The 57671-nt window shown below is 47.7% G+C and carries 59 protein-coding genes and 2 pseudogenes (1 of these 61 running past the window's edge); 2 read left to right on the forward strand and 59 right to left on the reverse strand.

Annotated elements, in window-relative coordinates; genetic code table 11:
- Nucleotides 1-438: 438 nt before the first annotated feature.
- The 32 genes from DXA13_RS22785 to DXA13_RS04750 all read right to left on the reverse strand — a co-directional run bounded on the left by DXA13_RS22785 (nt 439) and on the right by DXA13_RS04750 (nt 29192).
- A complete protein-coding gene (locus DXA13_RS22785; protein WP_347559698.1) occupies nt 439-1026 on the reverse strand; it encodes a HAMP domain-containing sensor histidine kinase in 588 nt (195 codons plus the stop codon).
- Between the two features lie 32 nt (nt 1027-1058).
- On the reverse strand, nt 1059-1949 hold the full coding sequence (locus DXA13_RS22790; protein ID WP_347559699.1) for a HAMP domain-containing protein: 891 nt from the start codon (nt 1947-1949) through the stop codon (nt 1059-1061).
- Nucleotides 1946-2623, reverse strand: coding sequence for a response regulator transcription factor (locus tag DXA13_RS04620; protein ID WP_118242143.1), 678 nt, complete (start codon nt 2621-2623; stop codon nt 1946-1948). Before DXA13_RS04620 ends, DXA13_RS22790 begins: the two co-directional genes overlap by 4 nt.
- Nucleotides 2624-2867: 244 nt before the next feature.
- Nucleotides 2868-3728: an undecaprenyl-diphosphate phosphatase gene (locus tag DXA13_RS04625; RefSeq protein WP_118242144.1), complete on the reverse strand. Its 861-nt coding sequence runs from the start codon at nt 3726-3728 to the stop codon at nt 2868-2870.
- 16 nt (nt 3729-3744) lie between these two features.
- Complete coding sequence (locus tag DXA13_RS04630) at nt 3745-4419, reverse strand: uracil-DNA glycosylase (protein WP_118242145.1); 675 nt, start codon at nt 4417-4419, stop codon at nt 3745-3747.
- A 57-nt stretch (nt 4420-4476) separates the two neighbouring features.
- Nucleotides 4477-5238, reverse strand: a complete 762-nt coding sequence (hisF, locus tag DXA13_RS04635) for an imidazole glycerol phosphate synthase subunit HisF (protein WP_118242146.1) — start codon at nt 5236-5238, stop codon at nt 4477-4479.
- Nucleotides 5239-5324: 86 nt separating this feature from the next.
- Nucleotides 5325-5930 (reverse strand): imidazole glycerol phosphate synthase subunit HisH, encoded by a 606-nt coding sequence (hisH, locus tag DXA13_RS04640; RefSeq protein WP_118242147.1) that lies wholly within the window; start codon nt 5928-5930, stop codon nt 5325-5327.
- A 216-nt stretch (nt 5931-6146) separates the two neighbouring features.
- The gene (locus DXA13_RS04645) at nt 6147-6764 is read right to left on the reverse strand and encodes a hypothetical protein (protein WP_347559700.1); all 618 of its coding nucleotides are present in this window, start codon (nt 6762-6764) and stop codon (nt 6147-6149) included.
- A 60-nt stretch (nt 6765-6824) separates the two neighbouring features.
- Nucleotides 6825-8027: a class I SAM-dependent rRNA methyltransferase gene (locus DXA13_RS04650; RefSeq protein ID WP_118242149.1), complete on the reverse strand. Its 1203-nt coding sequence runs from the start codon at nt 8025-8027 to the stop codon at nt 6825-6827.
- A gap of 34 nt (nt 8028-8061) precedes the next feature.
- Nucleotides 8062-8847: a sugar phosphate isomerase/epimerase gene (locus DXA13_RS04655; protein WP_118242150.1), complete on the reverse strand. Its 786-nt coding sequence runs from the start codon at nt 8845-8847 to the stop codon at nt 8062-8064.
- A gap of 171 nt (nt 8848-9018) precedes the next feature.
- Nucleotides 9019-9789, reverse strand: coding sequence for a nucleoside phosphorylase (locus tag DXA13_RS04660; RefSeq protein WP_118242151.1), 771 nt, complete (start codon nt 9787-9789; stop codon nt 9019-9021).
- Nucleotides 9790-9794: 5 nt separating this feature from the next.
- Nucleotides 9795-10724, reverse strand: coding sequence for an ABC transporter permease (locus DXA13_RS04665; protein WP_118242152.1), 930 nt, complete (start codon nt 10722-10724; stop codon nt 9795-9797).
- A 1-nt stretch (nt 10725) separates the two neighbouring features.
- Nucleotides 10726-11520, reverse strand: coding sequence for an ABC transporter permease (locus DXA13_RS04670; protein WP_243008974.1), 795 nt, complete (start codon nt 11518-11520; stop codon nt 10726-10728).
- Nucleotides 11514-11810, reverse strand: a complete 297-nt coding sequence (locus DXA13_RS21520) for a hypothetical protein (RefSeq protein WP_243008975.1) — start codon at nt 11808-11810, stop codon at nt 11514-11516. The genes DXA13_RS04670 and DXA13_RS21520 overlap by 7 nt, the downstream gene beginning before the upstream one ends.
- Entirely contained in the window at nt 11797-13362 is a 1566-nt protein-coding gene (locus DXA13_RS04675) for an ABC transporter ATP-binding protein (protein WP_118242153.1), read from the reverse strand. The genes DXA13_RS21520 and DXA13_RS04675 overlap by 14 nt, the downstream gene beginning before the upstream one ends.
- Nucleotides 13363-13466: 104 nt before the next feature.
- A complete protein-coding gene (locus DXA13_RS04680) occupies nt 13467-14666 on the reverse strand; it encodes a BMP family ABC transporter substrate-binding protein (protein WP_118242154.1) in 1200 nt (399 codons plus the stop codon).
- A gap of 144 nt (nt 14667-14810) precedes the next feature.
- On the reverse strand, nt 14811-15167 hold the full coding sequence (locus DXA13_RS22795; RefSeq protein WP_347559701.1) for a hypothetical protein: 357 nt from the start codon (nt 15165-15167) through the stop codon (nt 14811-14813).
- Nucleotides 15053-15580 carry a nucleoside phosphorylase gene (locus DXA13_RS04685; protein ID WP_347559702.1) on the reverse strand — a complete coding sequence of 176 codons (528 nt, stop codon included), beginning with the start codon at nt 15578-15580 and terminating at the stop codon, nt 15053-15055. Before DXA13_RS04685 ends, DXA13_RS22795 begins: the two co-directional genes overlap by 115 nt.
- A gap of 154 nt (nt 15581-15734) precedes the next feature.
- Entirely contained in the window at nt 15735-16763 is a 1029-nt protein-coding gene (locus DXA13_RS04690) for an ADP-ribosylglycohydrolase family protein (protein WP_118242155.1), read from the reverse strand.
- A gap of 43 nt (nt 16764-16806) precedes the next feature.
- The gene (locus DXA13_RS04695) at nt 16807-17280 is read right to left on the reverse strand and encodes an ureidoglycolate lyase (RefSeq protein WP_181995532.1); all 474 of its coding nucleotides are present in this window, start codon (nt 17278-17280) and stop codon (nt 16807-16809) included.
- The gene (locus DXA13_RS04700; protein WP_118242157.1) at nt 17277-17774 is read right to left on the reverse strand and encodes an ureidoglycolate lyase; all 498 of its coding nucleotides are present in this window, start codon (nt 17772-17774) and stop codon (nt 17277-17279) included. The genes DXA13_RS04695 and DXA13_RS04700 overlap by 4 nt, the downstream gene beginning before the upstream one ends.
- Nucleotides 17775-17801: 27 nt before the next feature.
- Entirely contained in the window at nt 17802-17954 is a 153-nt protein-coding gene (locus DXA13_RS20905) for a hypothetical protein (protein ID WP_181995533.1), read from the reverse strand.
- Nucleotides 17955-18007: 53 nt separating this feature from the next.
- Nucleotides 18008-18865, reverse strand: a complete 858-nt coding sequence (locus tag DXA13_RS04705; protein WP_118242158.1) for a substrate-binding domain-containing protein — start codon at nt 18863-18865, stop codon at nt 18008-18010.
- A 46-nt stretch (nt 18866-18911) separates the two neighbouring features.
- On the reverse strand, nt 18912-19862 hold the full coding sequence (locus DXA13_RS04710) for an ABC transporter permease (RefSeq protein WP_118242159.1): 951 nt from the start codon (nt 19860-19862) through the stop codon (nt 18912-18914).
- On the reverse strand, nt 19859-20824 hold the full coding sequence (locus tag DXA13_RS04715; protein ID WP_118242160.1) for an ABC transporter permease: 966 nt from the start codon (nt 20822-20824) through the stop codon (nt 19859-19861). The genes DXA13_RS04710 and DXA13_RS04715 overlap by 4 nt, the downstream gene beginning before the upstream one ends.
- Nucleotides 20817-22328, reverse strand: a complete 1512-nt coding sequence (locus DXA13_RS04720) for a sugar ABC transporter ATP-binding protein (RefSeq protein WP_118242161.1) — start codon at nt 22326-22328, stop codon at nt 20817-20819. Before DXA13_RS04720 ends, DXA13_RS04715 begins: the two co-directional genes overlap by 8 nt.
- Before the next feature lie 54 nt (nt 22329-22382).
- A complete protein-coding gene (locus tag DXA13_RS04725) occupies nt 22383-23303 on the reverse strand; it encodes a carbohydrate kinase family protein (protein ID WP_118242162.1) in 921 nt (306 codons plus the stop codon).
- The gene (locus DXA13_RS04730) at nt 23300-24319 is read right to left on the reverse strand and encodes an ADP-ribosylglycohydrolase family protein (protein WP_118242163.1); all 1020 of its coding nucleotides are present in this window, start codon (nt 24317-24319) and stop codon (nt 23300-23302) included. The genes DXA13_RS04725 and DXA13_RS04730 overlap by 4 nt, the downstream gene beginning before the upstream one ends.
- Before the next feature lie 600 nt (nt 24320-24919).
- Entirely contained in the window at nt 24920-25630 is a 711-nt protein-coding gene (locus DXA13_RS22320) for an ADP-ribosylglycohydrolase family protein (protein ID WP_278287029.1), read from the reverse strand.
- Nucleotides 25555-26706 (reverse strand): GntR family transcriptional regulator, encoded by a 1152-nt coding sequence (locus DXA13_RS22325; protein ID WP_181995534.1) that lies wholly within the window; start codon nt 26704-26706, stop codon nt 25555-25557. The genes DXA13_RS22320 and DXA13_RS22325 overlap by 76 nt, the downstream gene beginning before the upstream one ends.
- Before the next feature lie 339 nt (nt 26707-27045).
- A complete protein-coding gene (locus DXA13_RS04745; RefSeq protein ID WP_118242166.1) occupies nt 27046-28002 on the reverse strand; it encodes a nucleoside hydrolase in 957 nt (318 codons plus the stop codon).
- A 152-nt stretch (nt 28003-28154) separates the two neighbouring features.
- Nucleotides 28155-29192 carry a polysaccharide deacetylase family protein gene (locus DXA13_RS04750; protein ID WP_243008976.1) on the reverse strand — a complete coding sequence of 346 codons (1038 nt, stop codon included), beginning with the start codon at nt 29190-29192 and terminating at the stop codon, nt 28155-28157.
- Nucleotides 29193-29447: 255 nt separating this feature from the next.
- On the opposite strand from DXA13_RS04750, the gene DXA13_RS04755 reads away from it, so the two are divergent.
- Nucleotides 29448-30344 carry a LysR family transcriptional regulator gene (locus DXA13_RS04755; protein ID WP_118242167.1) on the forward strand — a complete coding sequence of 299 codons (897 nt, stop codon included), beginning with the start codon at nt 29448-29450 and terminating at the stop codon, nt 30342-30344.
- 177 nt (nt 30345-30521) lie between these two features.
- On the opposite strand, the gene DXA13_RS21530 is transcribed toward DXA13_RS04755, so the two are convergent.
- The 25 genes and pseudogenes from DXA13_RS21530 to DXA13_RS04870 all read right to left on the reverse strand — a co-directional run bounded on the left by DXA13_RS21530 (nt 30522) and on the right by DXA13_RS04870 (nt 55385).
- Nucleotides 30522-30959, reverse strand: coding sequence for an aldolase/citrate lyase family protein (locus DXA13_RS21530; RefSeq protein ID WP_243008977.1), 438 nt, complete (start codon nt 30957-30959; stop codon nt 30522-30524).
- Entirely contained in the window at nt 30947-31321 is a 375-nt protein-coding gene (locus DXA13_RS21535) for a hypothetical protein (RefSeq protein WP_243008978.1), read from the reverse strand. Before DXA13_RS21535 ends, DXA13_RS21530 begins: the two co-directional genes overlap by 13 nt.
- 49 nt (nt 31322-31370) lie before the next feature.
- On the reverse strand, nt 31371-32873 hold the full coding sequence (locus DXA13_RS04765; protein WP_118242168.1) for a tripartite tricarboxylate transporter permease: 1503 nt from the start codon (nt 32871-32873) through the stop codon (nt 31371-31373).
- A gap of 12 nt (nt 32874-32885) precedes the next feature.
- The gene (locus DXA13_RS04770) at nt 32886-33350 is read right to left on the reverse strand and encodes a tripartite tricarboxylate transporter TctB family protein (RefSeq protein ID WP_118242169.1); all 465 of its coding nucleotides are present in this window, start codon (nt 33348-33350) and stop codon (nt 32886-32888) included.
- 62 nt (nt 33351-33412) lie between these two features.
- Nucleotides 33413-34390, reverse strand: coding sequence for a tripartite tricarboxylate transporter substrate binding protein (locus DXA13_RS04775; protein ID WP_118242271.1), 978 nt, complete (start codon nt 34388-34390; stop codon nt 33413-33415).
- Nucleotides 34391-34692: 302 nt separating this feature from the next.
- Nucleotides 34693-35352, reverse strand: coding sequence for a GntR family transcriptional regulator (locus DXA13_RS04780; RefSeq protein WP_118242170.1), 660 nt, complete (start codon nt 35350-35352; stop codon nt 34693-34695).
- A gap of 360 nt (nt 35353-35712) precedes the next feature.
- Complete coding sequence (locus tag DXA13_RS04785) at nt 35713-36855, reverse strand: glycerate kinase (protein WP_118242171.1); 1143 nt, start codon at nt 36853-36855, stop codon at nt 35713-35715.
- A gap of 228 nt (nt 36856-37083) precedes the next feature.
- The gene (locus tag DXA13_RS04790; protein ID WP_118242172.1) at nt 37084-39072 is read right to left on the reverse strand and encodes a DUF4118 domain-containing protein; all 1989 of its coding nucleotides are present in this window, start codon (nt 39070-39072) and stop codon (nt 37084-37086) included.
- A gap of 14 nt (nt 39073-39086) precedes the next feature.
- Entirely contained in the window at nt 39087-39695 is a 609-nt protein-coding gene (kdpC, locus tag DXA13_RS04795) for a potassium-transporting ATPase subunit KdpC (protein ID WP_347559715.1), read from the reverse strand.
- A gap of 18 nt (nt 39696-39713) precedes the next feature.
- Nucleotides 39714-41789, reverse strand: coding sequence for a potassium-transporting ATPase subunit KdpB (gene kdpB / locus DXA13_RS04800; protein ID WP_118242174.1), 2076 nt, complete (start codon nt 41787-41789; stop codon nt 39714-39716).
- 87 nt (nt 41790-41876) lie between these two features.
- Nucleotides 41877-43696: pseudogene (gene kdpA / locus DXA13_RS04805) on the reverse strand (potassium-transporting ATPase subunit KdpA).
- Nucleotides 43697-44040: 344 nt separating this feature from the next.
- Nucleotides 44041-44595: a PfkB family carbohydrate kinase gene (locus DXA13_RS22800; RefSeq protein WP_347559703.1), complete on the reverse strand. Its 555-nt coding sequence runs from the start codon at nt 44593-44595 to the stop codon at nt 44041-44043.
- Entirely contained in the window at nt 44592-45062 is a 471-nt protein-coding gene (locus DXA13_RS22805) for a PfkB family carbohydrate kinase (RefSeq protein ID WP_347559704.1), read from the reverse strand. The genes DXA13_RS22800 and DXA13_RS22805 overlap by 4 nt, the downstream gene beginning before the upstream one ends.
- A 9-nt stretch (nt 45063-45071) precedes the next feature.
- Entirely contained in the window at nt 45072-45728 is a 657-nt protein-coding gene (locus DXA13_RS04815) for a bifunctional 2-keto-4-hydroxyglutarate aldolase/2-keto-3-deoxy-6-phosphogluconate aldolase (protein WP_118242175.1), read from the reverse strand.
- 1 nt (nt 45729) lies between these two features.
- Complete coding sequence (locus DXA13_RS04820; protein WP_118242176.1) at nt 45730-47349, reverse strand: mannitol dehydrogenase family protein; 1620 nt, start codon at nt 47347-47349, stop codon at nt 45730-45732.
- Nucleotides 47346-48418, reverse strand: a pseudogene (uxuA, locus tag DXA13_RS04825) (mannonate dehydratase). The gene DXA13_RS04820 and the pseudogene uxuA overlap by 4 nt, the downstream one beginning before the upstream one ends.
- The gene (locus DXA13_RS04830; protein WP_118242177.1) at nt 48415-48660 is read right to left on the reverse strand and encodes a hypothetical protein; all 246 of its coding nucleotides are present in this window, start codon (nt 48658-48660) and stop codon (nt 48415-48417) included. Before DXA13_RS04830 ends, uxuA begins: the two are co-directional and overlap by 4 nt.
- The gene (locus tag DXA13_RS04835) at nt 48639-49178 is read right to left on the reverse strand and encodes a PIG-L family deacetylase (protein ID WP_118242178.1); all 540 of its coding nucleotides are present in this window, start codon (nt 49176-49178) and stop codon (nt 48639-48641) included. The genes DXA13_RS04830 and DXA13_RS04835 overlap by 22 nt, the downstream gene beginning before the upstream one ends.
- A 9-nt stretch (nt 49179-49187) precedes the next feature.
- Nucleotides 49188-49895 carry a deoxyribose-phosphate aldolase gene (gene deoC / locus DXA13_RS04840; protein WP_181995535.1) on the reverse strand — a complete coding sequence of 236 codons (708 nt, stop codon included), beginning with the start codon at nt 49893-49895 and terminating at the stop codon, nt 49188-49190.
- The gene (locus DXA13_RS04845; RefSeq protein WP_118242180.1) at nt 49892-50578 is read right to left on the reverse strand and encodes a ribulose-phosphate 3-epimerase; all 687 of its coding nucleotides are present in this window, start codon (nt 50576-50578) and stop codon (nt 49892-49894) included. Before DXA13_RS04845 ends, deoC begins: the two co-directional genes overlap by 4 nt.
- Nucleotides 50571-51371 (reverse strand): aldolase/citrate lyase family protein, encoded by an 801-nt coding sequence (locus DXA13_RS04850; protein WP_118242181.1) that lies wholly within the window; start codon nt 51369-51371, stop codon nt 50571-50573. The genes DXA13_RS04845 and DXA13_RS04850 overlap by 8 nt, the downstream gene beginning before the upstream one ends.
- A gap of 10 nt (nt 51372-51381) precedes the next feature.
- On the reverse strand, nt 51382-52335 hold the full coding sequence (locus DXA13_RS04855) for an aldo/keto reductase (RefSeq protein WP_118242182.1): 954 nt from the start codon (nt 52333-52335) through the stop codon (nt 51382-51384).
- Between the two features lie 92 nt (nt 52336-52427).
- Nucleotides 52428-53711 (reverse strand): TRAP transporter large permease, encoded by a 1284-nt coding sequence (locus tag DXA13_RS04860; RefSeq protein WP_118242183.1) that lies wholly within the window; start codon nt 53709-53711, stop codon nt 52428-52430.
- An 85-nt stretch (nt 53712-53796) separates the two neighbouring features.
- Nucleotides 53797-54270 carry a TRAP transporter small permease subunit gene (locus tag DXA13_RS04865; protein ID WP_243008988.1) on the reverse strand — a complete coding sequence of 158 codons (474 nt, stop codon included), beginning with the start codon at nt 54268-54270 and terminating at the stop codon, nt 53797-53799.
- A 20-nt stretch (nt 54271-54290) separates the two neighbouring features.
- Complete coding sequence (locus DXA13_RS04870) at nt 54291-55385, reverse strand: C4-dicarboxylate TRAP transporter substrate-binding protein (RefSeq protein ID WP_118242185.1); 1095 nt, start codon at nt 55383-55385, stop codon at nt 54291-54293.
- A gap of 316 nt (nt 55386-55701) precedes the next feature.
- Here DXA13_RS04870 and DXA13_RS04875 point away from each other — a divergent pair, with 316 nt between their 5' ends.
- Nucleotides 55702-56415, forward strand: coding sequence for an FCD domain-containing protein (locus DXA13_RS04875; protein ID WP_118242186.1), 714 nt, complete (start codon nt 55702-55704; stop codon nt 56413-56415).
- Between the two features lie 82 nt (nt 56416-56497).
- On the opposite strand, the gene DXA13_RS04880 is transcribed toward DXA13_RS04875, so the two are convergent.
- Both DXA13_RS04880 and DXA13_RS04885 read right to left on the reverse strand, forming a co-directional pair.
- A complete protein-coding gene (locus tag DXA13_RS04880) occupies nt 56498-57316 on the reverse strand; it encodes a sugar phosphate isomerase/epimerase (protein WP_118242187.1) in 819 nt (272 codons plus the stop codon).
- A 20-nt stretch (nt 57317-57336) separates the two neighbouring features.
- Nucleotides 57337-57671, reverse strand: partial view of an aldolase/citrate lyase family protein gene (locus DXA13_RS04885; protein WP_181995536.1) — the 3' end only. It continues 421 nt past the right edge of the window; 335 of the gene's 756 nt are visible here — the last part of the coding sequence; its start codon lies beyond the right edge, outside the window — the gene reads right to left on this strand; the stop codon is at nt 57337-57339.

Genomic DNA, 57671 nt, shown 5'->3' on the forward strand with positions numbered 1-57671 from the left:
ATAAGAATTTTTCAGGGTTTTACATACTGTTTAATCTTCAATTTTCAAGGTTCTTTTGTCTGTTTCTGTCGGCTGTTTTTTTCAGCGACGCGTTATATCTTATCATAACCGATCGACCTTGTCAACAACTTTTTGAAACTTTTTTTCGAAGCTCTTTTACAAGATTCTTCTTTTGTTTGCCCCGTTTTTGTGAGGCGAATATTATAATATCAAAGGCCAGCCTAAAAGTCAACAACTTTTTTCATTTATTTTGTAAAATTTCCATTTTTTACCTTTTATCGTTAAATTATGAAAGATTGAGGCGATATTTCCCATTTTACGTTACTGCATTTTGAGCTGATCACTGAGGAAATATGGACTCTTTGCCTTTGCATTGCCGCTGCAAAGGCGAAGAGTCCATTCTCCGTTCGCTACCTGTCGGACAGAGCTATTATTTTTTTATTCCATTCTTCCGTCCAGAGTAAACCAGAATTCTACGCCGCCGTCCAGATTCCTGGCCCCGCACTCTTTATTGTGGGAATCCATAATCGCCTTTACGATCGAAAGGCCAATACCGCTTCCGCCGTATTCTCTCGTCCTCGCCTTATCCACTTTAAAAAACTTCGTCCACAGTTTCGGAATATCCTCATCTGGTATACAGTTTCCCGAATTGATAACAGATACCCTTACGTCCTCTCCCTCTCTGGAAACCGTTATTCTGATTTTCTTGTCGCCTGACAAATGATTAAGAGCATTGCTGAGATAATTTGTAACCACTTCTTCTATTTTAAATTCATCCGCCCAGACGAGAATCGGTCCTTCTGCAAGAAATTCCACACTGGCTTCCTTTTGCTGCAGAAGAATTTCTGCCGACGCAAGAACACCTTTGATCAATGCCGTAATATCAAAGCATTCCATAACGGGCGCATTTTCACCGAATTCCAGCGCTGACAGATCCAGAAGCTGGCGTACCATCTTGTTCATCTTATTAGCCTCGTCCACAATGACGCTGCAATAATAATCCCTGCTCTCCGGATCTTCACACATTCCCTCGCTGAGTCCTTCCGCATATCCCTGTATCAGGCAATCGGCGTCTTCAGTTCATGGGATACATTCGAAATAAATTCTTTTCTCATCTCATCGATTTGTATTTTTTCATTAATATCTTTTTGAAGCTCGTTATTAGCCGATTTCAGTTCGCCAATCGTCTCCTTTAGCTTTTCGGAAAGGCTGTTCATGCTGTGGCCCAATACTCCGATTTCATCCTTCTCCCGCCCGGTATACTTTGCATCAAAGTCCAGATTCGACATCTGAACGGAAAGCTTTGCCAGATCCATGATCGGAGATGTAATTCGTCTCGTCGTCACATAAATTATTATTGCACTGACAAATAAAGCAATTAAACCTACATATCCCAGGAAACGGTTGGACAGGGCCACGCTTTCCCATATACTGGCAAGAGGCGTCGACATAATAAATAACGTCCGTCCGTCCGAGAAAAATCCCATAGACTCCAGGTAAGCGGTATCTGTCCTTGGATTATAATATCTCCTGACCTCATAATTGTCCTCCCGGACCATAACTTCCGATCTCGCTTTTTCAGGTTCATTCATCATGTATCTCCTGATCTTTTCGGCAAGATAGTCTCTGTCTCGTGCGGAGGAAATAATAATATTTCCATTTGTACTGTCCATCAGAACGATCGTCGTATTATACTTTTCTCCAAATTCCCTGAGTATCATGGACAATTCATCCGCGTCTTCATTTTCGGAATATGGTTCCAGTTCCGACTGCCTTTTATCATACAGCTCTGTATTGATCCGATCATATGCAGTTTCCAGATTTTTGACTTTATCATTGATATAAAAGTCTTCCAACAACCAGTTATTTACGCCCCAAATGGCAAGGAGTATGATCGTCATCAACCCGCCGAAGACGAATATGAATCTCGTTCTGATCGAATGTTTCATTCACTCACCTCGAATTTATATCCCATTCCCCAGATCGTCTTAATATACTCACCTTTTTCTCCAAGCTTGCTTCGAAGTTTTTTCACATGTGTATCTATTGTCCTGGCGTCGCCGAAATAATCATAATTCCATACATTATTCAGTATTTTTTCTCTGGACAGTGCAATCCCCTGGTTATCAATAAAATAGCTGAGCAATTCAAATTCCTTATAGCTCAGGTCTACTGCTTTCCCGTCAATGGTCACCTGATGCGCAGCTTTGTCCACTTCAATTCCGCCCACTTCCGCTACTCCGGCAGAAACTACGTTGCTTCTTCTAAGAATTGCCTCCACACGGGCAACCAGAATCTTTGGACTAAATGGTTTTGAAATATACTCATCTACGCCCAGATTAAATCCCTGCAGCTCATCCCGTTCTTCACTCTTTGCCGTCAGCATGATCATCGGTACCTGGGAATATTTGCGGATCGTCCGGCAGACCTCCCATCCGTCCATTTTTGGCATCATCACATCCAGAATAATCAGTGAAATGTCTTTCTGACTGAAAAACAGATCTACCGCTTCTTCTCCATCTCCTGCCTCAATTACGATATATCCCTTAATCGTCAGAAAGTCCTTTACCAGCTTTCTCATCCTGGCCTCATCATCTACAACAAGCACCTTTAATGGCTCCATCTCTCTTCCTCCATTCCTTATGCCTATTCCTGTTTCCTGTATTCTAACAGATAATTTACGTAAATTCTATAAGTTCACACTTATTTCATTAATTCCCTCAGCCGCCTTCCGTTATAACCAAAACAGCAAAAACCTTATCATTTCACAAGAGCACTTTCCTCTTGGAATAAAAATACGGCTCCCGCAGTCATGTGTCCATGCGCGAAAGCCGATCTTTCCTAAAAACCATATTCATCTTGAAGTCCTATGCAGCGGCTGCCATCCCGGCCAGTGCATTGATCCCGAAATAAGCGAGTACGATAATACCCAGCACGATTCTGTAATAACCGAAGAACCGGAAGTCATTGTTCTTAATATAACTCATTAAAAACTTGATTGAATAAACAGATACGATAAATGCCACGATCATTCCGAATATGAGGTAAAACACCTGTGCCCCATCAAACCCGGATCCTCCCTTTAAATAAACCACCATTTTCAGAAAACTGGCCCCAAACATAATCGGAATGCCCAGGAAGAAGGAAAATTCCGCTGCCACGCCCCTGGAACAGCCAAGAAGCATTGCTCCAAGAATTGTCACGCCTGATCTGGACGTGCCCGGAATCATGGCCAATACCTGCAAAAAGCCAATGTAAAGCGCCGTCTGGTATGAAATCTGACCTACCCGGGTCACCTCAAAGCTTACAGTCTCATTTCTCTTTTCCAGTATGATAAAGAAGACTCCATAAAGAATCAGCATAGACGCAATTACATACGCATTGTCCATCAGTACCTTATCGATCCAGTCATTGAGAGCAAGGCCGAATATCATCGCAGGAATACACGCTACGATAATCTTCAGCCACAGTATGACCGTTGCCCGTTTCTGAGCTGCTTTTTTCCTTGGAGAAAATGGATTCAGCTTGTGGAAATACATCACTACGACAGCCAGTATTGCTCCCAGCTGAATTACCACGTTAAACATGTTGACAAATTCATCCGGCTGCTTGAACTGAATGATCTGGTTCACTATGATCAAATGCCCCGTACTGCTTATAGGGAGCCATTCCGTAAACCCTTCTACGATTCCAAGCACCAGCACTTTCAAGATTTCAATGATACTCATCGTTTCTCAACCTCTCCTATACATTTTCTATCTGCCAGTCAATAGGCTCTATCTGATTCTTCTCAAGATATTCATTCGTTTTGCTGAAAGGCCTGCTGCCAAAAAATCCACGGTTTGCCGACAGCGGGCTTGGATGAGGCGCTTCTAAGATCAGATGCTTTGGATTTGTCAGCATAATCTTTTTACTTCTGGCCGGTCCGCCCCATAGGATAAATACCATCGGTCTGTCCTGATCATTCAGAATCTTAATCGCTGCATCCGTAAACTCTTCCCAGCCGATTCCACGGTGGGAATTTGCCTGATGCGCCCGTACCGTCAGTACCGTATTTAACAGCATAACACCCTGATCCGCCCATTTTTTCAAGTAACCGTTATTTGGAATATAGCAGCCCAGGTCATCATGCAGCTCCTGATAGATATTGACAAGAGAAGGCGGCACTTCCACGTCCGGTTTAACGGAAAAGCAGAGCCCGTGAGCCTGACCTACATTATGATAAGGATCCTGCCCAAGAATTACTACCTTCACATTCGACAGCGGAGTAAATGCAAATGCATTAAATATATCATCCGGATTCGGAAAAATCTTCCTCGTCTCATATTCATGTTTTACCGTTTCATACAGTTTTTTATAATAAGGCTTTCTGAATTCACCGCTCAGCGGCAAAAGCCAGTCGTTTTCAATTGCAGCCATATCATTTTCCTTTCGTCTTTTATTTCATACGATCTTTTATACAATTATGCAGCCTTATTACAGCCGAACAGAAATCCCCCGTCCTCTCAGGTATTTCTTTAATTCGCTGATCTCTAGCTCCTTGTAATGAAACAGCGAAGCTGCAAGTACTGCGTCGGTTTTCCCTCTGGTCAGGGCATCGTAAAAATGTTCTTTCGTCCCTGCTCCACCTGAGGCGATTACAGGAACTGATACGTTGTCTGCTACGGCTGCATTCAGTTCATTGTCATATCCTGCCTTAGTGCCGTCACAGTCCATGCTTGTCAGAAGAATTTCCCCAGCCCCCATCCGGTCCGCTCTCATCGCCCACTCTACAGCATCCAGGCCGGTGTCGATACGGCCTCCGTTTTTATAGACATTCCAGCCGCTTCCATCCTCCCGCCTTCTGGCGTCAATTGCGACGACGACACACTGTCTGCCGAATTTATCTGCTGCTTCGCTAATCAGTTCCGGACGGTTGATTGCTGAAGAATTGATAGAAATCTTATCCGCTCCTTCTCTCAGCAGCGTGCGGAAGTCGTCTACTGTACGGATGCCTCCCCCGACAGTAAATGGTATAAACACCTGCTCCGCCACTTTTCTCACCATATCTACAACCGTATTTCTTGCATCGGAAGAAGCCGTAATATCAAGAAACACCAGTTCATCAGCGCCCGCCAGATCGTATGCCTTTGCAATCTCCACCGGGTCGCCGGCATCCCTTAAATTAACGAAATTCACTCCTTTAACCACCCTGCCGTCATTGACATCCAGACATGGAATAATTCTCTTTGTAAACATCCGGTTCCTCCTATGTAATGTTCAGGTATGCCTCTGGAAGCAGCCGGAGGCCCCACTGTCATCTGCCGTTTTCATTTCGCTCATATTCAATCCGTTATAAAATTCTTCAGTATTTTAAGACCTGTTTCACCGCTCTTCTCCGGATGAAACTGGCAGGCAAATACATTGCCCCGCTCTACAGCAGCATGGATGTGCGTACTGTATTCTGCTGAAGCAGCCACGATCGACTCATCGCCTGCCTGCAGATAATAGGAATGAACGAAATAAACGTACGCTCCTGATTCTATCCCCGCAAACATCTTTGTCCCTTCCTTTATATCCAGTGAGTTCCAGCCCATATGCGGAATCTTAAGCCCTGGACAGTCCGGAATTTTCACGATTCTGCCTGGAAGGATCGAAAGCCCGCGGACACCTGGGCATTCTTCACTGCTTTCAAACAGAAGCTGCAGCCCAAGGCATATTCCCAAGAGGGGAATATTTCTGTCCGTCACTTCCCGGATCACATCCGTAAGTCCGTATTGGTTCAGCTTTTCCATGGCATCGCCGAAAGAGCCGACACCAGGAAGAATCACCTTGTCAGCCTTTAATATCTCTTCTCTGTTTCTCGTTATAACCGGCGTCTCCCCAAGAGCTTTCAGCGCTTTTTCTACACTGCGCAAGTTGCCGGCATCATAGTCTATCATCGCAATCATATTTACACCGCCTGTCGCTGATCTGTTGTCTTTTGTAGTTCGTCCGTTCCCGCATGGCTGCCACTGATCAGCCATGGCGTACCTCGATTCCGCTCCGCTCCATCTCGTTCGCGGGCTGCGCCCTATGAAATAATCTATAAGCATATCCCCTTACGTGCCAGCACGACGGATATTTACTTATACCTTATTTCACATGGCTTATTGTATACGCGCATTTTACCATATTGTTGGGGATTTCTCAATAAATTCAACGGAATCACTCCTAATTCCTTCTGCTTTATCCCTGAGTTCCTCTGATATCTGATAGAAAGTCTCATGAACTCTGTACATATGCGCCTTCTTATTGAAAAATACGGTCTTTTCAAATGGCCAGCGGATCACTCCGGGAAGCTGAAATCCAACTCCCAGTTCCAGCACTGTTAAATCCCTGTTCAGTGTTCCGGACAGCCATTTCGTATAAGCGGTCCATTGGGGAAGATATCCTTCTTCAATATATGCCTCTGCCTTAATTGTATTCGAAATCAGCGGCGCACCACAGTGGGGGCACACTCCGTCCTGTACTTCCCCCTCTTCCCAGATATCCTTTGTACACGCCTTTTCACACTGGAACCAGTGCACGTTGCCGCACGGAGCCACAATCCTGCTATGATCCAGGCTGCTTTCAAATATTTTCCCGTCCGTATTCATCGTCACGATAAAGTAATCTTTTCCATTCAGCAGCTTCCCCAGCGCCTCATATGCCGCCATAATGTCCGGCCGTCTCCCGATGCTCCATTCCTCACCAATGCCGACCAGCACCTTATGCACGCGTTTTACTCCGTCAATACGCTTCAAAAGATCTTCTTCCTGTAATCTGCACTCATTATCCATTTAAGCCTTCACCTTCTGTATATCTTATTTTTCGTCGCAAACCTGGAATATATAGAATTTCAGATAATAAGACTCATCCGCCGCCCACAGGATCGGATGATCCGCCGCCTGCGTCCTGTACTCTACCTGGCGCAGCCGCTTGTGGCTTCCTGCAGCGGCTTCCCGTATTGTTTTTCCAAACAGCTCCGGGTCCATAAAGTGGGAGCAGGAACAGGTTGCAAGATAACCGCCGTCTTTCACCAGCTTCATTCCACGCAGATTGATTTCTCTGTATCCTTTTACCGCATTTTTAATCGACGCTCTGGATTTCGTGAATGCCGGAGGATCCAAAATCACCACATCAAATTTCTCCCCCTCCGCTTCCAGCTGGGGAAGTAGTTCAAAAACATCGGCACATACGAACTTCACCCGGTCGGAAAGCCCGTTCAGCTGGGCATTTTCTCTGGCCTGATTCACCCCCAGCTCTGACGCATCAACACCGAGAACAGACGACGCTCCGGCAACACCTGCGTTCAGGGCAAAGGAGCCTGTATGGGTAAAGCAGTCCAGTACCTTTTTTCCGCGGCACAGGCGCTGGATTGCCAGACGGTTGTATTTCTGGTCCAGGAAAAATCCGGTTTTCTGTCCATCCTGTACATCTACAATATATTTTACACCATTCTCAATCATCTCTACCTTTGTGTCAAATGGTTCTCCGATAAATCCTTTATGCCGTTCCATGCCCTCCTGCAGGCGCACCTTGGCATCGCTTCTTTCATAAATGCCCCGGACCGTAATGCCGTCCTCAGCCATAACCTTCTTCAGCTTTTCCAGGATCACCGGTTTCCAACGGTCAATGCCCAGCGCCAGAGATTCCACGACAAGGACATCTGCAAATTTATCTATGACAATTCCCGGAAGAAAGTCAGCTTCTCCAAAAATCACCCGGCAGCTGGACGTATCTACCGTATTCTTCCTATACTCCCAGGCGTTTCTGACGCGCATCTCGATAAAATTCTCATCAATAACAACATTCTTTTTTCTGGACATCATGCGGACCGTTATTTTGGAGTTCGTATTGATAAATCCGTGCCCAAGGCAGTATCCGTCGAAATCTTCAACGGTCACCATATCCCCATTCTGGAAATCTCCCGTGATTTTGTCGATCTCATTATCATAGATCCACATGCCTCCAGCCTTAAGCGCACGGGCTTCACCCTTTTTTACATGTACAACTGCTGTCTCCATCTGTTTCTCCTCTAATCCATGTGTATTTTCAATACTACGCCTTCTGCATGCCGCACAGCTCTCTCAGCAGGCGGATGGATCCGGCAGCCTCTTCGTCCACGGAACCGGAGAACGCCTCAATGCTGATAATACCGTCATATCCCAAAGATTTCAGTTTTTCTATAAATTCCTCATATCTCGCTCTGTAATTCGGAAGAATCCCTCTTCGTTCCGTTCCTTCCAGCTGAGCCATATGTACATGACCGATCAGGGACGGCTCCTGATCCAGATCCAGCAGAAATTCCCGGTTGACTTCCATGTGATATAAATCGCATACCATCATGACATTTTCCATATTGACCTTCTTCACCAGCTCCACACCATGGTTCCAGGTCAGGCCGTAATTTCCTTCTGTAGGGTTTAAGTGTTCCCAGAAAATTTTAATTCCATAAGGAGCAGACTCTTCTCCAAATATAGACAGAAATTCCTCCGCCTGCGAATCAGCCAGTGGGACGTTGTAGCCGTACGGGAGCCTTCGCGAAGCTGGAGAACCGATTCCAATTCCGCTTATTCCCAGCTGTCCGCCGACGGCACAAAGCTTTTTCGCATATTCTCTGGCTGTTTCCTCAGAGTAGTTTTCCCCTACAATAGCAATCTCTCCGGGCACGGCAGAATTAAATCCACAGCACTTTACACGTCCTGTTTTCAGCGTCTTTTCCATTTCATTGAGTTTAGACTTTTCGAGTCCCACCACCTCACGGCCAGCAAGTTCAATATAGTCGTATCCCAGCTGATCCAGGAGAGGGTAATTATCAAATGATGTACAATATCCAAATTTCATCGTTGCACCTCCGCATTTTATCTGTTTAACAGTATAACGTATTTTTTATCTATATTCAAATATTTTAATCTGTCATTCGAAGATCTGAATTTCGTCCGGCCGCTTTCCCTGCAGCAAAAACGAAGGCGCTGCAAAAGAAAACTGATTTCCCCTTGCAGCACCCTTACCTTGTTAACTATTCTCTTTATCAAACCGGCTGATCGCTTCCAGGACGACCTTGATTTCATCATCCCAGCCCTGTACCAGCCCTGTATTGACCGTCTCATAAACCACGTCTGCCGTGACGAGATTACCGGATACGGCGCTGATCATGGCTCCCTTCTTTTTGCGGCGATGGCATACCGTATAGAGGGCGGAGCTCTCCATTTCCACATTCAGACAGCCCAGCTTGGACAGCTTTTCAATCCATTCCGGAGTCTCTCCATAGAACGCATCATCTGATGCATTGATGCCGTAAAAAATCCGGCCGCTCACTTCGTCCTTCATATCCCTTGCCGTGTCCAGAAGAACTCTCGTCAGATCGAAATCAGGTACGGCCGGAAATACATCCGGAACGTAGAACCTGGATGTACCTTCATTCTTCATGGAACCGGTGGAAATCACCAGATCGCCGATGCCGATGCCTTCCTGAAGGGCCGCAGTGCTGCCGATCCGAATCAGGCATTCCGCACCGATATTGATCAGCTCTTCCGCAGCGATCGCCGTAGATGGGCAGCCCATTCCCGTGGACGTAACGGAAACCTTTACTCCTTTGTAATATCCCGTATAAGTGCGGTGTTCCCTGTTATGGGCTACAAGCTTCGCGTCGTCCAGGTACTTCGCTACGATATCCGATCTGGCCGGGTCGCCTGGGAGAAGCACATATTTTCCAATATCGCCAGGTTCCAGATGGATATGATACTGTCTTTTCCCAATTGTTTTTTCATCTTTATTTAATGACATAAGCGTTATCCTTTCTTTTTCATCTTCTTTTTCATAACAGCCGTCTTCTGAATCGAATAGATTGTCAGGCCCGCGATCGTAGCCAGATATGGAAGCATCTGGATAAATTCTGCTGGAATACGCAGCATCTGCAGGATATTGGAAAGCCCGTCAAAGAAGGCAAATACCATGGAAGATACAAGCGCCCCTACCGGAGTCGACTGCCCCATGGAGCATGCAGCCAGCGCAATGAAGCCGCGGCCCGCAGTCATATTTCTTGTAAACATGTTCAGGTACCCCATGGAAAGGTACATACCGCCCAGACCTACCAGAACGCCGCAGATCAGGATTGCGATAAAGCGGATTTTTGTTACATTTTGTCCGACGCTCTCCGCCGCATTTTCATTTTCCCCAACCGCACGCATGCGCAGACCGAGGGGCGTCTTATAGAGGAGTATATAAATAACGACCACCATGAGCAGGGCGATGTACGTCAGCGTATTATGCCCGGAAATAATATCGCCCAGTATTGGGATGTCCTTAATAACCGGAATTTCAACAGAGGGAAAAGAGAAGCTCTTTAAAGAGGCGCTCGTCCCCTTTTCTCCTGTAGCCAGCTGCAGGGCAAACACCGTCAGGCCCCCGGCCATCGTGTTGATTGCCGTGCCGCACAGTACTGCGTTGGCCTTCAGTACGAGATGGAAATATGCAAATATGGCGCTGACGATCAGTGCTGACCCGACTCCGGCTGCCAGCCCCCATATAAGGCCGCCGCCGATCGCGCCGCCGAGAACTCCAAACAGGGCGGAAATCAGCATAATTCCCTCCAGTCCCAGATTTACCACTCCGGCCCGGTCACAGACAACCGCGCCAAGAGCCGCCAGCAGGATCGGTGTAGCCACACGAATCCACATAAACAAGAAGTCCACACTGAAGATATAATTCATCACACTCATCTTATGCTTCCTCCCCCTTCAATTTCATTTCTTCCTCTTTGGCCGCCTTTACGATCATGCGCTGCTTCCAGCCGCGGAGTAACGCATCCGCCGCGATAAACAGCATCATTACGCCTTGTATGATCTCCACGACCTCACTTCCCACGTCGCTGTTCCGCGCCATAATATCGGCTCCTACGTTCAGATATCCGATAAACGCCGCAGAAAGCGGAACGAGAAGGGGATTATTTCTTGCAAGGAGAGCTACTACGATTCCCGTCCATCCGTATCCCGGAGAGGCTGTCCATTTAAAACGCGTGTACATGCCGAGAAGCTCCGCTCCGCCGCCGATTCCTGCAATGCCGCCGGCGATCACCTGGGCCAGCACCATAATCCATGTGACATTAATACCGCTGTAGTTGGCGAATAAAGGATTTGTTCCCGTAATTCTCAGTTTGCTTCCCGTAGTAGTTCTCATCATGAAGAAGTATACGAGCACACAGATGATAAGTCCCAAGGCAACGCCTGCATGGATTCTCGTTCCAGGCACCAGTATCGGGAGCTTGGACGATTTTTCGAACGCCAGAGACGCAAGGCTGGAGCTGCTTACTTCTCTGAAATGATAGCTGACGAGATAAATGGCAAAGAACTGCACCACGTAGTTGAGCATAATCGATGTAACCAGCTCGCTGACAGACCATTTCATCTTCAGGAGAGCCGGAATCAGCGCTACCACAGCGCCGCAGATTCCACCGACCAGAATCGCCGCAACAGGGTGAACGCCTGCCGGAAGAGGCCATGCGATCGCTACTACCATGCTCCCGCAATGCCGATGAAAAAAGAACCTTCCGCAATCATGGAAAACTGGCCGGAGCCAAAGATTATGATGACTGCGAGAGCCGTAAACATGAGAGGGGAAGCCGTTTCAACGATGTTGCCGATTCGCCTCAGTGATGTGAACGGTCCGATGAAAAAGCTGTAAAATGCATTTGCCGGGTCGTCGCTGACCGACAGTACGATCAGTGACACAAGACCGCACGCAATCAGAATGACAATGCCCATTTTGATGGCATCCACCATCAGATGGATTTTCTTATTGCTGTCCATGGATGGCCTCCTTTATCTCTTCTTCCGTCTGTTTTTCAATTCCCAGCATATAAGTTCCCAGCTGCGCTTCCGTTACCTTCGCTGCTTCCGGGAAATACGCCGCAATCTTTCCTTCATAAACAACAATCAGGCTGTCAGACAGTCCTAAAATTTCATTTAAATCCGAACTGATCAGCATGACGGAGTCTCCTTTATCACGGAGGGCAATCAGTTCCTTGCGGATGAATTCCGTCGCTCCTACGTCTACCCCTCTCGTAGGCTGGTTGGCAATCACCACTTTTGGCTCCGAAGAAATTTCCCTTGCAAGTACGGCCTTCTGGATATTCCCTCCGGAAAGGCTGTTGATGCTGACATCCGGATTCTTGCATAGAATCTGGAACCGCTCCGCCATTTCCCGGCCATACTGCCTTATATTCTTTCTATTCAGAAATCCGTTTCTGGAAAATTTAGCCGTATCCAGTTTATCCGCGATCATATTCTCCGTGATGGACAGTTCGCCTGCCACGCCGGTGGTCATGCGGTCTTCCGGAATATGGGAAAGGCCAAGCCTTCTGATCTCGCTGATGCTGAAATTTCTGATGTTCTGCCCGCAGACTTCGATACTTCCTTCCGAGTAATGGCCGCTTCCCGTAATCGCCTCCACCAGTTCAAACTGGCCGTTTCCTTCTACACCGGCGATTCCCAGAATTTCTCCTTCACATAAGTCGAAAGACATCCCGTCGACTGCTGCCTTTTCGTTCTCATCTATTACTTTTAAATCCCTGACCTTTACCAGCGGCCTGCCTGGCTTACAGGGCGATTTTTCAATATTAAGAATGACGTCTCTTCCAACCATCAGCCTGGAAATATCCTGTTCGGAAATATCCTTTAAATCATATACTCCTTTGGATTCCCCTCTGCGGATGATGGTGATTCTGTCACACAATTCCTTTACTTCATTCAGCTTATGGGAAATAAATATGATCGTATATCCATTTTCCCGCAAATGCTTCAGTTCCACGAACAGCTCTTCCGTTTCCTGCGGGGTCAGAACTGCCGTCGGCTCGTCCAGAATCAGAATTTTTGCACCCCTGAAAAGGGCTTTTAAAATCTCTACCTTCTGCTTCTGACCCACCGTCAAATCCCTGATTTTCTTTCTGGGATCGATCAGCAGGTTATATTTCTGTGCCATCTCTTCCACCTGTTTTTCTGCATGGCGGCCGTCGATCAGCATCCCTTTTTTTGGCTCCACTCCAAGAATTACATTTTCAGCTACGCTCAGAGAAGGAACCAGCATAAAATGCTGATGTACCATTCCTATGCCTAAACGGATTGCCATTCCCGGAGATGTAATATTTTCCTTTTTCCCGTTGACGAAGATCTCTCCTGAAGTCGGCTGTTCTTCTCCGAACAGGATCTTCATAAGAGTCGATTTCCCTGCACCGTTCTCACCCGATAGAGCATGAATTTCTCCCTGGTTAATCACGAGAGTGACATCCTTGTTGGCCATAACGCCGTTCGGGTACACCTTTACAATATTCTGCATACGCAGTGCTTCTTTTACTTCTGCCATCTTACACCTCTGATTTTATTAACAGAACGCGATTCTGTTTCATAGAAAAGGCACGGCAGATTAAAGAGAATTTCTTTAAAAATGCCGTGCCCCCTTTCATTTCATCATGGTTTCATTTCATTACGCATAGCAGCGATATCATCGGTAGACATATCGAATGCCGTGCCTACGGTGATTTCACCGGAAATAACCTTCTGCTCGATCTCGTCAAGTGCCTTGCGGATATCTTCCGGAACACACTTTTCGTAGTTTTCATTCTTTGCAAGTCCTACAGCTCCGCTATCAAGGCCAAGCAGATAATCCTTATCACATGTCATGGAGCCGTCCTTGAATCCCTGGATTGCCGTAAACAGAGACTCACCTACGTTCTTAAGACTGGAACTCAGAATACATTCTGCCATTTCCGGCTTGCTGTCCTTTAACTGGGTGTAGATATCCTGGTCACATGCGATGATGTACTTTCCTGCATTCTGTGCCGCTGTTACAGCGCCGAGAATACTCTGGGATGCCGGAGCATACACGATCTGTGCGCCCTGGTTGTAAAGCTGTGTCGTCATCTCCGTACATTTTGCAACGTCTTCAAAAGAACCTACATAAGAAGTCAGAACCTTAATCTCCGGATCCACATATTTAATTCCCTCGATATAGCCTACGAGGAAGTCGTTGATATTCGCCGTATCCATGGAGCCGATGAAGCCCAGAACCTTGCTGTCCGTATCCATCTTCTCATCGCCGGACTCAAACATCTTCGCTGCAAGACAGCCTGACATAAACGCCGCCTGGTTTGAGTAGTAAGCGATTCCCATCATGTTGCCGTCGATGACTGTATCGCGGTTTACTTCGCCGTCATAGAACAGGTAGTTCTTGTCCGGAAACTGGGAAGCGATATCTTCTGCCAGCTCCTTTGTAGAGAAGGTTCCTGTTACGATCATATCCCAATCCTGCTCGGATACGTCCAGAAAATGGCCTTCGTAGCTGGTCTCGTCTCTGCCCATCTCTACGATCTTCACTTCGGCGCCTGTCTCGTCTTTTAATTTATTCAGGCCTTCTGCAGCCGAATCAAAGAATCCCTTGTCGCCAAGGCTTCCGTTTACCAGGCATACAACCTTAAAGTCTCCGCCCTCTTCTGCCTTTGCTTCTCCTTCTTCTGCAGCGCCTTCCCCTGCGGCATCTTCTGCCTTTGCCTCAGTTTCAGTCTTTGCATCAGCTGCCTTTGTCTCCTCTGCAGGCTTGCTGCCGCAGCCAGCTAAAAGAGAGCCTGTCATCACGCATGCCATTGCAAGGCTTACAAATCTTTTTTTCATAACTTCCTCCTTATAATATAATAATAGAATGATGTTTGGGTCAAAAAGTATTTTTGCCCCGTTGATACCGGATTGCTCCGCACTATGTGCTCTTGGTATCATAAATGGATTTATCGACAACCAGTCCCTTACGCGACGGATTGTTTACTTGTTTTCTTTATCCTTCCGGATAATCTGGCGCATCGCTTCTATACCGGTTTCGATGGCCCTGTGCTCCCAGTCCCTGGGATATGTCTTGCTGTCATTGGAATATGCCTTATAATTCGTAGCGCTGACTAAGACTGTAGCCGCCCTGATTCCTAGAGAAGCTGCAATCAGGAACAGAGGGGCGCTCTCCATACTGGTGGACGTGGCTCCGCCGGCTTCATATGCATTCCACTTCTGAATCAATTCATATCCGACCGGCTTTGTCTCCGGCGAATTCTGTGTATAGAAAGAGGCTTTCGTGATCGTAACGCCGACATTATATGGAAACTCCAACTTTCTGGCCGCTTCCTCCAACGCTTCATGAGGTCGAAATCCGGCACCGACGGGAATTCCAGAGGCAGATAATGGCAGCCTACGCCTTCCATGCGCACCGCGCCGTTTGGAATCACCACATCCCCGATCCCCACCTTTTTCGATGTAGACGCACATGTGCCGACCCGGATAATCGTATGAGCGCCGCACTCCACCAGCTCTTCCACAGCAATCGCTGTAGACGGTCCTCCGATTCCGCTGCTTGTCACCGCGACCGGTTCCCCGTCCAGGGTACCTGTAAAGGTACGGAATTCTCTGTGAAATGCAATCTCCTTTGGATTGTCGAAGTATCCCGCTATTTTCTCGCTTCTTTCCGGGCTTCCGGGAAGGAATACGTAGCGTCCGATATCTCCTTTTCCGATCCCCAGGTGCATGACCTTTTTCTGCTCGTCCATCTCTTCCTCCTGTATATCAAATCATATAAATTTTTCTCAAAATAAAATCAGAGTAAAAAAAGACGTATTTCTTTCAAACACGTCTTTTTTCTTCTTTTATTGACAAGAATATCTTACCATTACAGGCAATTGTTGTCAACTTAAACATGCCCTATTATGCGATCAGTTCTGCTGCCTTTCGGGCTGTTTCTTCGATATGTAATTCATTCTCCCTGTCCAGAAGTTCGATCAAATTTCGATCCACATGTTTACTTCCTTCCAAAGCGCCTACAATGGAACCTACAATCGCCGCCACGGTATCCGTATCATAGCCGATATTTACCGCCTCGTATACGCTCTCCCACGCGTCGCCGTTACAGATCATGATAATTCCGAACGCCGCCGGAACGGCTTCCGAAATGTGAAGCCCCGTACCGATGATGTCGTAAATCTGTTTTAATCGGACTTCTTTCGGGAGGGAGGACATGGCAATTGCGATTGCCAGATTCATTCGTTCCACCACGCTGGCTCCGCCTACGATTCTGGAGCACTCTTTGCCGATTTCTTCTCCCCTTTTTGCGCCGTACAGACCGGCCTGAACAATGCTGTAAGGAGTCGCATTCGCTTCAAATGCCTCGCTGATTGCAGCCGCTACGGCGCAGGCGCCGGATATGGCAAGCTGATTATCGTGGCTGACCCGTGTAATGCATACCGCATCATCAATTGCCTTGTCAATATTTCCAGGATTAAACAGGCCGGCTGCTGCGATTTTCATAGCGCTTCCGTTTGTAGCCTGCCTCGCATAATCCACGACTCCGCCGGCATCGTATTCTATTCCCTCCCGTTTCGCCTTCAGTTCCGCTATGGCGCTGCGGGTAGTCGGTCCTGCAAACCTGTTGAAATACCGCGGAATTCCCGACCACTGAATCAGCATATTTTCTACACATTCTGCTTTAATAACGCCGTCATTCCTAATCACTTCTTCGATCAGCAGATAAGTCTGTGAAAAGTCATCCGTTATCTGTCCCGCCTTGTTTCCGTAGGCAAACGCCGTCTGATCCGGCGCCGCCATTTCCCTCAGACCGCCGTTATACTTTTCTCTGATCTGGTCGAAGGTTAAATTTTCCGTAACCGCCCCCATCGCATCGCCGACCGCACAGTAAATCATGCTCCCCAAAATTTTACTATATTTTTCCTGATTCATACTGATACTGCTCTCCTGTCTGTCATATTATTCTCTCTTCCTGTTAAAGCTCCACCAGGACCGGCTCTCCTATGATCGGCACAAATACCGCCGGTTCCAGATTCCGGGCCATGAAATAATAGTAGGAGTCTCCATCCGCGCCTCTGCATGCGTCGTGCCAGATCCCTTTTTTCAGCACTACGATTTCGCCAGGTGAGATCAGAAATGCCCTGATGTCTTCCGCTTTCGCCCCTGTACCATGAGGATCCGAATCGGCCACTGCCAGTACAATCGGCTTATCTCCGCACATGAGCATTTCAGTCGTTAAGTTATGCACTTCCATCGAGTCCACCTCCAGCGGCATGCCGCCCACCATCGTGTAACCCAAACCTGCCGGATGTTCCATGCAGAGCCCCGGGGTCATCCAGCATTCCCATCCACCCGTGCCGGTTCTACCTTCCCCCTTTACTACTTTTGTATATGTTCCGAAGGGCTTAAAATTTTCTTCATTAACCGGTATCGCTTTGATCGTCATCATTCCTCCTCCTTTACGTTTACGCGGACCGGGCCGGGCTGAATCTCTACCCATTCAATTTCCCTCAGGTTATCCGGTTCCTTATTCGTCGCGAGAAAATAATAGTAAGTGTCTTTATCTACTCCGTGGTTTGCGTCATGCCAGATCCCTTTCGCAACGACCGCCACATCTCCCGGCCTCATGATAAACGCTCTTACATCTTCCTCCTTTGGACACGTATCAGGATCGCTGTCCGCCACGGTCAGCACCATAGCCCCGTCGCCGCAGAACTGAGGTTCCTCCGTCAGCATATGGCGTTCCATACTGATGGAATCAAACTGCGCCGCTGCCTTGCATGCGGTGATTCCAAGATTCATCGGTTCATCCACCAGCTCACCCGGTGTGGAATGGGCGGTAAAATCCTCCGATACCCTGGCCGGAATTTCCAACAGGTTTACGTACCTTCCAAACGGTGCAAATCCTTCTTTTGTAATGGGAACTGCTTTTATTGTTTTCATCACTGATTCTTCCTTCCCTCTTAACGATTATGAGTAGTTATAGCTGTCGATGTTCTCCGCATTAAGAACGATACAGCCGTGATATACGTAATTACCGTCTACCGTAAGTTCAATGCCGTCAACCTTGACATCCTCAACAGGAGTTCCGTTTGCCAGAGCGTCCAGAACGTAAACGGCCACTTTGCCTGTCTCCTGAGGATTCCAGCTGAGAATCTGCTTTAAAACTCCACTTTTCAGCCTTCTTTACACTGGGACGGGAAACCGATTCCTGTAATGCAGATCTGACCCATTTCCATATCCCCGTTGTCCACGGCCTGACTTACTGCGGCTGCAGCCTGAGGGGCTTCCGCACCCGCGAAACCGAGGATTCCTTTTAAGTTGGGGTATGTAGCCAGAAGAGTCTGTGCGTTTTCGTACGCATGCTCATTCTCGTCATCGGAACACAGGGTCGCCACAATTGTAATGTCCGGATATTTTTCCTTTAAATATGCTTCCGCAGCCTCAAATTTGGAAACCTGGTTCTCTGCGCTAAGTGAGGCTACCATAAATGCCAGTTCGCCTTCTCCTCCCATTTCCTGAGCAATCATTTCAGCCAGCTGTTCTCCCATGGCGGCGTCCGAGTCAGGTATTACGCAGTAGTCTCTCTCAGACTTCGGGGAATCGCTGTCAAAGGTAATCGTATGAATGCCTTTGCCTTTTGCCGTGGCTATCGTATCCACAACAGCATCCGCGTCGTTCGCCGCTACGCCGAGTCCTACAATTCCCTGGGTCATGGCGTCTTCCATCATCGTAATCTGCTTTGCAGAGTCAGTAGAGGCCGGGCCATTAAAAATAAGGTTGTATCCCAGCGCTCCCGCAGCTTCTTTTGCCCCGTTCTCACAGGATGTCCAGTAATCATATCCCACACATTTCGGGCAGAGATAAATCGATTTCGTCCCATCTGCTGCCGCAGCTCCTGTGGATTCTGCGCTTTCCGCCTTTGCCGCCTCTGTCTGCGGCGCATCCTCCTTCACCGTACATCCGCTTAACATTCCGACCATCATACCGGTAAACAACACCGCCGCCAATGCCTGTTTTCTGTTTCTTCTCATAAATAGTTCCTCCTTATTTATATTTTCCAGTCTGTATCAGACTGCGTTAATCACGTTTTTTCTTCCACTGAATTGCAGATATTACAATCAAAAGCCCTATGATAAACTGCTGGTATGTCGCCGTCATACCCATGTGGTTCAAACCGTTTTTCAGGGTGGCAACCGTTACCAGGCCGAGAAACGCGCCCAGCATATTGCCGGAACCGCCTGCAATGCTGATTCCTCCCAGCAGGATCGCCGTCAGGGTATCCATGTCGTATCCATTTGCGAACTCTGATTCCGCACTGGCAAAACGCATGAGCATAAACAGAGAAGCGACCGCCGCTACACATCCGCTCAGCACGAAGAGCCAGAATTTAATTCCATCCGCTTTTATACCGGAGAACTCACTTGCTTTCGCGTTATAACCGATCGCGTGAACCTTGATTCCAAAGCCGGTTTTCTGCATGATGAATATTGCCGCCGCAAAAATAATCATCATGATAATGAAGCTGATCGGAATTCCCAGAATGTACATTTTTGATACTCTCGTAAAACTCTGCGGCAGGCCGCTTACAGAACGTCCGCCTGTAAGGATATAGCAGAAGCCTCTCAGCATAACCTGTGTTCCGATTGTGGCTACCAGGCCGTCCAGGTGCATTTTCGCAACACAGAATCCGTTCAGGCTTCCCACCAGTGCGCCGATTCCAACCGTAATGACCAGAGCAAGCGGAATTGCCATGCCCATTTTCAACATCCTTGCCATGGAAATCGCACATACGCCCATAACTGCCCCGATTGACAAATCAATATTGCCGGTCATCAGAACAATTGACAGCGGAATCGAGACCATTCCCAGCTCAGCCGTCTGCCTCATCAGATTCTGGGCATTTGAAACCGTCATAAAATGCGGAAGCAGCGCGGAAAAGACAAGTGTCTGGACGATCAGGTACAAAAGCAGCAGGATTACATTCCTGTTTCCGTCCTTTTTTATGTAATCACTCAGGAATTTCTTCACTGTGCCTCCCCCTTTCTCTTTTCCTTTGCATTGACGACATTCAGAATCAGAGCAGCCAGGATAATCGCGCCTGTAACCGCATTAATCCAGTATTCCGAAACTCTCATCTGAATCAGACCATTGTTTATGATCGTGATCAGGAACATTCCGATTGTTCCTCCGATTAAGGTACCGCGGCCGTTGAAATTGATGCCGCCTGCCAGTGCCGCCGCCAAAACGGTCGTACCAAGGGAAGCGCCTGTGCCGGATGTGCTGATCGCCCCGTAAAGGCCGGCATACATCATGGCCGCGTATCCAATCGCCGCCCCGCAGACCATATAACCGCATATGGTAATCCAGTCCGAATTAATTCCGCATTTATCTGCCGCATCCGCATTTGTCCCTACCGCATAAATCTTTCTGCCGAAATTTGTATAATGCAGGACAAAGGTAAGAAATGCCAGGAGCGCCATAGCCATCCAGAAGACATTCGATAAACCGAACATGCGGCCGGAAGCGATCGTTGTGAATTTTTTTGGAAACTGGTTTACCCAGAAACCGCCTGTAATGATGACGAGGATTCCCCGGAATACGTAATTGGTAGACATCGTCGCAATCAGAGCCGGAACTCCAAGCTTCGTAACGATCGTTCCGTTGACAGCTCCGCAGGCCATACCCATCACGACACTGGATAAAATAGATACGGGAATGGGAACGCCCATTTTTACCATCGTACCGCCAAGGGCTCCGGATATCGCCAGGATTGAGCCTGCCGATAAGTCAATTCCGCCAAGGATAATCACTATCCCTACGCCCAGAACACAGATGCCGTTCACCGCATACTGCTGAAACAAAAGGCGTATATTGGTAGGTGTCAAAAAGTTATCGGAACAGACAGAAAATATCCCAAATACGATAATCGAAAACAGTGTAATGATGATTTCCTGCCGCTTCAACAGCTTCAATATCTTTTTGTTATGCATCGTCTCTCCCTCCTGAAATACCGCCGGAGGCTGCTTTTAGCAGAATATCCTGCCCCAGGTCCTTATTTTCATATTCTCCTGATATCTTTCCCCTGCACATAACTACGACCCTGTCGCTGACCCCCAGAATCTCCGGGACTTCTGAGGAGATCATCAGGATTGCCAGCCCCTCGTTCGCCAGTTTGTCAATCATTTTATAAATTTCGCTTTTGGCTCCTACATCGACGCCCCTTGTCGGTTCATTCAGGATCAAAAGGCCCGGACTGCGGTCCAGCCACTTTGCCAGCACAACCTTCTGCTGGTTGCCGCCCGAAAGCCTCTGCACCTCCTGGTCCTGCCCGACGCACTTTATTCTGAGGTTGTCTATATGTTTTTGAACCGTTTCATATATACGTCTGTTTTGTAAAATCGCATTTTTTTCATAAGAGGTTAAATTCGCCATGACCGTATTTTTGGCTATATCCATCATGACTACAACGCCCTCCTGGCGCCTGTCCGGGGGCACGTATCCGATTCCCACGTCCATGGCGGCACGTATTGAATCTTTTCTGATCTCTTTTTCTTTATAGAATACGGCTCCCTCGTTGCGTTTTCTGATTCCCATGAGCATTTCAGCGAATTCTGTAGACCCTGATCCCGCCAGACCGTATAATCCGACAACTTCCTTCGACCGTACGTTTAACGATACGTTTTTCAGTCCGTCTCCCGAGAATCTTTCCGCCCGAAGCACCACTTCCCCGAAGTCCCTTGACGTGTGAGGATAATAATCTTTGATTTCCCTGCCTATCATCATGGAAATCACTTCGTCTACCTTTCCTTCCGCCATTTCCACGACTCCCACGTTGCGGCCGTCCCTGAGTACGCTGACCCGGTCACAGATCTGTTCAATTTCCTTCATCCTATGGGAAATATAAACGATTGCAGTTCCCCGTTTCTTCAGCATATTTACAACGTCAAACATCTTCTGTACTTCGTTGTCCGGAAGCGCCGCCGATGGCTCATCCATAATCAGGACTTTTGCATTAGAGGATACCGCCTTCGCAATTTCCACCAGCTGCTGTTCCCTGACGGAAAGCAGTTTCACCGGCATATGTACATCCAGGTCGGCACCCAGTTCTTTCAGAACACTTTCCGCGTCCCGGTACATCTTTTTCCAGTTGATTACCCCGCAGCGATTTCTGTATTTCTTTCTGTCCAAAAAGATATTCTCTGCCACAGAAAGCTGAGAAAACAAGTTGAACTCCTGATGAATAATGGAAATTCCCATATCCCTGGCCTTACTCGGATCTGAAAATTCCACCTGCTTTCCTTCATATAAAATCGTACCGCCGTCGTTTGTATAAAGACCTGTGATAATCTTCATCAATGTGGATTTTCCGGCACCATTTTCACCAACCAGCCCCATGGTCTCGCCGGGGCAGACTTCAAAGTCGATTCCTTTCAAAACCTGAACTCCGAAGAAGCCCTTTATGATCCCGCATGTCTGTAAAATAGGCTCTGCCATATCAGTTCCTCCCTTAAATGGATACAGACTTTTGTATCCCTCCGTTTTACCTTCTTATCCCATATACCGTCTCATCAGTGATTCCACTTCCTCCACCGGCCGTACTCCGCCTTTCGGTCCCAGCCGGGTAATCGAATAGCTGGCGGCCATATTTGCAAACTTTGCAGCCTGGTGAATATCCATGCCCTCCAGAAGGCATCGGATGAATGAGCTGTTAAACGTGTCGCCTGCTCCCGTAGGGTCCACCGCTTCGAATGGTACCGCCTTCGTTCTGTCGTTTTCATCCGGCGTATACGTTTTGCTTCCTTCCTTTCCCAAAGTGACTGTCACACACTTCACTCCTTTTGAAAACAGCATTCTCATGTAAGCTTCTTCATCCATCTCCCCGCGAAACTTCTGAATTGCATACTCATTAAAAAAAAGAATATCCGCACACTCAAAAAGCTCTTTGTCCTCTTCCGTATAATTGGAAGCTTCTACGTCAAATACGATCTGTGCTCCATGGGATTTTAAATCTCTTGCCAGCACTACCGGATTTTGAAACCTTTTCATTTCATATACGGTGGTATAGATATAGGCTGCGTTCCGGAAAAGCTCCAGCCTCTCTCCTGTAAGCTCCAATGCTTTTTTCTCTGCATCCACTACGAGAATCGTCCTCTCGCCCGGCGTCAGTACGATGATGCATTTCGTATCAGGCAGCGTCGGATCAACGAGTACAGGCGATGTATCCAGTCCGTATGACTGCAGGTCTTCGATCAGTTTTTTAGAACCCGGACTGTCGTTTATTACATCATAGTAATACGTTTTCACCCCGTACCCGGCAAAGACACATGCGGCATTGGGAATCATGCCTCCTACCTTCTTCCCTGCGCTCTTTACAAGGCCCTTATTTCCTTCCTCAGGCCACTCCTCTGCCGTATAGTACTCATCTGTACAGACAGCGCCGGCAGCCACGATATATTTTTCCTGTTTCATGAATAGTAAGCCCTCTCAATCTCCGATGCCAGGTTTTCGATATCAATGTGATTTGTTTCATCAATCAGCCTCATATATTCCTGAGGCAGGTTGCTCATCCCATACAGCGCTCCCGCTACCGCGCCGGCCATCGTCGCGACCGTATCCGTATCGTCTCCGATATTAACTCCCATCTTTACTGCGCCGAACGCGTCTTTCGGATTAGCAGCCAGAATACCGAACACACATGGAATCGCCTCTGCGGCCATCAGCCCTGCTCCTATGATGTCCCTGAGTTCCAGCATCGTCTCTTCCCATCCCATGCCCTGTCCGGCAATCTCAATCGCCAGCTTGATTCTTTTCACCACAGACGGCGCAGCCATTCTGTGCCCCATTGCCGAGCCTATTGCAAATCCTCTCTCTGCCCCGTATATGCCGGCTTCCAGCACATCCTTCAGTTCAGCGCCGTCCTCCATCGCTTTTGCCGTAGCCGCCGATATCGCCGCGGCTGCCGATATCGACACATTGTTAGGATGGGTAGGCATGCAAAGCGTGGCCGCATCCTCAATCGCTTTATCCGGATTTCCGGGATTAATCAGGCCCGCGCAGAATATTTTCATTCCTGATCCGTTCGTCCCCTTTGTATTGTCACATGCGATATAGTGATTTTTGTATGGAACTTCAATTCCCTGAAGCTTTTTTACTGCCGCAAGCGTAGTCGGGCCGGCAAACCTGAGAAATTCCGGATATTCCGCCCACTTTAGGACCGCTCTCTCCGCAACTTCATTGTCTACATTGCCGCCGCACCTGGCCAGTTCAAGGCCTGTGAAGTAGGCCAGACTAAAATCGTCCGTAATCGCTCCCGCCGGGAGATCATGGGCAAAGCAATCTGCCGGTGGTGTGAATAACGTCTCTACAAAACCCCCGAAGTCTTCTTTAATCCTCTCCGCACTCCTCGTTTCTGTCAAAGCTCCCATTGCATCCCCAAATGCCGCGCCAAATATACTCCCCAATAGCTTATCCTTCGTCCCTGTCATGTTCCTCAACCCGCCCTTTCTTTCACACGAAAATGGTTATCCATAAATGGCTATGTATTTCCTTTTTTATCACTATGTTACAATATATGAATATTCATATTTGAATTCTAGCACACTTTTTCATTTCAGTCAATATAATAACTATTCATTTTTGTACAATATGACCATTCATAAATCACGCATGAGTGTTTTTTTGACAAAAGGCACATATGAGCGGGGCCTGTCGTTCTTCATTCTTCAGTCATCAAAAACAGTTATGGACGTAACAAAGAGTTCCGCAAGCGGAACTCTCGCGCCTGCGGCGGGTCGCTTCAGCGACTTGATTCCCTTCCGCCGCAGTGCGCATCCATAGCGGAGCGTTTTTTGCTTTCTAGGAAATCATACGCTTTATCACTTTACATTAACAAGGTCTTTCCTAGAAAGCAAAAAAGGCGTTCGACATTAATCATTCAATGTCAAACGCCTTTTTATTCAGGTATACCGGTATCTACCAAATATATTTCTCCTTGGCTGTTTCATTTTTCAATAAATGCATATTCATATCATAATCTGTCTCACAGACTGTAAATGTAACTTTTAACTTCCCACATATCCACCTGCTTATCTGGCGGCGCCATAATATTCCATGGAGAGCATCTGGGAGATTCGTTCCAGATCAAAGCCATTCACATGATCCAAAATTTCTATCCACGATTTGGGCAGTGATTTTGTACCATATAAACAGCCGCCGATTGCACCTACCAATGAAGCGATCACACTTGTATCATCTCCTATATTGACTCCCATCTTCAGTGCCTGTATGAAATCCTCCGGACATGCCGCCAGAATTCCAAATGCACATGGCACAGATTCTGCAGCCTGTCTCCCCGTTCCAATTAAATCACTCAGCTCCTGCATGCATTCTTCCCATGTTCCGCTGCGCCGTCCGATGTCAACCGCCAGACGGATTCGTTTTTCTACAGAGGGAGCCGCCATGCCTGTCCCCTGCTCATTGCCCATTCTACAGCCTTCTGCCGCTCCCCAAATGCCGGCTTCCAGAACATCATCCAGCACTGCAGTCTCATCGAGTGCTTTGGCAACCGCCGCCGCGACTGCGGATGCCGCCGCAATGGAGGCGCTGAATGGGTGAGTGACTGCAGCAGCCGTCACAGCATCCTGTATTGCCCCCATGGGATTTCCCTTATTAATCAGCCCGACAGGGAATATCTTCATCGCCGCTCCATTGGATGCCACGATCATATGATGTTCATTTTTCTGTGTGGAAACATCAAATTCCCGGTCCTCTTTCCACCGCTCAACTGCCGCGTTGATTTCCGGTTCTGCTTCATTTCTGTATTCCGGGTATTCGGCCCAGGCCAAAAGACCGTTTTTCGCCGTTCGGCAGTCACATTGCCATTGCATTTCACCAGCTCAAATGCCAGGAAATAAGCCTGGCTGAACGAATCGGTAACCGTCCCCGCCTGTTTTTTCCCTTCCTCTTTTCCTTCAGCCGTCTCAAACGATTCGATATAGCAGCCATACTTTTCCAGTATTTCTGCAGGCGACATCCTCTCCGTAACCGCTCCCAACGCGTTACCGGCGGCAGCCCCCAAAAAGGCTCCCAGTATTTTGTCATAAATATCCTTTTCCACGGTTTTCTGAGTACTTCTCCTGGACTGGATTACCGTTGAAAACAAATCGGAACGCTCATAATTCTCACAGTACTCGATCGGTTTTCCGAATTCATCACAGGAAATCCGTTCGATTGCCAGAACCGGTTCTCCATGGCTGATCTCCAGATAATCTGCCAGTTCCTCCGGACAGCTCACCGCACGATATTTTTCCTCCACAAAATCGAAATAGATATCCGCCTTTTTTTCCAATATCTTGTACAATGATCCCGTTACCAGATCTTCCTTATGGAAATCAATCCCTTTTAAATATCTGGATGCAAGATAAGCATCGTCTACACACAGCGGAATCAGGTCCACGTATCTGACGCGTCTTATATGAGTAATCAGATCTCCCTGCGGAACAATCAGCTTGTTGCTCAGTTTCTTATCCGCCGGAATTTCTTCAATGACAATTACTTTGGAATGCACTTCCCGTCCTATATTGCGAAAACGCAGACCTGAAAATCCATCCAGGCGGTTATCCTTTGTTATCTCTCCCGGTTTTGTAATAACAAAGGTTCCCTTCCCCTTAACTGCTTTTAATACGCCGCGCCTTATAAGCTCCTTGACTGCTTCTCTGATTGTCGCCCTGCTCACATGAAATCTCTCCGACAGTTCATTCTGAGTCGGGATCAGATCCCCCACAGAATACTTATCCTTAATGATATCATCGAGAATCTGGTAACAGATGTTCATGTAGACAGATCCCCTCTGCCTGTTATCTTTTTCTCCCATTTCCGCCTTCCCACTTCGCCTCTCTTTAAGCAATAAAGGAGCTGATTCATGCCGATTATCACACGTCCCGCTCCTTGTTGATCCTGTATTGATTTTTCCGCAATGGCCTGTTTTCAAATAATAGTAAAATTTGTACCAATTAAGTTTGATCATATCATGGTTTGGTGTTTCTGTCAATATAATGCATGGCTAAAGCCGCCATTAAAGCACATAATGAGTATGCATTTAAAATACAGTATCCCCGATACCAGATAAAACGACTTTTGACGCATGGAGCGAAGTCTGGTATCGGGGACGTGTATGATTTTACTTTCTCATCATTCTTTCTTTCCTATTCGATCAGTCCTGAAAGACAGACATCAGCCTCCTGATCGCCACTACGGAATCTACTTTATTGCAAAAGCCGATTTCGTCCTGGTCGCATGTGCTTAAAAATCTGTGGTCACAGACGATCATACCGTTAAATTTCGGATCTTCATACTCGACTCTGGCATTGATCATCTCCAGCTGAGCCAGCGTCGCATCCTCTGCGATCAGCATAGCCAGAGGGTCATGAACGACGCACTGATCAACCAGTCCCATAGATACGCGGTGGAATTCGAAATAAAATCCGAGCGCCTCTTTCAGGTACGCTACGACCTTTTTGTTCTTTTCACCTGCGTAGTGTTCCAGCTCTTCAATATTCTGCTTCGTAATGTATGTTTTCATCGTCACGTCAAGTCCTACCAGAGTCATATGGAAGCCTGCACGGAATACGATATCTGCCGCTCTTGCGTCTCCCGCAATATTGGCTTCCGCAACAGGAGATACATTGCCCGGAACTCTCAGGCAGCCGCCCATGGTTATAAGCTTCTTTACCTTTTTCGGAAGTTTCGGATCTTTTTTTAATGCGTTTGCCAGATTCGTAAGGCGTCCTGTGGAAACAATAATCAGGTCTCCATCCAGCTCATTCGCTTTGCGCACGATAAAATCTGCTGCCTCTTCTTCCAGCAGTTTCTGGCTGCTCTCCGGCAGATTTACATTGCCGATTCCATTGTCCCCATGAATATGAGCCGGCGCTGTCTCGCTGTCGCCGTCCAGGGTCTCAGCCGCACCGACAGCCACGGGAACCTCATAGCCGCAGTCAGCCAGCTTGACAAGGCGAAGCGTATTGTCGGCGGACTGTACGGGATTTGTATTCCCAAAAACCGTCGTAATTCCCTCCACATGAATATGTGGGGATTTTAACGCATATAAAATAGCTACTGAATCGTCAATTCCCGTGTCACAGTCAATTAAGATCTTTCTTGTACTCATTTTTCTTTTTTCCTTTCGTATCTGTTTGATTTTTTAGCTTATTCCCTCTCGTCCGAAGACGACGCCCTTTCGTCCATCTTGTGCTCCCACAGAACGTATGACGAAAACCTGGGCCGGCTCCGTATCTGTTCACATGGTCCGCGGCCCACCGCTTATCTCATGCTGGAGTATACCCTGCCGTTCTGTAATCCTCCCCGGTACTGAGCCATTTCACTGACTGTCACCATCTGGATTCCTCGCCTGTGAAGTTCCGGGATAATCTGAAGCGCTGCGTTTCCTGTGGCTGTATAGAGTTCATGCATAAGAACAATGTCTCCGTCTTTAATAGTTCCAAGCACCTTGTTAACCGTTTGAGCCGTATTTCTCGTCTTCCAGTCCAGCGTATCCATGCTCCACAGCACAATCGGTTCCTGCACTGCCGCCAGAACCATCGCATTTTTGTTGCCTCCAGGCAGCCTTACCGTTGCCGGCCTCACCCCGGACACCTCCTGAATCGCCGCAGCCCCTCTATCGATCTGTTCTCTGATCTGGGCGCTGTTCAGCTTATTTAAAAGCTTATGCTCGTATGTATGATTCCCGATCTCATGACCTTCCGCCGCCATTCTCTTCATTTCAGCGCTGTAGGTTCTGCAGCGGTTTCCAACCACATAGAAAGTTGCCTTTCCCCCATATTGAGCCAGGCAGTCCATAATCTGGTTTCCCACCGGCGCATAGGGACCGTCGTCAAAGGTAAGGGCCACCATAGGTTTTGACGGATCGATCCGGCGCCCCGTTTCCTGTGTTCCTCCGTCTTCCTGATCATTCCCTGCTGTATTCCCTGATGTATTCTCATCTGTCGACTGGCTGCCCTGGGCCTGACTATCTTCTGCCTGTTCTCCGTCTTCTCCAGTTGCAGCGGATTCCTCTGCTGCATTTTGGGTTTGTCCTGACTGGCCGCTCTCCTCATTTGTATGTTCCTGCGCGCCGCCGTTATCAATCGCTTCTCCCGGCCCTGCCGCCGTTTTCTCTTCTGTGTTTTCCTGAGCCGGAGGCTCTGCCTCATTCCCATTCTCATCTACCCATGTAGCCACTCCCGGGCCCTGGTCGGTATTCGTCCATTCGTATGCAATTCTGCCGCTGGCCGCCATAACCGTGGTTTGGGGCACCGCACACAGTGCGGCAACAATGCAGACTGTCCATAACTTTTTCACACGAAAACCTCCTTCATCTTGGGAAGCAGGATTCCTTTCCCCGCTTTCTGTTCCAGTATAACTGATTTCTGTTAAAAATCAAATATTTTTAGTCATACAACATTCTTTTCTTCTATCATCTGAGAACGGTTCTGCCGTGGAATGAAAAACTTTTTATTCTCTCATACATCTGATATAATAGAAGCCAGACAGCTTAATCAAGTATTAAAATCGGCAAAAACCATAATAAAAATAGAAATGTATTGGAGGTGTACCTTGGATACTCATTACCTGAATTATATTCTTACTATCGCAGAAAAACATAATATGACGAAAGCAGCTCAGGAGCTTTATGTATCTCAGTCTTCTCTCAGCCAGTATCTGTCAAAGCTGGAGCTGGAACTGGGAACTCCGCTCTTTCTGCGTACCAGAGGAGAGCTGGTGCTCACCCCCGCCGGAGAGCTTTATATCAAGGCAGCTCAGAAGGTACTGAACATAAAAAGCCAGCTCTATAAGGATATCTCTGCCCTGGAAAACAAAGGGAATATTACGATCGGGACGACATCACAATTTGGTCTTAGAATTCTGGCAGAAGTGATTCCCCTCTTCCGGTCCGAATATCCGGACTTTACGATTGAAATATCAGAAGCTCCCATTCCCATGCTCACAAAGATGATACTGGATGAGCGCATCGATATCGGCCTGATGGCGGCCAATACGATCGTTGCATTCCCCTCCGGTACGGCAGAAATTCTAAGAGACGAGGAAGTCTGGCTGGCCGTACCCGCAGATCATTCTTACTGCATGAAAAATCATGACAGACCGGTAACGCACGACGAATTAATCCGGGAATTCGAAAATGAGAACTTCCTGCTTGCAAAGCCAGGTTCTACCCTCCGCTTCCTCACGGATCGCATGTTTCGCGACTATCAGTTCACGCCCAGCACAATGTGCGAGACGAACAACATTCCTGCCGCCATGAGGATGGCCGCCTCCGGCGCCGGTATCACCTTCGTTGCGGAATCCTGCATCGACAGGACTATGCCTGTTGCATATTTCCATCTGGAACCAAAGCTTTTCCGCCTCAATATACTGGTCAGGCGGAAAAGCCTCATTTCAGGCCCTGCGGAACAATGTTTCTGCAGCTATATCCGCGGCCACTTTCAAGATTAGCGCTTCCTCATTATAGAAAAAACAGCTGATCCATAGTCCCCCGCCTGCTGCCGGGAAATCGTGGATCAGCTGTTTTCTTCTGAACTCTTCGTTTTCTTCTGAATTCTTATTCTTCCGGAATCCTATTACGCTATAACGCCTTCCTGTTTTTTGTCTGCCTCTGCATGGCTTTCCCGCTTATTTAAGCCCTGTTTTCCGAATCAGATCGTTCAGCTGTCCGCCCTGTTCTTTCCAGAAGTTGCTTAAAATGCGCAGTTCCATTCCCATGTTGAAATGACGAATGCCAAGATCCAGATAATACTGTGCGTCTGCTGCTCCGTTCATCTCGCATCTTGGCTGAACGCCGTGCTTCCATGCGGCTTCGAATACCTTTCTTTCCGCTTCCCTTACCACATCCATGTTTTCAGCCATATTAAATCCTGAGCTGAGAGCAAAGTCATTCGGTCCGAATTGGATCATGTCCACACCTGGAACAGAACAGATTTCATCAATGTTATCCACCGCTTCTTTTTTCTCAATCATAAATACCTTAACTGTTCTGGAAGCCATCTTTGCATATTCATCCTGCTTCATGGAACAGTGGTTTCCGACCCATCTGCGGTTTACAAATCCCATATGGCCTCATATTCCGGGCACTCCGGCGTAATCATGCTGATGGTCTTCTCCACGTCTTCTGCCGTTCTGTGGTCGGTGAACAGGACGGCCTGGAAGCCGGAAGCAATCGCTTTCTGCGCTACATAATACCTGTTCTGGTAATCCACTTTGATCATGGTACCCATTCCGTGCACTTCTGCAGCACGGGCGATATTTTCAAAATCATACTGTCCGTATGGGGCATATTCAGCCAGGAACTCAATGTAATCATATTCTTCCGTAGCTCCAACCATTTCTGTCACGGTCGGCCAGGAAGACTGCAGCCTAGTACCTACTGTAGGCAGATTATTTTCCAGCATATATCTGAGTTTATTTTCTTTCATGGTTTCGTTCTCCTTTTATATGAATTGTTCAGCCAGGTGGCTCTTACGTTCAGGCACCTGCCTGCTCTGATTTTAATTTTACAATTTCCTTCTTTATTGTAAGAATTAAGGTTACAACTGCGATGACCAGGAATACACAGGAAATCGGAGATGTGAGGAATGGGAAAAAGCTTCCCTGACTCTTCATCAGGCCCCTGCGCAGATTCGTTTCAATAATCGGTCCGAGGATGAATCCAAGGATGATCGGCGCCTGAGGGAAATCCAGCTTCTTCATTCCATAGCCGAGAAGTCCGAATACCATCATAACAAATACGTCGAAAATACGGTTGTTCGTTCCAAATGCTCCTACAACACAGAACAGAATAACGATTGGGAGCAAAATGTTCTTAGGCACCGTCAATATCTTGGTAAAAATACGGATACCAAGGAACTCTACAATCAGCATCATGATGTTAGCTACGATCAGAGCTGCAAAGATTCCGTATACCAGCTTTCCTTCCGAACGGAACAGAAGCGGTCCCGGTGTAATTCCATGAATCATGAAGCCTGCCAGAATCAGAGCCGTCGTGTTGTCTCCAGGAAGCCCCAGCGTCAGGAGAGGCACAAGCGCTCCGCCCGTGGAAGCATTGTTGGATGTTTCTGATGCAACAATTCCGTCCACGATTCCGGTTCCAAATTTTTCCGGATACTTAGAGTGGTTTTTTACTGCGGAATAAGCGATGATGTTGCAGATTCCTGCGCCAAGTCCCGGAAGAATACCAATTCCGGTTCCGATCAGTGTGGAAAGCCAGAAGTTGAATCCCTGTCCCTTAATATCCTGTTTCGTAAATCCAAATCCTTTAATTTTACAGGACTGGACGGTAGTATCGTCCGGTTTGAATTTCTCTTCTACAGCCGAAAGAACCTGGGAGACTGCAAATAATCCGATCAATACGGGCAGCAGGTTAAAGCCTGCATTTAATTCGCTGTTACCGAATGTAAAACGTGTGAAGCTGGTAATCGGAGCGATTCCCACAAATGAGAGCACAACACCCAGCATGGCTGAAATCATTCCCTTTACAAGAGAACCGGAAGCGAGGCTGGCAATCATGGTCATGGAGAATACGCCGATGGAAAAATATTCATAAGGCCCAAACTGAAGGGCTACCTTTGCTATGGCCGGGGCCAGAAGCATGAGGATAATATAACTTACAAGTCCGCCCAGGAAAGAAAATACGATTCCTACTCCAAGGGCTTTCGCCGCCTCTCCCTTTTCCGCCATAGGATGGCCGTCAAAGGTGGTAGCTATGGATGCGGTCGTACCAGGAATTCGGAGAAGAATTGCTGAAATAAGTCCGCCCGATGTTCCTCCTATGTATAAGCCGACCAGCAGTGACAATGCTGCAACTGGTTCCATTCCGAATGTCAAAGGCAGAAACAGAGCCACGCCCATGGTCACGGATAATCCAGGAATTGCTCCGATGATGATTCCCATGAACACACCGGCAAAAATCAGCAGCATGATCTGAATATCACATATTGATAAAATTCCTGCCATAATTTCTGATGACATAACTGTTCCCTCCTATAAGATTCCTTTTGGAATTCTGATTCCAAAGACTTCCATAAACACAAAGTATATAAACAAAACTGCGATAATTGTAATGACTGCAAACTTAACGTAATTGCGTTCTTCCTTCTTTGTCATCAGGCAGAGCGCCAAAAACAGGAAAATGCAGCTTGTTATAATAAATCCAATCGATTTCAAAAACATCACATAGACGATCATAGCGGCAAACATGACAGCAACGCCTTTGTAGTTGGGCGGGTAGCTGAGAGCCTTTTCCGCTGTCTGTGACTTTGCCTGCTTTACACCGCGAAATGTAACAATGGCAAACATTGCAAACATGATAACTGCCACAATTTTAGGAAGGAAATCGGCTCCGACCGCCGTGCTCTCCTTCATCCCGATCTGTACGCTCAGCATAAACAGCGCTGCTGAGAATATCAGGCCGCATATTCCGCATATCAGGTCTTTATACTTGTTCATATGCTTTCCTCCTCATAAAAGGGGACAGCCAGCAGACTGCCGCCTGTCCCCGGTGATTCTGTTTATTTTGCAGTAAACAGTTCCTTATAGGAATTCAGGTTCTCATATACTTCCTGAGCATATTTTGTTGCCTCTTCCGGATTCATGTAGACAGGTGTCAGTGCATAGGAATCCTGGGCTGCTTTTACAAACTCTTCGTTGGAAACTACTTTTTCCATCGCCGCACTGAATGTATTGACAATCTCATCCGGTGTATCCTTCGGGAATGCAGCGAAGAAGAACTTGCCGAATTCAAGATCAAGCCCCTGCTCTTTCGCTGTAGGAATGTCGCTGAACAGATCATTTCTTTCGTCGGAAAGAAGTGCAAGTGCTACGAACTCTCCTGTTGCCAGGTAATCTTTTACAAGCGCATACTCTACATTGATAATATCTGTATTGTGGCCTGCCAGCGCTGCAATCTTATCTGCATTGCCGCCGATATCCACGAGATTCAGATCGATTCCCGCCTCTTTTTCCAGAGCCAGGCCAACTAACTGAGGATATCCGCCTACGGCCATTCCGAATTCCACTTTACCAGAATTTGCTTTGGCATAGTCCAGAAATTCCGGGAGTGTCTTGAAAGCAGAGTCCTTATGAGTAACTAATAATGTCGTATTTGCCTGTAGACACACACCTGCCATCTTGAATGCATCCAGCTGATAATCGATCAGGTCGGAAATCTCAGGAAGCATCGCTTCTGTATGGAAAAACAGACATGTGTATCCGTCCGGTTCTGCACTCTTTACCTGCTCCATGCCAACCGTTCCTGACGAACCGGCTACGTTTACAACTGGAATTGATACGTTCAGTTCTTTTTCCATATACTGTGCAAGCAGTCTTGCATTTGCATCCGTATCCCCGCCTGCCTTAACAGGTACGATCATCTGAATTGCGTCACTTGGATATACTTCTTCTTTTTTTCCACATCCTGTCATTGCTGCTGCCGCCATAGTAAGCGCCAAAACCGCTGCTGCTGCCCTTTTCACTGTCATTTTTTTCATCTTAGCTTCCCTCTTTCTCTTTCTTTTCATATTTTTTATTGGATTCTGCTTCCTGTCAGATCTCCATGTTCCGCTGTGTTTCTCAGCTGTCTTTCGTATCGCTGTGCTAACTGTTATAACAGTTGTTGCAAAAAATCAAAAGGCGCTTGATCTGACCGCCTTTCCCTTTGGTCAGGCGTACCGGCAGGGGCACATACGCCCGCCGGATGGCTCTATATCCGCCTTTCTCATGTCGTCCTTCTTTGGACATCTGTCAAAACTTCATTTCTGACCGCTTCTTCTCACTGATCCAATTCTCTTCTTCACTTTTCACCGCTGTTCCAGGTTGCTTCAATTGCGATCAGCGAATCATTCACATGGATTCTCATTGCTTCTTCCGCTGTCTGACAGTCGCCTGACTTGATCTTATCGATCAGAAGCCTGTGCCAATATCTGGGATACTGACATCCCGGAGCTCTTGTTCCGGATGCCTTGCATAAAATCCAGAACAGATTGATCCGTCTCAGTGTATCCATAAGAATCGGATTCCCCGTAAATTCCGTAAGCCTCGTATGAAAATTAAGGTGTGTATTACGGGTGTCCAGCGCGGTATCCTGGCTGTATGGAACCGTATCCAGCTCCGTCGCCATAGCCATAAGCACTGCTTCCTGCTCCGCTGTCATATGCTCTGCCAGGTATCTGGCTGACTGGCACTCAATCGCTTCCCTGAGCTGATAGCTCTGCCTGATCTTCTCCAGCGTAGGAACCGTAACAAACGATCCCCACTGCGGCTTGGATTCCACCAGCCTGTCTTCCTCCAGCCTTTTCAGGGCCTCAATCACCGGGATTACGCTGACGCCTGTCGCTTCTGCCATCTTTCTTCTGGACAGCTTCATTCCAGGGGGGAATTCCCCATCCAGAATCTTCTGTGAAATGATCCTGTACGCGACATCAGATGCTGTCTGAAAACTCTCGTCTGCCATTGATATCTCCTTTTCCTTATCAGAATCACTTTACCAGTTTTTGCTTTGATGTTTCTGTTTATGTCTTAAGTTTATAACTGTTATAACAGTTTGTCAATCTATTTTCAAACTCTTTGCATGATTCTGTTATTTTCCATAAAACGGCGCCTGCTTTTTTGTGCATAAGCGCTATACTGGCATGGGCAAATTATACAATATCTTCCATCTGCCTTTTATAACGTAAGTGGAAGTATGACGGCTGCCCCGACATAAATCCTTTCCCGCGAGTGCGCCTACCCGATAGTCTTTCCTGGAAAGCAAAAACGGCTTGACCTTACAGTCAAGCCGCAGAAAATCGATCCGCACTATTCCAGCGCGTAGCTATTTTTGAATATTCATTCCGACACGAACCATACGGAATGCTCTGTCGGCAGCTCCCTGATACAGTTCTACCGCTCTGTCCAGAGCTTCTTCAATATCCATGGCGCCGTTGATCGTCGGGATAATGCTGTCGATTCCGAATTCGAAAATCTTGTCAGCGCCCTTGCCCATACCGCCTACGATTGCAATCGCCGGGATACCGTGCTTCTTACATCTCATACCGATTCCGCTCGGCACTTTGCCGAATGCAGACTGCCAGTCAATCCGGCCTTCGCCTGTCACTACCATGTCTACGCCCTCTAAGAGCTTGTCAAATTCGATCAGGTCAAGAACCGTTTCAATACCGGACTTCATATTTGCATTTAAAAATACCTTAAATGCTGCGCCCAGTCCGCCTGCTGCTCCGGAGCCCTGCACCTTGTCAACGTCTACGCCCGTCTTATCCAGAATAAGAGCAGCATACTTCTTCATGCCGGCTTCCAGAGTATCGAGAATCTCAGGAGTACCGCCCTTCTGCTTTCCAAATGTATATGTAGCTCCGTCAGGACCTGTCAGAGGATTCGTAACGTCGCACATAACGGTAAACTCTGTCTCTTTTACCGCCGGATGAAGACCGCTCATATCGATATCTGCTACCTTAGTCAGATCGGAACCGACGCCGGACAGCACGTTGCCTTCTGCATCCATAAATTTTACGCCCAGCGCGCTCATAGCGCCCATGCCGCCGTCATTTGTAGCACTTCCTCCGATTGCGATGGAAATCTTTCTGTATCCGCTGTCCAGCGCATCCTTAATCAGTTCTCCTGTGCCATACGAAGTAGTGTTCAATGGATTTCTCTTATCAGACGGAACCATAGGAAGACCTGATGCCGCAGCCATCTCGATAATAGCAGAATCGCCGTTGAACTCGCCATATGTAGCTTCTGCATCTTCCATAAGCGGACCATGTACTTTCACCTTCTTAATCGTACCCTTTGTTACTGCGATAACCGCATCCACGGTCCCCTCGCCGCCGTCTGCCACCGGCACGCCGAATGTCTCACAGCCTGGAAATACGCTCTCGGCAGAATCTGTAAGCAGTTCAATTATCTTTTCAGAAGATAAAGTTCCTTTAAAGGAATCTGAAGCGAATAAAAATTTCATAATGCCCTCCAAATGATTTCATTAATTTTCATACTCTCGTTTACTTTATATCATATCACAAATACAGATCAGTGGACAACCGCTTTTTCATGTTATTTAAATAACAAACAGAGAATGCTGCAAAATATAAAGCCATGCCGTCGCTGCCGGACGCAGTGGCTTGGCCGCCGCTTCGGAACGGAATCTGATATCGACGTCATAGCTGAATTGACTTTTGCAGCACGCGCTTCATCGCTTCATTTCTGTATGTTTCTCCTTTTCCAGCGCAAGGGCCGCTTCATTCAGGATCGCATTCAACAGGCTTTCTTCAAATGCCGGGATATAATCGCCTTCCAGATCAATCCCCACTACACCGTAAACCGTATTCTGGCTTCTCACAGCCAGATAGAGTCCTTTTGCTCCGGGCAGTGTTCCCGTCGTGGCCCCTGCATGTTTCCTGTTCTTATAAGTCCAGGAGGCAACTGCCGCCTCATCTCTTTTCAGCAGCCGGTCTATACAGCTGTCCTTTTCTCTCGGATACATATAAGGCATGATGCCCCCTTCCGGATCTTCCGGATAGTATACAACGTCTTTGTCCAGCAGCTTTACCAGCTGTCTTGACACCGTATCCGCAATCTCTCTTTTCCCGTATGTCATCTGCAGTTTCCGGCTCGTGTCCAGAAGCACTTCCATTCTCCACGCCTTTCTGACTGCCTGCTTTCCATATGTTTTCACCTTTCTGGCCAGTGAAGACGTAATGAATCCGGCTATGAACATGATCAGAAACGTAATCAGATATCCCGGATCGTTTACCCGCAGGGAATTGTACGGCGCAATGAAAAACAGGTTGAAGCAGCATACGCTTAAAGCGGAAGCAAGCAGATTGTAAATCTGATTTTCCGTTATCAGCGCCGTCAGCAGAACCCCCAGTATATAGACGGTTACAATATTTGATTCATCAAATCCAAGCGTCCGGAATCCGAATGCCATCATGGTGGACATCCCCAGAATCCATACGGTTACCAGCATATCCCACAGGAAATTCGTCCCCCTTATTTCAAAAATCCGGTCCATGCGTCGTTTCCCTGTGTAAAGCTTTGTATAAGCGTCCGGAATCAGGTAGATTTCCAGCTTCGGAAGCAGTGCAGTCAACTGGTCTGCAAAATTGACTGTTCTTTGAAACAGCCGTTTTTTGGAATAACTTCTTCCCAGCACGATTTTGGATACACCTGAAATCCTGGCATACTCTGCAATCTGCCTCGTAATGTCTCCTCCGTATAGCGTAACCGACTTTGCCCCCAGCTGTTCTGCCAGTTTCCGGTTCATTCTGAGCCGCAGGGCGTCATCTCCCTTCATAGTTTCCTTACCCGGAATTTCCACATGAACCGCCGTAAACCTGGCTTTAAATGCGGCTGCCATTCTGGCTGCCGCACGGATCACCTTTGCATTGGATGGCGATGTGGAAAGGCAAACCATAATGTGTTCACCCGTGTAATATTCACTGCCATGGTTCTGTTCCCGGTTGCGTTCCGTCACACGGTTTACATGGTCTGCCGTTCTTCTCAGCGCAATTTCCCGCAGAGCCGTAAGATTATCAATTGTGAAAAAATGGTCCATCGCAATACCGGCCTGTTGCGGTTGGTAAACCTTTCCTTCCCTCAGCCGTTCCAAAAGTTCCCGCGGTTCGATGTCTACCAGCTCCACCTGTTCCGCCTCGTCAAATACAAAATCAGGAATCCTTTCCTGTACCGCTATGCCGGTAATAGACGCTACGATATCATTCAGGCTTTCCAGGTGCTGTACGTTTACCGTTGTATATACATCGATGCCCGCCTTGAGAAGTTCCTGGATGTCCTGGTATCTCTTCGTATGGCGGCAACCCTGTGCGTTCGTGTGGGCCAGCTCATCTACAAGAATCAGCTGGGGACGGCGCGTCAGAGCACCGTCCAGATCAAATTCTTTCAATATGATAGTTTTATATGGGATTTCCATTACCGGCAGGCTTTCAAGTCCGCCCAGAAGCGCCACGGTTTCCGGTCTGGCGTGAGGCTCAATATACCCTGCCACTACATCGATCCCTGTTTCGGCGGCCTGATGGGCTGCTTCCAGCATCGCATACGTTTTGCCCACACCTGCGGCATAGCCGAAAAATATTTTCAGCTTTCCTGTCTTTTCCCTTTTTTCTTCATCCTTTACCTGTTCCAGAAGACGGTCGGGATCCGGTCTGTAATCTGTCATTTTTCACGCCCCTTTTATTCCTTCAGGATTCCTTCAAGCGCCAGATTGACCTTCAGGACATTCACAGTCTCTTCCCCCAGGATTCCAAGAAATTTCCCCTTTGAATACTTTTTAATGATGGATCTTACTTCGTCTTCGCTCATTCCGTTTTCTTTGGCAAGACGAGGGACCTGATATTCTGCGGCTGCTGGGGAAATATCAGGATCCAGCCCGCTGCCGGAGCATGTAACCAGTTCAACAGGAATGGTCTGTGTCTCTGCATCCGGGTTTGCCGCTTTTATCATCGCGACCCGCTCTTTCATCGTCTCCGCGAACTCATCGGCTGCCGGAGATTTGTTGGAAGCGCCTGCATACATCAGTGGCGTTCCATCATCATCCGTGTAGCTGGACACATCAGGAAGGACAATACGCCCCCACATATGCGCCGGGTCCGTAAACCGCTGGCCTAAGAGCTCGCTCCCATACTTCACGCCGTCTATCTCAATCATGCTTCCATTTGCCTTATCTTTAAAGCAGATCTGGGAAATGCCGGTTATGGCAAGCGTATACGCCAGTCCGCAGACCACCGTCATAACAAGAAACAGAACCGCTGTCTTTCCAAATATTCTCTTATATTCCATTATCTCGTTTCCTTTCCATTATCAGAATAATCCACATGCCGTCAGGATTACATCAATCAGTTTAATAAAGATAAACGGAGTAATAATGCCGCCTACGCCGTAAACCATCAGATTTCTGCCTAACATTTTCCCTGCCGATACTTCACGGTATTTTACGCCTTTGAGCGCCAGTGGAATCAGTGCGATAATAATCAGTGCATTATAAATAACTGCTGAGAAAATTGCGCTCTCCGCGCTGTGAAGCTGCATGATGTTCAGCGCCCCAAGTCCTGGATAAAGTCCCATAAACAGAGCCGGAATGATTGCGAAGTACTTTGCAACGTCATTGGCGATGCTGAATGTTGTAAGGCTTCCCCTCGTCATCAGGAGCTGTTTTCCGATTCTTACAATGTCAATCAGCTTTGTCGGCGAGCTGTCCAGGTCCACCATATTTCCGGCTTCCTTAGCCGCCTGCGTACCGCTGTTCATGGCTACCGCCACATCCGCCTGGGCCAGTGCAGGCGCGTCATTGGTGCCGTCTCCCGTCATGGCGACCATGTGCCCCTTTGACTGCAGTTCACGGATCATGGAAAGTTTTCCTTCCGGCGTCGCTTCTGCCAGGAAATCATCCACTCCCGCTTCTGCCGCAATCGCTGCGGCTGTCAGCGGGTTGTCGCCTGTAATCATGACGGTGCGTATGCCCATTTTTCTAAGATCAGCAAACTTTTCTCTCACGCCGGATTTAATAATATCCTTCAGATAGATTACGCCGAGGATCACATGATCCTTGGCAACTACGAGAGGCGTTCCGCCCTGGCCGGCAATATTTTTGACAACCTCGTCGCACTCTTTACTGTAAGTTCCTCCATTCTGCTCCACATATTCTCTCATGGAATCTGCAGCCCCTTTACGGATTTCCCAATCCTTTGTATTGACGCCGCTCATTCTCGTTTTAGCCGTAAACGGTATATATTCCATCTTTGTATCCGTCAGGTTTCTGCCGCGGATTCCGAATTTTTCCTTGGCAAGAATAACGACGCTTCTTCCCTCCGGCGTCTCGTCCGGAAGGGAAGCCAGCTGCGCAGCATCGGCCAGCTCTGCAGTCGTAAAGCCGTCTACCGGAATAAATTCGCCGGCCTGGCGGTTCCCCAGCGTAATGGTGCCTGTCTTGTCAAGCAGCAGCGTATCCACATCTCCGGCGGCCTCAATGGCGCGGCCGCTCATTGCCAGTACATTTGCTTCGTTCAGGCGGCTCATGCCTGCAATGCCGATTGCGGAAAGAAGGGCTCCGATTGTTGTCGGCGCAAGGCATACGAGCAGTGCCACAAGAGAAGTTACGGATGTTGGATTCGCCTCACCCAGTTGATTTGCAGAAAACAGGGAATAGGCATACAGGGCCATAACGACCAGAATAAAGATGATTGACAGCGCCACCAGAAATATCTCCAGAGCGATTTCATTCGGCGTTTTCTTTCTTGCTGCGCCTTCTACCATCGCGATCATTTTGTCCAGAAAGCTCTGCCCCGGCTCGCTTGTAATCCGTACAACGATCCAGTCAGAAAGAACTCTCGTACCGCCCGTCACAGCGCTGCGGTCGCCTCCGGCTTCGCGTACAACAGGAGCCGATTCCCCCGTTATCGCACTTTCATCTACGGAAGCCGCGCCTTCCACGACTTCCCCGTCTCCAGGAATCTGTTCCCCGGCTTTTACGATCACGAAATCTCCTTTTACCAGCTTTGCAGAAGCTGTCTTTATAATCTGATCTTTCTTATCGGGAGACGGTATTTTATGGGCTTCTACATCCTGCTTCGCCGCGCGTAAGGAGTCTGCCTGCGCCTTTCCCCTCCCTTCGGCAATCGCTTCTGCAAAGTTTGCAAACAATACGGTAAACCACAGAATGATGGCAATTCCAAAGATATATCCCGGCGCCGCATCCCTGATTCCGGCTATGGATACGAGCCATAAAATCGTGGTCAAAATTGAAGAAACAAAGACCAGGAACATGACAGGATTCTTAACCTGTGCGCCGGGGGCCAGTTTTACAAAGGCATCCCGTATGGCTCTCGCCATCATCGTTTTATCGTAAAGAGTTTTTTCTGTTTTTATTCCACTGCTCATTTTCTATTACCTCCATTTCAGCCGCCTAGAGACAGCTCATAAAAGTCTGCCGAGACTGCCGCTTTTACAATCAGTTTCGCCTGAGATCTATCCAATCATCTGAACGTATTCCGCAATCGGCCCTAATGACAGAGCCGGAAAAAAGCTTAATGCGCCCACCAGCAGAACTACAAAAATAAGAAGGAATACAACATGCCGTTACAGGTGGATAGTGTTCCTGCCGTGGCGGCCACTCTCTTCTTTTGAGCCATACTGCCGGCAACCAGAAGCATGGCAACAAGAGGAATAAATCTCGCTGTTATCATGACAAGGCCGATCGAAACATTGAAAAATGGCGTGTTTGCGTTAAATCCTGCAAACGCGGAACCATTGTTTCCGCCGCCGGACGAATATGAATACAGAACTTCCGATAATCCATGAGCCCCGCCGTTATTCAGGCTGTCTGCCGTAGATGGAAGAAGTGCTGCAATGCCGCTTCCCACAAGAATGACGACCGGAGTTGCAAGACAGCAAAGAACCGCCATTTTCATTTCAAAAGGTTCAATCTTTTTGCCCAGGTATTCCGGCGTACGGCCAACCATCAGTCCCGCTATAAAGACGGCCAAAACTGCAAATGCAAGCATACCGTACAGGCCGCATCCCACTCCTCCGAATACGACTTCCCCCAGCTGCATAAGGAGCATTGGAACAAGTCCGCCGATGGGAGTATAGGAATCGTGCATGGAGTTAACCGAACCGTTGGATGCCGCCGTTGTCCATGTTGCCCATGTTACGGATGTTACAATTCCAAATCTGGTTTCCTTGCCTTCCATGTTGCCCCCGGCCGTTCCGTCTGTACTCGTCACCGCCACCGCTTTGTCCTGCGCCAGCTGGGGCGTGCCGTTCTGCTCATTCCATGCACAGACTGCCATAGCGCCTGTGAGCATAATGAACATAGCCGCAAAGATCGCGATGCCCTGACGTTTATCTTTTACGTTTCGCCCAAATGTAAAACAGAGGGCAGCCGGGATCAGAAGGAGATAAAGCATCTGAATCAGGTTCGTAAAAATCGTGGGGTTTTCAAAGGGATGAGTGGAGTTCAAGCCAAAGAAACCGCCTCCGTTTGTTCCCAGCTGTTTAATGGATATCTGGCTCGCTGCCGGCCCCAGAGGCACCACCTGCTCTTTTACAATCTGAGCCGCCTCTACAGGCTCTCCATCGACGGTTACTTCGCCCGTCTCCCTGTCTACCACTGCATTTTCTATAATCCCGCCATTCACATCGAGAGCAATCGGTTCAAGAAGTGCTGCCTTGTCATACGGCCGGAAGCTCTGTACGACTCCCTGTGATCCAATGAGGACTGCCGCCGCAATTGACAGCGGAAGCAGAATATAAATGACGCTTCTTGTAAGGTCGGTCCAAAAATTTCCAACCCCATTTTTCTTTACTCTGACGAATCCACGAATTACCGCAAACAGCACGGCAATGCCGGTTGCCGCTGACACAAAATTCTGTACGGTCAGCCCCATCATCTGTGAAAAATAGCTGAGTGCTCCCTCACCGCTGTATGCCTGCCAGTTGGTATTTGTCATAAAACTGGCCGCGGTATTAAACGCCAGATGCCAGGAACTTCCCGGAATTCTTTCCGGATTCAGAGGCAGCCAGCCCTGAAATAAAAGGATCAGAAACAGGACCACAAAGCCAATCGCGTTAAAGATCACTGCGCTGAATATGTATTTCTTAGCTGTCATTTCTTCCCTGCTGTCTATGCCCATCACACGGTAGACAAACCGTTCGCACGGACCGCAGACCACGGAAAGAAACACCTTTTCTCCGTTCATAACTTTTCCGATATACGCTCCCAGCGGTATCGCCAGAACTACCAGAATGACAAGATAAACTCCATATTGAATCAAGCGTTCCATCACCTATCTTCTCCCTTCAGCAAAATTGCGAATAATAAATCAGCATTCCAATGCCGGTTGCTGCAATCGGCCATATCAACACATTCATATATGCCTCCTTTCCACCGCCTTCTGCGGCTGCATAACGTTGATTACAGATTGCAGTATAACAATTCAGGTAAAAAAATAGGATTAAAATGGAGGCGCTGAAGATTAAGATTGCAAAAAGATTGCTCAAATAAGCAATATAATATTGCAGGCGCTTTTACGTTCCAAAGCTTAAGCACTTTAACACTTTACGAGAGCAAAGTTCCTGAAAAGCAAAAAAAGAGGGGCTATCACCCCTCTCAATCGTCTGCATACGCTGTCTATCTCACCATTTCCAGCTGTCTCCCATCCTGCTGGTGGCCTTTTATAATTGCTTCTGTTTCAGTCAGATCTGAGATCAGCAGGTCTCCTGGAATCGTATTTTTCAACGCGCTGGCGGCATCCCCAAACTCAAGCGCTTTTGCGCAGTCCATATTTCCATTCAGAAATCCGTACAGGACGCCGGAAATATAGGCATCTCCGCTTCCGATCCGGTCCACGATCTCAATATTTCTGTAAGGCTCTTCCTCATAGAATCTCTCCTTCTCCGCTTCGTAAATGACGGAACCGAACGTATGGTTTCTGGGGCTGTGAACGACTCTCTGCGTAGCTGCCACGACAGAAATCTGATAATCGTCTGCAAACCCTTTCATGATCTCCTTCAGGGTTCCTTCCCGCCGAAAGGTCAGCCTTGCCGTATCCTCGGAGCAGAAGAAAATATCCACCAGCGGCAGTATTTCTTCAATACATGCTCTCGCCTGTTCCCCCGTCCAAAGGTTGGAACGATAATTTACATCAAAGGAAATCATGGCTCCCGCTTCCTTAAACCGCCTCATGATCTCCACTGCCGTACTGCATATTTCCCGGCTGAGCGCAGGGTAATCCCTGTAGTGTGAAAACACCTGGCCTGTCCGTAGATACCTGAAGGAATTTCACTTATTGTCATCGAATGAAACGAACTGTTTTCCCGGTCGTAGAATACTTTTGGCTTTTTGGGAAACGCGCCGCCTTCATAAAAATAAATGCCCATTCTGGCTTCTTTTGAATTGTCATACAGCAGCAGTTCATCCCCCACCCCATAGGAACGGATTTTATTTCTCACAAATATCCCGATATCATTAACGGGAAGCTTCGAAATAATTCCCGTGCAGAGGCCGAGCTGGGAGGCGCCCACCGCTACATTCAGTTCTGCTCCACCTGCCTGCTTTTCAAACATTTCACAATTCATCAGCCGCTCCGAACCCGGCGGAGACAGGCGCAGAAGCAGCTGTCCCATCGTAATCAGGTCATATTTCTTCTGCATTGGCCCTCCTTATCTTCCGTGCTCCAGCACGTTACTCCTGGCTGTATGCACCGCCTCTGTAAAGCGGCGCGCCCTGTCCGTTATTGCCTGATAGTCCGTTCCTTTTGTGAGACTGCTTCCTGTGCCTACTGCGCATGCCCCGGCCGCAATCCACTGTTCCACATTGTCGATATCCACTCCGCCTGTCGGCATATAGTCCCCCTGGGGCAGAGGTCCTTTCAGGGAACGGATGGCTTCCGGCCCCACCACATTGCCTGGAAAAATCTTCAGAATGCTGCAGCCGGCTTCCAAGGCGGTTACTGCCTCCGTCGGAGTCATCACACCAGGCAGATAGGGCACACAGTAGCGGTTGCACATCGTTGCGGTTTCCAAAGAAAATCCAGGACTTACTACAAAAGCAGCTCCTGCCAGTATTACATGACGCGCCGTCGCTCCATCCAGGACAGTGCCCGCTCCGATAACCACGTTCCGGCGAGTCTCATATTTTTTCACCATTGCTTCAATAATGGATACCGCATTCGGAACTGTCATGGTTATTTCAATGAGACTGATCCCTCCAGACACGACCGCATCGATGATCCGCTCCCCTTCTTCTTTGCTTTCAGCACGTATTACCGCAACGATTCCCTGTTCCTTTATCTTTATAATCACCTGCTCTTTTTTCATATCAGAACTCATTCTTTCCACAGTATTTTTTCAAAGTATTCCGAACCGCTCCGGGGCCGCTTACCATTTCCCGGAAATACCGTTCTGTCTTTTCTCCAAGCCCCGCCTGATAAATATCCGCTCCAAAGATATCGGACCGGCTCAGCACCTCCTTCAGATCAGTATTCTGCGCTTCTTCGATCCTGCTGCACATCAGCTGCTTCTTCAGTGGTTCCGCCATCGTATCGGGGCTCAGTTCCATACGCCCGCCCTGATCATCCAGGCCGGTCAGATATCTCAGCCATCCGGCTAATACAAGCGGGATATACTGAAGCGATTCGGCACAATACCCTTCTTTTTCCATATACGCTCTTATCGTACCGCCAAAGCGTATTCCGATCTTCTGAGATGTGTCGGACGCGATCCTTTGAGGCGTGTCCGGGATATAAGGATTCGGCAGCCGTTCCTCCAAAACCTGACGCAGGAATTCTTCCGGCTCCAATATACCAGGATTCGTCACAACAGGAAGTCCCTCCTCGTATCCGATCTTTTCAACAAGGACTTTCAGCTGCTCATCCTTCATTTCAGCTGCTATGGATTGATATCCTAATATACAGCCGAAAACCGCCAGCGCCGTATGAAGAGGATTCAGGCATGTCATGACCTTCATCATCTCCGTCTTTTTCACAGTTTCCCTGTCCGTCATGTAAATGCCAGCCTGCTCGAAAGGCGGTCTGCCGTTCGGAAAAGAATCTTCCACCACGAGCAGCTGCGGCCGCTCCGCATTGACAAACGGAGCGATGAACGTATGCTTTTCTGTAACCGTAGACTCCATCCCCTCTATACCGTCTTTCTCCAGTATCCTTTTCACCTCCATGGACGGATGGGGGGTAATTTTATCGATCATGGTCCACGGAAATGATATCCTGCTCTCATCGGCCAGATCGTCCAGAAATTCTTTATCTGCCAGTTTTCGTTCCACCCATGCCCGCGCTACAAAAAGCACGGCCTCTTTCAGCTTTTTACCATTTTCCGAACAGTTGTCCATACTGACAACAGCCAGCGGAAAACGGCCGTGAAGGTACCTTTCGTATAAAAGAGCCGTAATAACTCCCGGCATGCTGACTGTCTTTGACGGGCCTCTCTCCATATCTTCTTTTACGTTTGGAAGCAGACAGCCGTCCAGCTGTGTCAATGCGTATCCTTTTTCTGTAACGGTAAAACTGGCCAACTGCAGGGACGGACTGCAAAACACGTCTTTCAGCCGGGAAAATTCCTCCTTTTCCCGGCAGTTTCCCTTCCATGCTTCCGCGATGCTCCCAATAATTTCCTTCTCAACCGTCCCATCGGCATTTAAAGTAACTTTCAGCGCCAGATTGTCATATGGCCTGTAAATTCTGTCTATGATCTCGCAGTCGAACACTTCTGCTGCGATAATCCCGCCGGTCTGCGCTCCTTCATTCAGCAGGCGCTGCTGAACTGCAGCCAGAAATCCCCGGAATATATTTCCTGCCCCAAAGTGTATCCAAACAGGATGTTCTCTCGTCTCTGCCATGACTGTTTCCACGTCATAATCCGGCAGAATGACACCTGCAGCGTCCCATGCGTTTTTTTCCGAAAGGCTTTCTCTGTTCATCTTCATTTCATCATCCCCTGCTTTTGAATCGCTTCCCATAATCCATTCAGATATGCCGCGCCCAGTGCTCTGTCATACAGACCGTATCCCGCATCGCCACTTCTCCCCAGATCGCTCTTCCGTGATCCGGACGGATGATTCCGTCAAATCCGGTTTCATGCAGCGCTTTCATAATCGCAAAAATATCCAGGCTTCCGTCAGATGACAGGTGCGCCGCTTCTTCAAAATCACCTGGTTCATTGTATTTCAGATTTCTGATGTGGGCAAAAGGAATCCTTCCCTTCAAATCCCAGATCGTCTGTACGATATCATTCTCCGGATTCGATCCGAGTGATCCCGTACAGAGTGTCACTCCGTTAAATGGAGCGTCCACCGCCTTCATCAGCTTCATCAGCTTTTCTCTCGATGTGATGATCCTGGAAAGGCCGAAAACAGGCCATGCGGGATCGTCAGGATGAATCGCCATACGGATATCATATTTTTCACAGACAGGCCGTATGGCCTTTAAAAAATAGACGAGGTTCTCAAACAGTTTCTCTTCGTCCACGCCGCGGTACAGCTCAAACAGCTCCTGAATCTTCGCCATTCGTTCCGGCTCCCATCCCGGAAGCACGAAGCCATTGGATTTCTCATCAACGGAAGAAAACATGTTTTCAGGATCAATTCCGTCGATCATTTTCTGATTATAGGCCAGTACCGTCGACCCATCCCGGCGGACTCTTGCCAGATCGGAGCGCGTCCAGTCGAACACGGGCATAAAGTTATAGCACACCATATGGATTCCGGCCTGTCCCAGGTGGTCCAGTGTTGCAATATAATTGTCAATACATCTGTCCCTGTCCCGATTTCCGGCCTTGATGGAATCATGGATGTTTACGCTCTCTATACCTGACAATTCCAGTCCGGCAGCTTCGATTTCTTCCTTTAATTTCCGTATGTTTTCCAGCGGCCACACTTCCCCTGCCGGAATGTTGTAAAGGGTGGAGATGACGCCATTGACTCCCGGAATCTGCCTGATCTGCTCCAGGGCAACGGAATCGTATCCTTTTCCAAACCATCGCAATGTCATTTTCATAAAATATCGTCCTGCCTCCCTGCTTCCATTAATGGCAAATGCATGCCGACATACGGCACATACTTTACAAATGCCTCTGCATATTTGATATTTCCTCGTCCTCTGGCCCAGTCTGAAGCCTGTATGCCCCTCGTTTCCGCTGTTCTCGTGTAAAATCCTTCCAGCTGCGGCTGCGCCCGAAAGCACCTCACCGCCTCCATCTTCTTCTCAAACACGCTGTCTATATCGATATAGGTGTCCATTTTAAACTGGCTGAACTCGGAATGGGGCACGGTTGTTTCAAAGAAAAAGAGATCAGGAATGACATGGGACGCGCGCCTGGTACGGCTCCTGTCATTCCCGCCGCGTTGACCGCCGAGATGACCGCTTTTCCTGTCACTTCATGATCCAGATTGACCGGATCACAGATCCAGTGTGTCAGGATGACAGAAGGACGGTAATCCAATATCTTTTTCGTCAGGCTTCGGATTTCTTTCTCATGCATTTCCAAAGGATAATCCCCATAATCGCAGAATTCGATGCTCTTTATCCCCAAACTTGCCGCCGCACATTCCGCCTCCTGCTTCCTGCAGACTTTACACGCTTCAAAGGAGCTGTCAGGATTGGCTTTCCAGTATGCACCGGATTCCCCATGCTCACCGAATGTGAGGGCCAGGACATACGCTTCCCAGCCCTCTTCGATCATCCTCCTGATGGTTCCTCCCGCTCTGGTGCACCAGTCGGCAGCATGTGCGCTTACCACCATCATTTTCTTATTCATTTCATCTCCTTATGGGCGGTATCCCATTTTCTCAAGCTGGTCAATGATATTATGCCGCCCGGCACTTCTTCCTGCACCCATGGAAATAAATCCCGCCGCATCATCGAGTGAAGCGATTCCGCCGCTGGCCTTTACCTTGATTTTATCGCCATAGCGGCTGAGCAGAAGTCCCACATCGTGTACGGTTGCCCTTCCAGGCCCAAAGCCGGTACACGTTTTAACAAAAGCAGCTCCTGCCGAGACTGCAATCTGCCCCGCTTTGAGCTTCTGTTCATCGTCCAGATATCCGGTCTCGATAATAAGTTTTACCGTTACGCCGTATCCCGCCGCCAGTTCCACCATCTGCCGCAGCTCTTCCTCTACATAGGAATAGTCCTTGCTAAAGAAGCGGTGGAGGTTCATAACCATGTCTACCTCTTTTACTCCTTCATTCAAAGCAATTTCTGCTTCTGTCAGCTTTGTTTTCGTCATGTGATTCCCCATTGGAAATCCAACTGCAACCTGGGAATGTACGGCAGAACCTTCCAGGCGCTTAGCCACTTCTTTTACACAGGAAGGGAAGACAGCAACAGCTGCAAAACCATACTGCAGCGCTTCTTCACATGTACGGACCACGAGTTCATCCGTACAGTTTGGTACTAAAGCATTTGAATAATCAATTTTGGAAATCACCTCTTTAACGAGTTTCTCATCTTCCGGAAGTTTCAGATATTTCAAGCGAATCCAGCCTCCTTTTGGATTTCTTCCATTTCCTTCTGATATCTGACGCATGCGTTTTCCAGTCCGTCTGGCTGGTGAAAGACCGTATAAATGCCAGAAATCAGGATTTCTGCTCCGCGTTTCATACACTCTCTGGAATGATGAACGTCGATACCTCCGTCAATCGATATCAGAAAATCAGTATTTGTCTTTTCTTTCAGCTGCTGCAGCTGTTCCAGCCGTCCTATCGCATCCGGCATAAATTTCTGACCTGCAAAACCAGGTTCTACCGTCATCAGCACCACATAATCCGCGAAGCTCACGAGCGGTTCCGCCATGCTCACAGGCTGCGACGGGTTCAGTACGAATCCCGCCTTCATGCCTGACTGACGGATTCTCTCCAGCAGCCTTCTCGAAAAGCGCGTGCTGTCAATGTGAAAGCTGAGATAATCCGCCCCGTCCTCTTTCATCCTGTCCACATAATCCTCAGGGTTGGTAACCATCAGGTGCACATCGGTTATAATATCAGGATACCTTGTCTTTATGGTTTTGACAATTGAAAGCGGAAAAAATATATTCGGCACGTAATGTCCATCCATAATGTCAATATGGACAAAACGTACTCCTCCTTTTATCATTGCGTCCATTTCTTCTGCCATCGTAAACAGATTGCAGTTTGCCAGTGATGGGGCATTAATCATGGGCTTTCTCTCCCCTCAGGTTATACTTTCTAAACGTCTCTACGGCCTTCGACGCCATTTTCGACAAATCTACGGCGTCAGACATCATAATAATCATGTTATACCCCCTGTCATACAGTTCCTGGGCTTTATCCGCGTCATTTGCCACCGTTGCAAGGAACTTGTCCGAAGGTATTACCATGTCTTCTATCCTTTTAATTTCCCGTTTAAACGCCTCGTTTTCGAACTGGCCACTGATTCCCATGGCAGTGGACAGGTCCATGGGGCCGATGAAAATTCCGTCCAGTTCACTGATTTTCATAATCTCTTCCAGATTATCGATTCCTTCCGGGGTCTCTATGGCAATCATCACCACATTTTCCTCATTGGCACGCTGCATATACTGCCCCCTGTTCATACCATATCCGCATGCTCTGGGGCTCCCGGCGATTCCTCTTATACCCTCCGGCGGATATTTGCAGCGCCGCACCGCTTCCCTCGCTTCTTCTGCCGTCGTCACATACGGAACAGAGATCCCCATAACCCCACAGTCGTATAACTTTTTTAATGCAATCAGATCATTCCAGGGAGCTCTCGCAAATGGAATCGTTTCCGTCCCCTTCATGGCCTGACACATGCTCAGCACCGTCTGATAATCGACCGGGGAATGCTCTGCGTCTATTACGAGTGCGTCAAAGCCTGCGTTCGCCATGATCTCTGCGGAAACATTGCTCGCCATATGAAGCCATGCAGCAGAGACTCTTCCTTTATTTTTCAAAATGTGCTTTACCCTGTTATAATATAGTTCTCCCATATGCTTCCCTTCATATCTCCAGAAATTCTTTATTTTTTCCAGCCTCGTATTCCTTATAGAGTGCCGTTTCTCTGATCCTCCGGATCAGTTCCTCATCCTCTTTTGTATACGCTTTATCAAATGCTTCCGCAGCGCTTCTAAGGTGATGCGGCTTCCCTGTTCCATAGATTACCATATCCACGCCGTCCCGTGACAGAGACCATCTGAGCGCCGCGTCCGCCAGCGCCGGTACATTTTCGATCCCGGCCTCTTTCGCCATATGGAACAACTGCCCCTTCATGTAGGCCTCTCTTGTAATCACTCCCATGGTTCTATCTTTTGCCGCCTTCAGCACCTTTCTCTGCGCCTGGTAATCTGCGAAATTAAAGTTGATATAGATCACGTCAAAGTGGCCGGATTCGATCATCTTCAGGTACGTTTCCTCTCCGGAGAACGTATCGGCACACGCAAAGCGGATTAATCCTTCCTTCTTTAAAACAGATATGTTATATCCCAGTTTATCGATATATTCCGGATCATGGTCGAATGCACATTTCATCGGAGCAATATTAAAGAAATCGATCGTCTCCCGCTGCAAAAGCTTCAGGATTCTCTGCGCCTCGTTTCGCAAAAGGGTAAGGTCCGCCATTTTCGTATTATTTTCATCATATGTATAGACCATGCCCTCCGGCCGCGTCTGGATATACACTTCGTACGGCGCAGGCATCTGTTTCAGATTCCGTCCCAGCGCCTCTTTTTCGGAGTCCTGAGTCACGTCAAAGAAATTAATCCCAAGGTCGTAAGCCTCCTTTAAGACCTCCAGGCGTTTTCCCTGACCGAAGCCTTCCAATATCTCTCCAGGCGTCGTGCTCTTTTTAAAATCTTCGTTGAATCCCCTAGATTTTCCATTAGGCAGATACTCATGTCCGCCCATTCCCAGAACCGATACGTTCAGTCCCGTATTTCCCAGTTCAATATATTTCATATCTATCTCTCCTTTCCGCTGCCATCTCTTTCTTCTAAATCTTACTCTGGCCTGCCATGCCGTACCATCTTAAAATCTTACCGGCCCAGTAATCATCCGCCGTACATCAGTCTTGGGGCCCATAAAATCAGGTCCGGGAACAGACACAATAAAATGACCTCTGCTATGATCGCAATAAAGAACGGAATGCTCTCTTTCAGATAATCCGGCATAGTACAGCCTAAAACCCCGCAGACCGTATACATGGCCACCCCGACCGGCGGCGTGAGAATTCCCATTGTTACAACAGTCGATACGAGAATTCCAAAAAATACAGGATCTACGCCGAAGCTCTTCACCATCGGAAGAAGAATGGGGGTCAGAAGCAGGATAACGACAGAGCCTTCCATAAACATTCCAAAGAGTACCAGGAACAGGACGATAATTGCCATAACTACGAGCGGCTGCGTTGTAATCCCCGTAATAAAAGTAGTCATTTTCTGCGGTATTTTATCAAAAGGAATTCCATATCCAAAAATACCTGACATGGAAATCATAAACATGATTGCGCCCACATCGACGACAGCTTCTTTCAGCGTCGCCACAAGCTTCTTAAAATTCAGCTCTTTGTATACAAAAAAACCGACTACCAGCGCATAGACGCAGGCAAACGATCCAACTTCGGAAGGCGTAAACAGTCCGAACCGGATTCCTACGAGAAGGAGAATCGGAAAAATCAGCGCCCATATGGTTTCTCTCAGGGAGCCAATGATTTCTTTAAAGCTTGCCCGCTCCTCCCTGGCCGGCTTAAAGCCACGGATACGGGCGGTAATCGCTACGGTAATCATCAGAATTACCATCATAATCAGCCCTGCCACCATTCCTGCCGCAAACAGGCGTCCGATCGATACCTCTCCTGTCGTTCCATACAGGATCATTCCGACTCCGGGAGGAATCGTACATGTAATCAGCGACGTGTAGCCGATGACAGCCCCCGTATAGCCTTTCGGATATCCCTGGCGCTCCATCTCCGGGCCGAGGATACGGCTCTCCATTGCCGCGTCCGCATTGGACGATCCGGAAACGCCGCCCATAAGAGTGGACAGTACAACACTTACCTGAGCCATGCCGCCTTTCATATGGCCGCACAGGAGCATCGAAAGCTTAATCAGCCTTTCTGTAATTCCAGATGAATTCATCAGGCTTCCGGCAAATACAAACAGCGGAACCGCAAGCAGCGTAATATTCTGCGTCTGGGAAATCGGCAGCTGGACCGCTGTTGTAATCGGCAGCTCCGGATGCTGGAAAAAATATGTAAATCCCGAGATCGCTATGGAAAAGCCAACCGGAACTCCCACGGCCAGCAGGATCACGAATACAATTAATACAACAATCATAAAAAGCCTCCTTTTTAATGAGGGCGCTGCAAAAGTCGAATCCGCATCTTTTTGCAGCGCCCTCATTATTACACAACTTTGTTCTCTACAAAAATGTCAGCTCATCTTCGCCTCTAATCGTACGGACAATTTTTATAATTGTCGTCACCGTCATGGAAAGGCATGCCACAGGAACGCTGAGCGTAACCCATGTATAGCTGAGGAATGGAATTCCCTGAAAAGAACGGTACCACGTCTTTACTGACTGAACAAATCCCAGGTATACCATACTGCACAGGAAGAAAAGGCATATCGCATAAATCACGAGTTTCATGAACTTCTTCATATTTTGCGGCAGCTGGTTAAATAGAAGGTCTACGTTAATTAATTTACCCTGACGGAAAGCTAAATCAGCCCCTAAAAAAGTACTCCATGTGAAGAGCAGAAGCGCAATGTCAGTTCCCCAGTTGATCGGATGTCCGGCCGCACGCATTACAGCCGCGATAAAAATTACTGCAACGCTTGTAACAAGGCAGATGATTGCCACTGCCATCTCTCCTTCACAAAATTTTCTGTACATATTTTTCACGTAATCACATCCTATTTTTCAATTTCTTTGCCGAGTTCCTTATAAATTGCTTCCCTTGCTTCATTCAGATTTAATTTGTCGTAAGCGGCCTGGCTGGATTTCTTAAATGCTTCGATATCCATTTCTTCAAACGGAACGTATTCCATGCCGGCGTCGATCATAACCTGCTTATTTGCTTCGGAATCCTTCTCCATCTGCTCGGATACTTCCAGTCCAGCCTTGTCACATTCTTCTACAAGTATCTTCTGGAACTCTTCCGGAAGGCTGTTATACCAATCGGCGCTGCAAACCATAAAATTCATCTGATAAATGTGCTGGGTTTCGAGGATATATTTTGCCACTTCCTGAATCTTTAAATTATTCGCTGCGATATACGGAAGTTCACAGCCGTCTACAACCTTTGTCTGAATGCCGTTGTACATCTCACCGTATGCAAGAGAAACCGCTTTGCAGCCCAGGGAATCGATGCCTGCGACCCAGATCGGTGCGCCTGCCGTACGAATCTGTACGCCCTTCAGTTCTTCAGGGCTTGTGCCTTTTTTATTGGAAAAGATATTTCTGAAGCCCTGAACATATGCGAATGAAATAACTTTAATATTGTGTTCGTCCTCCAGTTTCTTTTCCCATTCCTTGATTGTAGGGGAATCGAGAAGCTGTTTTACTTCATCCATATTATCCAGGCAGTATGGTGCGAGAAGAACGCCGAATTCATTTACATAGTTGCCGAGTCTGGCCGCATCCGTCTGCCAGCCTACGTTTGTTCCCTGCTTCATCTGCTCCAGAACGTCTTCCTCCACGCCCAGCTGAGAACTGGGGTATACTTCAATCTGAAGCTTTCCGCCTGTCTTTTCATTTACTGCTTCCGCCCATTTCAGATATGCCTGATGGAATGGGTCCTGCTCTGTCAGCGTGTGGCCGAAGTTCAACTTATAAACCTGTCCGTCATCTTTTGCCTCTTCTTTTTTCTCTTCTGGAGCCGCCTCTGCTTTTGCTTCCGTCTTGGCTTCAGGCGCAGCAGCCTCCTTTTTTCCTCCGCCGCATCCGGCCAGCATTCCTACTGCTACTGCCGCTGCACATACTACTGATAAAACTCGTCTTTTTCTCATGTTGCTCCTCCTTTGTAATTTTGTGTTTTTGGTGTTCCGTTTCATTTAATATGCCTAAATAATACTACAACCATTATTTACAGTCAAGATTTTTTACAGCATTTTTCGTTCATTTGTACATTATATTCAATATTTTACCTATATTTTGTGCAATTTTTACCATTCTTTTTCTTCCGTCGCAATATCTATGCACAAAATATGTAATATTAATTTTGTTTTTCAAGTATTCCATTGCTTCCTTTTCATTTTTAATTTATACTAAAAGCAGTACTCACATCCTTGAACATGCATCTATCACATTATCAGGAGGCACTTTATGTCATACAATCACAAGGCCGGCCAGGAAGTCAGTGATTTCATTTCCCACAATATCCAGTCAGGTGTATGGAAACCCGGTGATAAAATATGGTCAGAAAACGAATTCTGCAACAATCTGAACGTAAGCCGAATTGCAGTAAGAGACGCCATCGCAAATCTGACAGCGATTTCCGTATTAAGAAAAGTACGCGGTTCCGGAACGTATGTTGAGAATCTGGACAACGCATCCCTGGAAGGCACCCGGTATTTTACTTTGAAAATCGAAGATGTTCTGGAATTAATGGAATTCCGTTACGTAATGGATCCGTACTGCACGGAGCTATTCGCCGAGCGGGCTACGAAAGAAGAGATCGAAGCGCTGGAGGACTGTTACTATAACATGCTGCGCCATCGCAACAACGAAGAAAAGGATTACTATTCCAATCAGTTTCACCATATGATCGCTCTCGGCAGTAAAAATAAATTCATCATTAAAATCATGGAATATCTGAATGACAATATGCTCACTCACCAAAAGCTGCTTTCCAAAGGCGTACGCCGGGAAAATTATCAGGTCGGCGTCACATACCACTATAAAATGCTTCAGGCTATCAAAGCACATGACAAAGAAATGGCCGGAATTTACTGCCGGTATCATATCCGGCTTGGTATGAATCTTTACCGGACAATTCTGGAAAAAGAACAGCAGACCGAAGAACCTGCAAAAGATTAACAAAAAGGCGCTGCAAAAAATGAATACAGACGGTTCTGTTTTCATTTTTGCAGCACCTTTTTTATTTTGGCGCAGCGATCTGTTAAAAATTCAATTTCTCAATATACTTCAAATATTCTGCCGTAAGCCGTGCAGCTGTCATGCTGTCCGGCCACTGTTTCACTTCTGCCGAACACCATCCGTTATATCCGGAAAGTTCCAGAAGCGAAAGGATCTCTTTAAAGGGAATCGTGCCGGTGCCAGGAACCCGGCGCCTGATATCGGACATATGGATAAATTCGATTCTTCCTTTCCCATGGGAAAGCGCCTCGCCAAAGGACCGCTCCGTCAGCTCCATATGGAATGTATCCAGCAGCAGTCCAATATGGCGAAAGCCATTCTCGCGAATCCAGCCTGCGGCTTCTTCCGACGTATTGAATGTATTTACATTATTCCTGTTCTGCACCTCGAGTGCAATTCTTCCGCCCCACAGCTCACATTCCTCATCTAATTGATAAAATGTCTCCGTTAATGCTTCCATGGAGTTATCCGGATTCTGCTGATTAATATTTCCCCGAAATCTTCCCACCACCATGGGCACTCCTGTTAACCCGCAGAATTTCAAAAGTTCCTTTCCCCTTCTCAGCGCCTCTTCCCGCACATGTTTATCATCGCTGGCAAGAAACAGTTTATCCTGGGAAGGCATAGGGCTTGTCGCCGCCGCCGCTAACTTTAAGCCCGATTGATCGACCTGTCTGATCAGTTTTTCATAGTCCTCTTCCCGGGGATCTCTGATCAAAAGCTCTGCCCCTTCATAGCCGCATTCCTTTATCTCCTGCAGATGACGCTCAAAATCCCCGCAGGAAAAGGCCATCATGGGAATTGTGCAGTCAGGAGTTGTTACTGGATAACAGAGTTTCAAATTCCATCGCCCCTTTCCCGTCAGCCTTCATCAAAGACCTTCCTGACACCAGAAAAGCCTGCTGAAATAAAATCAATATCCGACTGCATCATAACCACGTTCAGATCTTCTTTAAACAGGCGCAGCATTGCCGGGCCTGCGTGGAGTCCAAATGCCTTTCCATGGTTTCTACATACTTCAGCAACTCTTTTTATAGCTTCCAGCTCAACCGGATTCATCAGATCTCCCGGAATGCCCAGCGCTACCGACAGGTCATTCGGTCCTACCAGCAGTACGTCGATCCCTTCCGTACCTGCAATCTCGTCCAGATTTTCCAATGCTTCTTTCGTTTCGATCTGAGCAATGGAGATGACTT

This window comes from Clostridium sp. AM58-1XD (assembly GCF_003464085.1).
In the GTDB taxonomy this organism is placed as follows: domain Bacteria; phylum Bacillota; class Clostridia; order Lachnospirales; family Lachnospiraceae; genus Lachnoclostridium_A.

What these genes read in the sequence shown, in the direction of transcription:
- DXA13_RS22790 (WP_347559699.1), bottom strand. Translation starts at nt 1,949, where the DNA reads ATGAAACATTCGATCAGAACGAGATTCATATTCGTCTTCGGCGGGTTG.
- DXA13_RS04855 (WP_118242182.1), bottom strand. Translation starts at nt 52,335, where the DNA reads ATGAAATATATTGAACTGGGAAATACGGGACTGAACGTATCGGTTCTG.
- DXA13_RS04785 (WP_118242171.1), bottom strand. Translation starts at nt 36,855, where the DNA reads ATGAAATTTTTATTCGCTTCAGATTCCTTTAAAGGAACTTTATCTTCT.
- DXA13_RS04725 (WP_118242162.1), bottom strand. Translation starts at nt 23,303, where the DNA reads ATGAAACAGGAAAAATATATCGTGGCTGCCGGCGCTGTCTGTACAGAT.
- DXA13_RS04720 (WP_118242161.1), bottom strand. Translation starts at nt 22,328, where the DNA reads ATGGCAGAGCCTATTTTACAGACATGCGGGATCATAAAGGGCTTCTTC.
- DXA13_RS04695 (WP_181995532.1), bottom strand. Translation starts at nt 17,280, where the DNA reads ATGATGACGATCAAAGCGATACCGGTTAATGAAGAAAATTTTAAGCCC.
- DXA13_RS04730 (WP_118242163.1), bottom strand. Translation starts at nt 24,319, where the DNA reads ATGACAGGGACGAAGGATAAGCTATTGGGGAGTATATTTGGCGCGGCA.
- DXA13_RS04670 (WP_243008974.1), bottom strand. Translation starts at nt 11,520, where the DNA reads ATGGTAGTAGCGATCGCATGGCCTCTTCCGGCAGGCGTTCACCCTGTT.
- hisH (WP_118242147.1), bottom strand. Translation starts at nt 5,930, where the DNA reads ATGATTGCGATGATAGACTATGATGCCGGCAACTTGCGCAGTGTAGAA.
- DXA13_RS04845 (WP_118242180.1), bottom strand. Translation starts at nt 50,578, where the DNA reads ATGATTAATGCCCCATCACTGGCAAACTGCAATCTGTTTACGATGGCA.
- DXA13_RS22785 (WP_347559698.1), bottom strand. Translation starts at nt 1,026, where the DNA reads ATGTGTGAAGATCCGGAGAGCAGGGATTATTATTGCAGCGTCATTGTG.
- DXA13_RS21535 (WP_243008978.1), bottom strand. Translation starts at nt 31,321, where the DNA reads ATGAAAGAAAATAAACTCAGATATATGCTGGAAAATAATCTGCCTACA.
- DXA13_RS04835 (WP_118242178.1), bottom strand. Translation starts at nt 49,178, where the DNA reads ATGAATAAGAAAATGATGGTGGTAAGCGCACATGCTGCCGACTGGTGC.
- kdpB (WP_118242174.1), bottom strand. Translation starts at nt 41,789, where the DNA reads ATGAGCAGTGGAATAAAAACAGAAAAAACTCTTTACGATAAAACGATG.
- DXA13_RS04650 (WP_118242149.1), bottom strand. Translation starts at nt 8,027, where the DNA reads ATGGAGACAGCAGTTGTACATGTAAAAAAGGGTGAAGCCCGTGCGCTT.
- DXA13_RS04685 (WP_347559702.1), bottom strand. Translation starts at nt 15,580, where the DNA reads ATGGACGAGCAGAAAAAGGTCATGCACCTGGGGATCGGAAAAGGAGAT.
- DXA13_RS04865 (WP_243008988.1), bottom strand. Translation starts at nt 54,270, where the DNA reads ATGTACAGAAAATTTTGTGAAGGAGAGATGGCAGTGGCAATCATCTGC.
- DXA13_RS04675 (WP_118242153.1), bottom strand. Translation starts at nt 13,362, where the DNA reads ATGGCAGAAGTAAAAGAAGCACTGCGTATGCAGAATATTGTAAAGGTG.
- DXA13_RS22325 (WP_181995534.1), bottom strand. Translation starts at nt 26,706, where the DNA reads ATGGGAGAAAAAGATAACAGGCAGAGGGGATCTGTCTACATGAACATC.
- DXA13_RS21520 (WP_243008975.1), bottom strand. Translation starts at nt 11,810, where the DNA reads ATGGACAGCAATAAGAAAATCCATCTGATGGTGGATGCCATCAAAATG.
- DXA13_RS04780 (WP_118242170.1), bottom strand. Translation starts at nt 35,352, where the DNA reads ATGGCAGACGAGAGTTTTCAGACAGCATCTGATGTCGCGTACAGGATC.
- DXA13_RS04830 (WP_118242177.1), bottom strand. Translation starts at nt 48,660, where the DNA reads ATGGACACCTATATCGATATAGACAGCGTGTTTGAGAAGAAGATGGAG.
- DXA13_RS04625 (WP_118242144.1), bottom strand. Translation starts at nt 3,728, where the DNA reads ATGAGTATCATTGAAATCTTGAAAGTGCTGGTGCTTGGAATCGTAGAA.
- DXA13_RS22800 (WP_347559703.1), bottom strand. Translation starts at nt 44,595, where the DNA reads ATGAGGCGGTTTAAGGAAGCGGGAGCCATGATTTCCTTTGATGTAAAT.
- DXA13_RS04655 (WP_118242150.1), bottom strand. Translation starts at nt 8,847, where the DNA reads ATGAAATTTGGATATTGTACATCATTTGATAATTACCCTCTCCTGGAT.
- DXA13_RS04815 (WP_118242175.1), bottom strand. Translation starts at nt 45,728, where the DNA reads ATGAAAAAAGAGCAGGTGATTATAAAGATAAAGGAACAGGGAATCGTT.
- DXA13_RS04860 (WP_118242183.1), bottom strand. Translation starts at nt 53,711, where the DNA reads ATGATTGTTGTATTAATTGTATTCGTGATCCTGCTGGCCGTGGGAGTT.
- DXA13_RS04660 (WP_118242151.1), bottom strand. Translation starts at nt 9,789, where the DNA reads ATGTCATTAAATAAAGATGAAAAAACAATTGGGAAAAGACAGTATCAT.
- DXA13_RS04680 (WP_118242154.1), bottom strand. Translation starts at nt 14,666, where the DNA reads ATGAAAAAAAGATTTGTAAGCCTTGCAATGGCATGCGTGATGACAGGC.
- DXA13_RS04775 (WP_118242271.1), bottom strand. Translation starts at nt 34,390, where the DNA reads ATGAAAAAAATGACAGTGAAAAGGGCAGCAGCAGCGGTTTTGGCGCTT.
- hisF (WP_118242146.1), bottom strand. Translation starts at nt 5,238, where the DNA reads ATGTTTACAAAGAGAATTATTCCATGTCTGGATGTCAATGACGGCAGG.
- DXA13_RS04715 (WP_118242160.1), bottom strand. Translation starts at nt 20,824, where the DNA reads ATGCATAACAAAAAGATATTGAAGCTGTTGAAGCGGCAGGAAATCATC.
- DXA13_RS04745 (WP_118242166.1), bottom strand. Translation starts at nt 28,002, where the DNA reads ATGAGTACAAGAAAGATCTTAATTGACTGTGACACGGGAATTGACGAT.
- DXA13_RS04620 (WP_118242143.1), bottom strand. Translation starts at nt 2,623, where the DNA reads ATGGAGCCATTAAAGGTGCTTGTTGTAGATGATGAGGCCAGGATGAGA.
- DXA13_RS04630 (WP_118242145.1), bottom strand. Translation starts at nt 4,419, where the DNA reads ATGGCTGCAATTGAAAACGACTGGCTTTTGCCGCTGAGCGGTGAATTC.
- DXA13_RS04790 (WP_118242172.1), bottom strand. Translation starts at nt 39,072, where the DNA reads ATGACAGATTACAGACCGGATCCCGACCGTCTTCTGGAACAGGTAAAG.
- DXA13_RS04705 (WP_118242158.1), bottom strand. Translation starts at nt 18,865, where the DNA reads ATGAGAAGAAACAGAAAACAGGCATTGGCGGCGGTGTTGTTTACCGGT.
- DXA13_RS04875 (WP_118242186.1), top strand. Translation starts at nt 55,702, where the DNA reads ATGTCATACAATCACAAGGCCGGCCAGGAAGTCAGTGATTTCATTTCC.
- DXA13_RS04665 (WP_118242152.1), bottom strand. Translation starts at nt 10,724, where the DNA reads ATGAGTGTGATGAATTATATCTTCAGTGTGGACTTCTTGTTTATGTGG.
- DXA13_RS22805 (WP_347559704.1), bottom strand. Translation starts at nt 45,062, where the DNA reads ATGCAGAAGAAATATGACCTGATTACGATGGGACAGCTGCTTCTGCGC.
- DXA13_RS04765 (WP_118242168.1), bottom strand. Translation starts at nt 32,873, where the DNA reads ATGTCATCAGAAATTATGGCAGGAATTTTATCAATATGTGATATTCAG.
- DXA13_RS21530 (WP_243008977.1), bottom strand. Translation starts at nt 30,959, where the DNA reads ATGGGATTTGTAAACCGCAGATGGGTCGGAAACCACTGTTCCATGAAG.
- DXA13_RS04850 (WP_118242181.1), bottom strand. Translation starts at nt 51,371, where the DNA reads ATGGGAGAACTATATTATAACAGGGTAAAGCACATTTTGAAAAATAAA.
- DXA13_RS04870 (WP_118242185.1), bottom strand. Translation starts at nt 55,385, where the DNA reads ATGAGAAAAAGACGAGTTTTATCAGTAGTATGTGCAGCGGCAGTAGCA.
- DXA13_RS04690 (WP_118242155.1), bottom strand. Translation starts at nt 16,763, where the DNA reads ATGAATCAGGAAAAATATAGTAAAATTTTGGGGAGCATGATTTACTGT.
- DXA13_RS04700 (WP_118242157.1), bottom strand. Translation starts at nt 17,774, where the DNA reads ATGAAAACAATAAAAGCAGTTCCCATTACAAAAGAAGGATTTGCACCG.
- DXA13_RS04820 (WP_118242176.1), bottom strand. Translation starts at nt 47,349, where the DNA reads ATGAAGATGAACAGAGAAAGCCTTTCGGAAAAAAACGCATGGGACGCT.
- DXA13_RS04770 (WP_118242169.1), bottom strand. Translation starts at nt 33,350, where the DNA reads ATGAACAAGTATAAAGACCTGATATGCGGAATATGCGGCCTGATATTC.